This window comes from Huintestinicola sp. (assembly GCF_051882455.1).
GTDB lineage: Bacteria > Bacillota > Clostridia > Oscillospirales > Ruminococcaceae > Huintestinicola.
In genome coordinates, this window is sequence record NZ_JBJERV010000020.1 from 1 (window position 1) to 54,312 (window position 54,312).

General features: G+C 48.7%; 40 protein-coding genes. 7 read left to right on the forward strand and 33 right to left on the reverse strand.

The annotated features are described in order from the left end of the window. The 9 genes from ACI4J0_RS02940 to ACI4J0_RS02980 form a co-directional block, all read right to left on the reverse strand. Window positions 1-2,985, reverse strand: a 2,985-nt coding sequence (locus ACI4J0_RS02940; protein ID WP_439764325.1) for a fibronectin type III domain-containing protein, incomplete at its 3' end; no start/stop codon positions are given. Window positions 2,986-3,407: 422 nt separating this feature from the next. Further along, window positions 3,408-5,765 carry a DUF4214 domain-containing protein gene (locus tag ACI4J0_RS02945; protein WP_439764326.1) on the reverse strand — a complete coding sequence of 786 codons (2,358 nt, stop codon included), beginning with the start codon at window positions 5,763-5,765 and terminating at the stop codon, window positions 3,408-3,410. A 115-nt stretch (window positions 5,766-5,880) separates the two neighbouring features. After that, window positions 5,881-7,275 carry a 23S rRNA (uracil(1939)-C(5))-methyltransferase RlmD gene (gene rlmD, locus ACI4J0_RS02950; RefSeq protein ID WP_439764327.1) on the reverse strand — a complete coding sequence of 465 codons (1,395 nt, stop codon included), beginning with the start codon at window positions 7,273-7,275 and terminating at the stop codon, window positions 5,881-5,883. Between the two features lie 38 nt (window positions 7,276-7,313). Next, window positions 7,314-7,664: a hypothetical protein gene (locus ACI4J0_RS02955; RefSeq protein ID WP_439764328.1), complete on the reverse strand. Its 351-nt coding sequence runs from the start codon at window positions 7,662-7,664 to the stop codon at window positions 7,314-7,316. 33 nt (window positions 7,665-7,697) lie between these two features. After that, the gene (gene hemZ / locus ACI4J0_RS02960; RefSeq protein ID WP_439764329.1) at window positions 7,698-9,155 is read right to left on the reverse strand and encodes a coproporphyrinogen dehydrogenase HemZ; all 1,458 of its coding nucleotides are present in this window, start codon (window positions 9,153-9,155) and stop codon (window positions 7,698-7,700) included. Window positions 9,156-9,285: 130 nt separating this feature from the next. After that, window positions 9,286-9,804 carry a zeta toxin family protein gene (locus ACI4J0_RS02965; RefSeq protein WP_439764330.1) on the reverse strand — a complete coding sequence of 173 codons (519 nt, stop codon included), beginning with the start codon at window positions 9,802-9,804 and terminating at the stop codon, window positions 9,286-9,288. A 20-nt stretch (window positions 9,805-9,824) separates the two neighbouring features. Next, a complete protein-coding gene (locus ACI4J0_RS02970; RefSeq protein ID WP_439764331.1) occupies window positions 9,825-10,475 on the reverse strand; it encodes an MBL fold metallo-hydrolase in 651 nt (216 codons plus the stop codon). Between the two features lie 92 nt (window positions 10,476-10,567). Next, a complete protein-coding gene (locus ACI4J0_RS02975; RefSeq protein ID WP_439764332.1) occupies window positions 10,568-11,815 on the reverse strand; it encodes an EAL and HDOD domain-containing protein in 1,248 nt (415 codons plus the stop codon). Window positions 11,816-12,149: 334 nt separating this feature from the next. Next, complete coding sequence (locus tag ACI4J0_RS02980; RefSeq protein ID WP_439764333.1) at window positions 12,150-13,133, reverse strand: diaminopimelate dehydrogenase; 984 nt, start codon at window positions 13,131-13,133, stop codon at window positions 12,150-12,152. A gap of 236 nt (window positions 13,134-13,369) precedes the next feature. On the opposite strand from ACI4J0_RS02980, the gene ACI4J0_RS02985 reads away from it, so the two are divergent. Both ACI4J0_RS02985 and ACI4J0_RS02990 read left to right on the forward strand, forming a co-directional pair. Then, window positions 13,370-14,080 (forward strand): DUF421 domain-containing protein, encoded by a 711-nt coding sequence (locus ACI4J0_RS02985; RefSeq protein WP_439764334.1) that lies wholly within the window; start codon window positions 13,370-13,372, stop codon window positions 14,078-14,080. Beyond that, window positions 14,067-14,444: a DUF4363 family protein gene (locus ACI4J0_RS02990; protein ID WP_439764335.1), complete on the forward strand. Its 378-nt coding sequence runs from the start codon at window positions 14,067-14,069 to the stop codon at window positions 14,442-14,444. The genes ACI4J0_RS02985 and ACI4J0_RS02990 overlap by 14 nt, the downstream gene beginning before the upstream one ends. Window positions 14,445-14,492: 48 nt before the next feature. Here ACI4J0_RS02990 and ACI4J0_RS02995 read toward each other — a convergent pair whose 3' ends face one another. The 5 genes from ACI4J0_RS02995 to secG all read right to left on the reverse strand — a co-directional run bounded on the left by ACI4J0_RS02995 (window position 14,493) and on the right by secG (window position 19,572). Further along, window positions 14,493-14,792 (reverse strand): AzlD domain-containing protein, encoded by a 300-nt coding sequence (locus tag ACI4J0_RS02995; RefSeq protein ID WP_439764336.1) that lies wholly within the window; start codon window positions 14,790-14,792, stop codon window positions 14,493-14,495. Further along, entirely contained in the window at window positions 14,789-15,499 is a 711-nt protein-coding gene (locus ACI4J0_RS03000) for an AzlC family ABC transporter permease (protein ID WP_439764337.1), read from the reverse strand. The genes ACI4J0_RS02995 and ACI4J0_RS03000 overlap by 4 nt, the downstream gene beginning before the upstream one ends. Then, window positions 15,499-16,674, reverse strand: a complete 1,176-nt coding sequence (locus tag ACI4J0_RS03005; RefSeq protein ID WP_439764338.1) for a glycoside hydrolase family 130 protein — start codon at window positions 16,672-16,674, stop codon at window positions 15,499-15,501. Before ACI4J0_RS03005 ends, ACI4J0_RS03000 begins: the two co-directional genes overlap by 1 nt. Before the next feature lie 303 nt (window positions 16,675-16,977). Continuing rightward, window positions 16,978-19,104 (reverse strand): ribonuclease R, encoded by a 2,127-nt coding sequence (gene rnr / locus ACI4J0_RS03010; RefSeq protein ID WP_439764339.1) that lies wholly within the window; start codon window positions 19,102-19,104, stop codon window positions 16,978-16,980. A gap of 207 nt (window positions 19,105-19,311) precedes the next feature. Further along, window positions 19,312-19,572 (reverse strand): preprotein translocase subunit SecG, encoded by a 261-nt coding sequence (gene secG / locus ACI4J0_RS03015; protein ID WP_439764340.1) that lies wholly within the window; start codon window positions 19,570-19,572, stop codon window positions 19,312-19,314. Between the two features lie 266 nt (window positions 19,573-19,838). Here secG and ACI4J0_RS03020 point away from each other — a divergent pair, with 266 nt between their 5' ends. From ACI4J0_RS03020 to ACI4J0_RS03040, 5 genes are all read left to right on the forward strand, one after another. Beyond that, window positions 19,839-20,603: a type III pantothenate kinase gene (locus tag ACI4J0_RS03020; protein ID WP_439764341.1), complete on the forward strand. Its 765-nt coding sequence runs from the start codon at window positions 19,839-19,841 to the stop codon at window positions 20,601-20,603. A 24-nt stretch (window positions 20,604-20,627) separates the two neighbouring features. Continuing rightward, window positions 20,628-21,272: an HAD family hydrolase gene (locus tag ACI4J0_RS03025; protein ID WP_439764342.1), complete on the forward strand. Its 645-nt coding sequence runs from the start codon at window positions 20,628-20,630 to the stop codon at window positions 21,270-21,272. A 32-nt stretch (window positions 21,273-21,304) separates the two neighbouring features. After that, window positions 21,305-23,431: a penicillin-binding transpeptidase domain-containing protein gene (locus tag ACI4J0_RS03030; RefSeq protein WP_439764343.1), complete on the forward strand. Its 2,127-nt coding sequence runs from the start codon at window positions 21,305-21,307 to the stop codon at window positions 23,429-23,431. 12 nt (window positions 23,432-23,443) lie between these two features. Then, window positions 23,444-24,493: a type II secretion system F family protein gene (locus tag ACI4J0_RS03035; RefSeq protein WP_439764344.1), complete on the forward strand. Its 1,050-nt coding sequence runs from the start codon at window positions 23,444-23,446 to the stop codon at window positions 24,491-24,493. A gap of 363 nt (window positions 24,494-24,856) precedes the next feature. Then, on the forward strand, window positions 24,857-26,626 hold the full coding sequence (locus ACI4J0_RS03040; protein WP_439764345.1) for a Na/Pi cotransporter family protein: 1,770 nt from the start codon (window positions 24,857-24,859) through the stop codon (window positions 26,624-26,626). 42 nt (window positions 26,627-26,668) lie between these two features. Here ACI4J0_RS03040 and ACI4J0_RS03045 read toward each other — a convergent pair whose 3' ends face one another. The 19 genes from ACI4J0_RS03045 to ACI4J0_RS03135 form a co-directional block, all read right to left on the reverse strand. Beyond that, window positions 26,669-28,333 (reverse strand): hypothetical protein, encoded by a 1,665-nt coding sequence (locus ACI4J0_RS03045; RefSeq protein WP_439764346.1) that lies wholly within the window; start codon window positions 28,331-28,333, stop codon window positions 26,669-26,671. Window positions 28,334-28,417: 84 nt separating this feature from the next. Further along, on the reverse strand, window positions 28,418-30,001 hold the full coding sequence (gene lysS, locus ACI4J0_RS03050; RefSeq protein ID WP_439764347.1) for a lysine--tRNA ligase: 1,584 nt from the start codon (window positions 29,999-30,001) through the stop codon (window positions 28,418-28,420). A 143-nt stretch (window positions 30,002-30,144) separates the two neighbouring features. After that, the gene (gene greA / locus ACI4J0_RS03055; protein ID WP_439764348.1) at window positions 30,145-30,621 is read right to left on the reverse strand and encodes a transcription elongation factor GreA; all 477 of its coding nucleotides are present in this window, start codon (window positions 30,619-30,621) and stop codon (window positions 30,145-30,147) included. Window positions 30,622-30,740: 119 nt separating this feature from the next. Beyond that, on the reverse strand, window positions 30,741-30,893 hold the full coding sequence (locus ACI4J0_RS03060; protein ID WP_439764349.1) for a hypothetical protein: 153 nt from the start codon (window positions 30,891-30,893) through the stop codon (window positions 30,741-30,743). Continuing rightward, window positions 30,890-32,017, reverse strand: coding sequence for a hypothetical protein (locus tag ACI4J0_RS03065; protein ID WP_439764350.1), 1,128 nt, complete (start codon window positions 32,015-32,017; stop codon window positions 30,890-30,892). Before ACI4J0_RS03065 ends, ACI4J0_RS03060 begins: the two co-directional genes overlap by 4 nt. A gap of 1 nt (window position 32,018) precedes the next feature. Beyond that, window positions 32,019-34,295 (reverse strand): YceG family protein, encoded by a 2,277-nt coding sequence (locus ACI4J0_RS03070; protein ID WP_439764351.1) that lies wholly within the window; start codon window positions 34,293-34,295, stop codon window positions 32,019-32,021. Window positions 34,296-34,309: 14 nt separating this feature from the next. Next, complete coding sequence (locus tag ACI4J0_RS03075; protein WP_439764352.1) at window positions 34,310-35,701, reverse strand: S1C family serine protease; 1,392 nt, start codon at window positions 35,699-35,701, stop codon at window positions 34,310-34,312. A gap of 185 nt (window positions 35,702-35,886) precedes the next feature. Then, window positions 35,887-37,782: a DUF4214 domain-containing protein gene (locus ACI4J0_RS03080; protein ID WP_439764353.1), complete on the reverse strand. Its 1,896-nt coding sequence runs from the start codon at window positions 37,780-37,782 to the stop codon at window positions 35,887-35,889. Window positions 37,783-37,887: 105 nt separating this feature from the next. After that, a complete protein-coding gene (locus ACI4J0_RS03085; protein ID WP_439764354.1) occupies window positions 37,888-39,822 on the reverse strand; it encodes a DUF4214 domain-containing protein in 1,935 nt (644 codons plus the stop codon). Between the two features lie 99 nt (window positions 39,823-39,921). Beyond that, window positions 39,922-42,318: a cellulase family glycosylhydrolase gene (locus ACI4J0_RS03090; RefSeq protein WP_439764355.1), complete on the reverse strand. Its 2,397-nt coding sequence runs from the start codon at window positions 42,316-42,318 to the stop codon at window positions 39,922-39,924. 148 nt (window positions 42,319-42,466) lie between these two features. After that, window positions 42,467-44,803 (reverse strand): glycosyltransferase family 4 protein, encoded by a 2,337-nt coding sequence (locus tag ACI4J0_RS03095; RefSeq protein ID WP_439764356.1) that lies wholly within the window; start codon window positions 44,801-44,803, stop codon window positions 42,467-42,469. A gap of 23 nt (window positions 44,804-44,826) precedes the next feature. After that, on the reverse strand, window positions 44,827-46,971 hold the full coding sequence (locus tag ACI4J0_RS03100) for a CDP-glycerol glycerophosphotransferase family protein (RefSeq protein ID WP_439764357.1): 2,145 nt from the start codon (window positions 46,969-46,971) through the stop codon (window positions 44,827-44,829). Window positions 46,972-47,004: 33 nt separating this feature from the next. Further along, window positions 47,005-47,754: an ABC transporter ATP-binding protein gene (locus tag ACI4J0_RS03105; RefSeq protein ID WP_439764358.1), complete on the reverse strand. Its 750-nt coding sequence runs from the start codon at window positions 47,752-47,754 to the stop codon at window positions 47,005-47,007. 16 nt (window positions 47,755-47,770) lie between these two features. Next, window positions 47,771-48,556, reverse strand: a complete 786-nt coding sequence (locus tag ACI4J0_RS03110; RefSeq protein ID WP_439764359.1) for an ABC transporter permease — start codon at window positions 48,554-48,556, stop codon at window positions 47,771-47,773. 46 nt (window positions 48,557-48,602) lie between these two features. Next, a complete protein-coding gene (locus ACI4J0_RS03115) occupies window positions 48,603-49,553 on the reverse strand; it encodes a GDP-mannose 4,6-dehydratase (protein ID WP_439764360.1) in 951 nt (316 codons plus the stop codon). 46 nt (window positions 49,554-49,599) lie between these two features. After that, window positions 49,600-50,649 carry a GDP-mannose 4,6-dehydratase gene (gene gmd / locus ACI4J0_RS03120; RefSeq protein ID WP_439764361.1) on the reverse strand — a complete coding sequence of 350 codons (1,050 nt, stop codon included), beginning with the start codon at window positions 50,647-50,649 and terminating at the stop codon, window positions 49,600-49,602. A gap of 4 nt (window positions 50,650-50,653) precedes the next feature. After that, a complete protein-coding gene (locus ACI4J0_RS03125) occupies window positions 50,654-51,772 on the reverse strand; it encodes a glycosyltransferase (RefSeq protein ID WP_439764362.1) in 1,119 nt (372 codons plus the stop codon). Next, entirely contained in the window at window positions 51,741-52,913 is a 1,173-nt protein-coding gene (locus ACI4J0_RS03130; RefSeq protein WP_439764363.1) for a glycosyltransferase family 4 protein, read from the reverse strand. The genes ACI4J0_RS03125 and ACI4J0_RS03130 overlap by 32 nt, the downstream gene beginning before the upstream one ends. 1 nt (window position 52,914) lies before the next feature. Then, complete coding sequence (locus ACI4J0_RS03135) at window positions 52,915-53,988, reverse strand: mannose-1-phosphate guanylyltransferase (protein WP_439764364.1); 1,074 nt, start codon at window positions 53,986-53,988, stop codon at window positions 52,915-52,917. Window positions 53,989-54,312 lie beyond the last annotated feature (324 nt).

Below are 54,312 nucleotides of genomic sequence, written 5' to 3' on the forward strand. Positions count from 1 at the left end.
GGCGCGTCCCAGGAGATTTACATAGAGACGCTCTACAAAGTCGGAGGCGGGGTCGCTGACAGGTGTTACAGGTGCCACAGGTGTTGCATGAGTGAGATCGGCGCTTGTATATTCGCTGTCTGTCTCGTCATAGCAGGCAAGAACGATGATGTCGTATGTTCTGCCGTTTACAAGATTTTTGATGGTATAGCTTGTCTCGGTGGCAGGACGCGAAAGGGTGATGGTGCTGTTTGTTGCCTTGTCGATGTACCTTACCTTATATCCCGATACGCCTGAAACTGCTGTCCAGGAGAGGTCGATCTTAGCGTCTCCTGCTTTTGCTGTTACCGTGGGGAGGGGAGGTATGGGCTGTACCCATTCGATAGTATCTGTAGCCTTTTCGGTGCAGTTGACAAGAAGCTTTGCGCTTGTGACAGTGAAATTGGGAGCAAATCTGTCGCCTATCTGTGCATGGGGTCCTGCCGAAACGCCTACATAGATGTTGTAATAATCCATGTTATAATAAGGCTCAAGGTCGATAACTATTGAACCCTTTTTATTGCTGTCGACCTGGGGCTTGAAGAAAATTCCTGTCCAGCCCACGTTGGCATTTTCTCCCCAGCCCTGGAGGATAAAATATACTGCTGCGGTATCTTCGGTATTGCCGAGAGTGTACTCGAGCTTCAGTGCGTCATAGTTGTTGAACTGATGTGCGCTGGAGTTCTGTGAGATAGCTTCCATATATCCCAGCTCGGGTCTGCCTGTGTGGATATCGGACTGATTTGTTGCGCTGTTCCACTCCATCTTTTCCAAGATGGAAGTTTCGGTAATGCTTACAGTTCCAAGCACTGCATCGGGAAGCTGTGCAAGTCCGGTGACATTTGTAACGTTGCAGCTCCAGGGACAAAGTACAAGCTTTGTTACATCTTCGCCTACAACTGCCTTGATATCGCTGAGCTTTAAGATCTCGGAAACGTTCTCTGTATCGCCTTCAAATTTGAAGCTGTAATATTCTTCGGTGCGGGAAGTGTCAGCCTTTATTCCATATATGTAAACTTGGCTCCAGGGGCAATATGAAAGTCCCTGTGAATAGTCATTGCCGTCATCGCCGATATGGGTCGCGTCCAGACACTCGTCTATGGGGACAAGCTTGCCTGTTACTGTGATGTAGGGGTCGGTGATAACCGAAAGATCAACAGTATAGGAAGGATAAATAGCAGAGGGTGTTACCTGAACGAGATCAGCATTTGTATATTTGCTTTCCAGTCCGTCTTCATCAACAGCGAGAACGATAACGTCGTACTCCTTGTCGTTTTCAAGGTCACTGATGGTAAAGCTTATGTCAGAGGTCTCACGGCTTTCTGTATTGTCATCTTCGTCTATCCAGATCACCTTGTAATTGTCAATGTTGTAAACAGGGTCCCAGGAAAGGTTTATCTCGCAGTCGCCCGCTTCTGCTTCAAAATGGGGGAGAGGAGGATATGCCTTGATGGGGGTTATGGCTGCGGTAGCCTGTTCGCTGCTGTCAACAACAAGCTTTGCGGATGTGATATTGAAATCGGGAGCAAAGCTGTCGCCTATCTTTGCATCGGGCTGTGCCACAACGCCTGCATAGATATTGTAATAATCCTTATTATAATAAGGCGAAAGGTCAACTACAACAGAGCCGCTGCTCTGAGGAGCAAAGTAAAGCATCTCCCAGCCTACATTGGCATTGTTTCCCCAGCCATGGAGAATGATAACTACTGCGGATACAGCGTCAACATTACCAATGGTGTACTCAAGCTTCAGAGCGTCATAATCATTGAACTGATGAGCGTCTGAATGAGATACGATCTCCTTTGTCTGCTCAAGACTGGGCCAGCCTGTGGGGATATCGGACTGCATTGTCTGGCTATTCCAATCCAGCCATTCGGGAATGGTGACATTATTTATGCTTATTGTTGCCAGATCTGCATCGGGAAGCGTTGCATGACCCGTTACACCGGTCACGGCACAGTTGTCTGTCATAAATACCAGGGCTTCAATGCCGCTTCCCAGGACATCGGTAACATCGCTGAGCTTTATGAGGGTGGAAACGGCTGCTGTATCTCCGTCAAAGCCATATTCCTTGTAAGCTGAGGTCAGAGTGCTGTCTGATTTTTTTCCGTAGATCCTGAAGCTTCTCCAGGGGCAATATGTGCAGCCACTCCAGTAATCATTGCCGTAATCGTCGATATGGGAACGGTTGTCCGTATGATTGCATTCAGACTTGGTGACCAGTGTTCCTGCCACGTCAATGTACTGATCGCCCGAAAGCTCTGAAAGGGGCTTAACGAAGGCTGCGTCATAGTTTACTGTGAGCTTGACGGATGTTACCTCAAACTCCAGCTTATCGCCCGTATCAAGTCCGTTGGCTGCCATTCCGAATGCCATCTGAGTATATTCAGAGAGGGGAGTGTTTGTCATAGTCGAAAGTTCGCTTGCTTTGATAGTACTGCTGCCTGTTGCTGTGTTATGGCGGATCGGGTCATATACTCCCAGAACGTTATAAAACGTATCACCGTTGATATCGGTATATTCTCCGTTAGCATCAAGACCGCCTGTCCAGAACTTAGGAACGATATCAAGTTCAGGATCCGGAACAGTTGTTGTATACGTCCAGCTGTAGCTTATGGCAATGTCCTCCAGCTTTAAATTGGTAGGATAATTGCCCGTCTGATCATAGATAGCGGAAATGATCGCAGCCCGGTCATTATCCGAATTGAAAAACAACCAATTCTGGCTCTCCCTCCAGACATCGTATGTGTCGGTGTCGGGGTCAATTACAATGTCGGTAAAAAGCACCTCCCGGTCATATCCCGGGTCTTCCCACTCTGTGTCGAGCAGATCAATTTCGCTCGGAGAAAGGCTGACAGTTGTGGTCGTGCTGTAAGCCCCGACCGTCAGCGCAAGCTCTGCAGGAGCAAGAGTCATACACAATGTGGAAACTGCAAGCACTGCGCTGAGAATTTTCTTTCCTTTCATTAAAGTCACCTCATTCTAAAATGATTTTTTTCAGAAAAATATATCCTCATTGCCGTCAATTCGCCTAGGTCATAATTATCGGAACGAAAACATAATTCTTCTTTATCAAGGATTATATCACAGAAAAACAATATTTTGGTGTGCAGTAGTGCACAATTTTGTCATAATATAATACTAATTCTCAATCAACCTATAGACAAATCCTCGGCTAGAATAAGCCCATTCGTCGTCAAGCTCCCTTGCCGGGCGGCAAGCCCGCCTGCGGTCGCTTTCCTAGACTGGACTTATTCTATCTGTCGGCTTTGTCTATAGAACGATTTAGAATTAGTATAAAAATGTTTTTTGGGAGAATTTCCAAAAAAACTCCCCTCTCCGCCGAAGCGAAAAGGGGAGGGATATGATAGTCTGTGAAACCTCTGAGATCAGAGTCCGAACTTAGCGACCATTGCCTTAAACTCGGCAGAAGAGGTAAAGCCCTTGAAGACCTGCTCTCTGGTCATACCATTCTTCATCTTGGTAAGCCAGCGGTTCTTTCCGCCTGCGTCGGCAGTTCTGCCGAAGAGGGAGTTGTACATACAATCTACAAACTGCTCGTCGGTGAGCTTCTTGTTCTTGAACTCGGTGGAGAAAACGAAGGAGTAGGCTATTTCCTCGGCGGTCTTTGTGCCGTTGATGTATCTGCCTGTGTGGTTGTTAAGTCCCTTAATGTCGTACTTTCTGCCCAGAGCAACGGTGTACAGTCTGCTTACATAAGCTGTGAGCTTTTCGTTGCGGTCACGGTACTCGGGGGAGGTGTAGCTTCCTCTGGTAACGCCGTAGCTTTCGCAGAGCCTTGTAAACTCTGCGGATTTTCCGAAGCCCTGGAGCACATAGCCGTAGGAGCAACCGTTGTCAAGGGCAGCTGTCCATCTTGCAAGTCCCTTTGCATCGGGGTTTCTGTCCAGCATGGTCTTGTACATTCTCGTTACAAATTCCTTATTGGAAAGCTTCTTGTTTGCAAGCTCGGTGCTGAGAACAAAGTTCTTTGCCACGTCGCAGGCGGATTTGCCCGATCTGATGCTGTTTACGTGGTTTGCCTTGCCCTTGGGGTCGGAAGCTCGTCCAAGGAGATTTACATAAAGGCGTTCTACGAAATCGGAAACGGGGTCGATCTCGCCGTAATTCTTAACATACAATGTAAAAGTACCGGTGAAGCCGTTTCCGCAGTTATAATCATAGTAAACATATTGATTTGTAAAATTTTTCAGGGACTTTAAAGAGCTGTCATATGTGGCTCCCTTCCAGTTTGAAGCCTTTGCAGGGTCAAAGCCTGCAGGAAGAGAACTGAGTGTATATCTGCCGCTTACAGCGCTTATCTCGTAGGCGCCTCCAAAACAATAAAGTCCTGTCAGCGAAGTGTTCTTGCTTACATCAAGGCTTGTGAGCGGATTTCCCGAACAAGTCAGTTCCTCAAGGGCAGTATTCTTGCTTACATCAAGGGTCGTGAGGTTGTTGTTGCCGCAGTTCAATTCAGTTAATCCGGTGTTTTTGCTTACATCAAGCTTACCGATCTGATTGAATTGGCAGCCCAATGACATCAAAGCAGTATTCTTGCTTACATCAATGCTTGTGAGTTTGTTGCCGCCGCAGTCCAAACGGGTCAATGCAGTATTATTGCTTACATTCAGGCTTGTAAGCTGATTGCCGTTACAGTAAAGGCGCTGCAGGGAAGTGTTTTTGCTTACGTCAAGGCTTGTAATCTGATTGCCGTCGCAGTCCAAAAGTGTCAAAGCGGTATTCTTGCTTACATTGAGACTTGTGAGTTTATTTGCGTTGCATTCAAGCCCGTCCAAAGCCGGATTATTGGTCACATCAAGACTTGTTAGCTTATTGCCGCCGCAGTACAACCCGATCAATGCAGTATTATTGCTTACATTCAGGCTTGTGAGCTGATTTTCGTAACAATAAAGCCATTCCAGAGCTGTATTGTTGGTCACATCAAGGCTTGTGAGCTGATTTTGGTCACAGGACAAAGATATCAGGTAAGTGCAGTTTCTGACATTGAGACTTGTTAGCTTATTGCCGAAGCAGCTCACATTTTCCAAAGCTGTATTATAGCTCAGATCAAGTGTTGTAAGATTGCCGTAATCGCAGCTCAGATCTGTCAAAACAGTATTTTTGCTTAGATCAAGGCTTGTTAATTTGTTGCCGCCGCAATAAAGAGTGGTCAGAGCAGTGTTTTTGCTTACGTCCAGACTTGTCAGCTGATTGTTGCCGCAGCGAAAATATGTCAAGTCTGTATTTTTGCTTACGTTAAGGCTTGTTAGTTTATTGTCGTTGCATGTAAGCCATCTCAAAGCCGTATTATTGGTCACATCAAGGCTTGTGAGCTGATTGGAGCTTAGATCCAGTTCTTCCAGAGCTGTGTTCTTGCTCAGATCAACGCTTGTAAGCATATTACCGTCGAGGGACAAATGTACAAGCTTTGTGAAGTGTTCGATACCTTTAATGCTGCTGAGGTTGCTATCATAAATACTAATACCTGTAGCACCGTTTATTTCTTCTTCAGATAAAATATTGTCCTGATTCCAGTCCAGTTTTTCGGAAATATATGCTCTGAACACTGCATCGGGGAAATTGGTCGAGTTTATCGAAACGTTACCCGTTTCTCTCTCCGTATACTCGGTCATTTCCGTCTCGGGAGCAGCCGCAAGCTCATCTTCCGCCCAAACCCCCGGCGCCATTGCCATACACAGCGCCAGAACAGCGGGCACTGCGCCTAAAATTTTCTTCCCTTTCATAATTTCCACCTCATGATATCTTAATTTTGAAAAAAGGTTTGCCATTAACAATTATAACAAATATTTTGTAAATTTTTGCCGCATTCTGATTAAAATACTATGAACAAATTGCAAATCAAGTCTCTGATATCATCACCGCCGCACATTCTACGTGTCCTGCTGCGGGGAACATATCCACCGCTCTCACCTTTACAAGGCGGTATCCGTTGTCCTCAAGGTATCGGCAGTCTCTTGCGGCGGTGGCGGGATTGCAGGATATCATGACCACACGCCGGGGCGACATTTTTACAATGCTGTCAAGAGTCAGTGCGTCGCAGCCCTTTCTCGGAGGGTCGGTAACTATCACATCGGGCTTTCTGCCGCTGTCAAGAAGCTGCTTTGCGGCTTGTCCCGAATCGGCGCAGATAAAATCGGCATTATCTGTCTGATTATTCTCCGCATTCTGCCTTGCAGCGCTCACCGCCTCGGGAATAATTTCCGCACCCGTAACGTGACGAGCCTTGTCCGCAAGAGAAAGTCCGATGGTTCCCGCGCCGCAGTAGAGGTCGAGAACATCTTCATCTCCCGTCAGAGCCGCAAATTCCTTTGCCAGAGAGTACAGTCTCTCCGCCTGCGGGGTGTTCACCTGATAAAAGGAGCGGGGGCTTATGATTATCTTATTGCCGCACATTATGTCGGTGATAACGTCAGCTCCCGCAAGGGTCCGAAGCTCCTCTCCCATGATAACGTTGGTGTTTTTTGGATTTATGTTCATGGTCACCGACTTTATATCGGGGAATTTTTTCATAAGCTCCGTGCTCAGGGGACGAAGCTCTCTTTCGGCATTCTTCCGCACAACAAAGCAGACTGCTATCTCGCCGCTGTGATATCCCCTGCGGATAAAGATATGCCGCAGGAGACCCGTTCCCGTCTGCTCGTTGTAGGGAGAGACGCGCTTTCTGTTCACATATTCCATTGAGAATTTCAGTATCTCGGAAAATACGGGGGGCTGGAGCCTGCAGTCCGTGCAGGGTACCACCCTGTGGCTGCGCTGGGCGTAAAAGCCGCATACCGCCTTGCCGTCCTTATCCGCCGCCACGGGGTACTGCGCCTTGTTGCGGTAGCCGTCGGTCTCCTCACAGCCCAGGATCGGCAGAAGCTCAAAGCTGCCCTCGGGAAATTTCCCCAGCCGCAGAAAGGCGTTTTTAACAATATTTTCCTTTATTTTAAGCTCCGCCTCATAGCTGATATGACGGAAAACACAGCCGCCGCAGCTGCTTTTTACATCGCAGCCCCTGTCGGCTCTGTCCGCGGAGGGGGTTATTATCTCAAGGATAATGCCGTAGCAAAGGCTTTTCTGCACCTTGACTATCCTGCACCTGATAACGTCTCCCGTTACCGCGCCCGAGACGAATACCGCCGCCCTGCCGTCCTCCGTATCAATGTGCCCCACGCCGTTTCCCTCGGCGGTCACATCGGTTATCTCAAGTTTTTCTATGATATCGTTTTTGGAAAGCTTTATTTTAAACACCCCGTTATAATATTTTTGAAAACTGCGGCAATTCCTGCTTACAACCTTTCGCCGCATTTTGCGCAGTAGGAATTTTCCGAGCTGTTCTTTGCTCCGCAAAGCTTGCATACCTTTGGCTTGCCGCTGGCTTCCTCGGCGTATTCAAGCTGTGCCTCCAGCATTTTTATCTCCTTGATGAGAATTTTCATATTGCCCGTTTCGTCCGCGCCGGTTTGGTGCATATCATAGCATAATTTGCCCAGGTCGTAGTATTTATCCCTGAGCTTTACTCTCAGCTGCGCCTTTTCGATATACGCCTTTGAAACGTTCACAGCGCCGTTTGCCTTTACAGTGAGCTTGTCGAAAAGCTCCTTGGAGTCGGTGATGAAATTATCGAAATTGTAGTTCATAAAATGACCGCCTTTCAAAGATAGATTGGTAATTTACATATCCGCAAGAAATTTTTCAAGCGATGTCTTGTATCCCATCATTTTCTCATATCTGGATATGTATTCGTAGGGGTATTTGTAATTGAAATATCTTGTGATCTTTCCCGTTTCGGGGTCTATGAGCTTTGTGGAGCCCGAAGCGCCGCAGGCAAGGATATTCTGAGCCTCCTCCATGATGAAAATGTTGTAAAGCCCCTCTTTTCCCTGCTTTGCATAGCCCACATTCTCAAGGTTTCCGACGGTATTTTTCTGACGGTAGAGGTAATAGGGCATAAAGCCCTTTTCGGTAAGGGTATCAAAGGCGTAGTTTACCATTCGGGAAACGCTGTCGTCCGTGAGATACCCTTCTCTGAAGCTCTCCGCCGATTTGAACAGCTCCGCTGAACGCTTTACGGTAAGGGTGTGAACGGTTATGCTTTCGGGGTCAAGTTCGATAAGCCTGTCAATTGTGTCCTTGAAGCCCTCAAAGGTATCGGTGGGAAGCCCTGCAATGGTGTCGGTGTTTATGTTGTCAAAGCCCAGCCGCCTTGCAAGGGTGTAACACTCCTCAAACTGAGCGGCGGTGTGCTGTCTGCCGATGGCTTTCAGAACGCCGTCCTGCATTGTCTGAGGATTTATGGATATCCTTGTGGCACCGTTGTCACGAATTGCAATAAGCTTATCTTCGGTGATGGAGTCCGCCCGCCCCGCTTCTACAGTATATTCACGGATACGGGAAATGTCAATGCTTTTTTCGATAGTTTTCATTATTTTTTCTATCTGCTCCGCCGAAAGGGACGTGGGAGTGCCGCCGCCGATGTAGACGGTGTCGCAAAATGTTTTTTTGTCACGGAGCATCTCGCCCATCTCTTCTATCTCGCGGCAGAGCATTTCCACATACTGCGGGATAAGCTCCTTTGCGCCCTTTGAGCGTATTGAGTGGGAGACGAATGAGCAGTAGGAGCAGCGGGAGGGGCAGAAGGGTATTGCCACATACAGCGAAAAGCTTTTCGGGTCAAGGCTTTGTAGGGCAGGGGATTGTGTAACGGCAGTAAGGTAGGAAAGGTCGGATTTTCTCCTGCTTATGAAATATTTTTCGCGGAGCCTTTCGTATACCCCGTCCTTATCGCAGCCCTCGCTTATAAGTGCATTCACCTTTTTGACGGGGCGTATCCCTGTAAGGCAGCCCCACTCGGGAGACACCCCCGTAAGCTGTGACATTACGGTGTATATCATTCGGCAGAGAGTCAGTTCCCGTTCGCTTTCGGGGCATAATGGCGCGCTGACAGTCTGCTTTTTTTCGCCCAGCTTTGCGGATACCAAAAGCTTGTCCGAAACGGAAACAAGCAGGCTGTCTCCACTGTCGTCGTATTCGCCGTCAAAGACAAACTCAAAGCTTTCCAGCGGACAGAAAAGCTTCATTACCGCTTCCACTTCGTATTTATAGGAATTGTTCTCAAAATAGATGGTCATATTTTTCACCTTAATAATTTTTTTGCTGTTCCGGGGGTAAATTGCTCGGCTTCAATACTGCGGCAAGGCGCAGGACTGCCACGGTAACTGCGCAGGCAAGGGTTATATCGAACAGATAATATTCAAGCACTTATATCATACCTTTCAGGTCGCAAAGCCACTTTGGCGGTATTTCCGCTGTGACGGTAAGCGTTCCGTTACCATATTCCCCCACTTCCTCAAAGCCGTTTTCATTGTCGTAAAAATGCACCTCGCTGCAATAAGGGAGAATAGTCAGAAAATCGTCATAGCGGTGGGAAAAACGCCTTTTCACATCCTCCTCGGGAATGTTATGTCCTCCCTTTGAAACACGGTTTTCGATACGCCGAACGCTTTCCTCCGCAGATGATACCGCCACATAGTACAGTCGGATATAATAATCCTTTTCCTTGGCGGCGATTATTGTTTTAAGAGTTTTCTTTCCCGACAGAGTGGTCTCTTCGGTAAAATCAATGCCCTTTTCAAGGCAGTCTGCCGAAAGAGCTTTGGCATTCTCGCAGGTCTCGCATTCGATTATGATACCCATATCATTTCGCAGAGCTTTAAGAACGCCTGTCAGACTGCTTTTGCCGACTCCGTTCACTCCGCCGATGATAGTAAATATCTTCATTTGAACTGCCTCCTGCGAATTTACCTCGTCCTCAGCCCCGCCGCATACCTGAGATATGGATTGAACTGCCGTTCCTCCACCATAGTAGAGGTCTGACCGTGACCGGGATAAAGGGTGTAGTTGGTGTTCCTGTCAAATTCATAGAGCATTTTGAGAGTGTCGTTCATTGCGCTGTCACTGCCGTCGATCATATCCGTCCTGCCCATACTGCCGTTAAAGAGAGTGTCGCCGCTGAACATATTGCCGTCAAGGAGATAGCACACCGAGCCGCTTGTGTGCCCGGGAGTGTGGAGGACTTCAAACTCCAGCTCATCCTGTGTGATAACCTCCCCATCGCTTACGGTGAAGGCATTTTCAACGGGGTCAATGGGGGGCAGAGAGAAAAACTGCGTAAGATTGGTGCGGTCATTGTGAAGCTTTTCCTCGTCGAATTTGTGTATATATATCTTTGCCCCGGTTTCTGCGGCAATGCGCGCGGCTGTGGCAATGTGGTCGCAGTGACCGTGGGTGAGCAGTATCTTTTTAAGCTCAATGCCCTTTTCCATAATGGTTTTTATAATGCTCTCGCCGCCGTAGGGCGCGTCAATGAGAACGCCGTTCATATTCTCCGCAGTGACGATGTAGGAATTTACCCCGAAATTGCTCATGGGGGGAAGCTTGATGATTTCCATATAAACAGTCCTTTCTTAACAAGAACGGGTGACAAAGGCGCATTGCCTAAGCCACCCGATGTTTTTATAATAAATGTGCAGACGAAGGCGTATCAGTCCTCGCCGTCTCCGAAATCGGTAGCCTCCATAAGCTTAGCCCAGGTATTGTTTACGCTCTGGACGCACTCGCAGTACTTCTCGGATATCATATCCTTGGGTATGCCAAGCCCCTCTGCAAGCTCCTTCATCTTTGTCCATTCGGCGTTCTCGTATGCGATAACGGTGTCATAGAGCATACCGGATCTGCCTGCGTGGTCGGTAAGGGCGAGCTTGATGTCGTCGCTGATGGGAAGCTGCGCCAGCACCTCTCCGATGGGCATCTGCATAAGCTTGCCAAGGGTGGAGAACATACCCATAAGGTATGCCTCGGAGCGTGAAATGGGCATATCGTCCGCAAACTCCACCAGCTCTGCGCAGAAGCTTCCTCTGAGGAACGAGAGCTTTATCAGCTCGTCGGGCATTGTGCCGTCATCTGTTTTGAAGGACAGCAGATATATCCACTGCTTGAGCTGACCGAGACCCAGTATCACAAGCGCCTGCTTTACCGATTTTGCGCGGTTTCTCAGGGCAAAGTATGCCGAGTTTACAAGCTTGAGGAGTGCGTATGTAAGGTTGACATCTCGCGAAACGATCTCCTCTATCTCGTCGATATCGGGCTCGTCGCGGTTTACAGCCACCATAAGCATCATGAAGTTGCCCTGCATTACCTTTGATTTCTGCTGCAAAGCGGCAGGCATCTTCTCGGACACGTATGAGCCCTGGAAGCTGATACAGCCGTAAAGCTTAGCCTTTTCGTATGCCTCGGCGCAGTCGATGTTATAGGCTATCATTCCCTTGCCGAAGGATTTTCCGATACGGATAACATTCTCAAGGGTGGGGTCGTTGTGGTTTTTGAAATTAACCTTGATATAGTCAACGATGTCGAGCACGCCGAAGTAGCGGGGCGCGAACTCGAAGTCTATAACTGCGATCTTATAGCCGTTCTGCTTGAATTTGGTTATCAGGGAGTGGGACATGGGGTTTGTGATAAGCTGATCCTCTATCTGGATAACCAGCTTGTCGGTGTCGAACATTTTCGGGATATTCTTTACAAGCAGATTTCTGGTAAAGGTGATGTATGCGGTCTTGCCGCCTATGAAATTATCGCTGTCGATGGAGGACAGAAAGGTCTCGATGGCGTTTGCGGCAGTCGTATCATCAGCCTGCCACATCTCGACCTGGTCATCGGCGTACATTATCTCATAGCCAACGGCCTTCTGATCCTTATTCATAATTGTTTGCTTGACGATATACGGCTCCATAATTCTTACTGCTCTCCTTTGCTGCTTTTTCTTACGGGCATAAATAGTCTTAAATACATTATACCACAACCCTTCGGAAATTTCAACTATGCAGTGATAATTTTTTACGGCTCTTTTTTGTGCAATTTGCGGGGCGGGCGGGTGTCGACCCGCGGCGAGACGTTCTACAGTTTGTTCGGGCGGCGGACTGTCGGCTCGGTAACGATAGAAAATTTATTTCATCAAAACCCGTTCCCTACATTGATCGGAGCAAATTACCCCACTTAGTTTTGATATCCCTTGTAATGGAAAAGGACGGCACGAAGCCGTCCCCGAAAAAAATATTTTTATTATATCAAAGCATATGAGCTCTCAGCTCTTCACCGCTCTGCTTGCAGAGATATGCGGGAGCGATGTCGAAAATGGTCTTGCAGCCCGATACGCCTTCCTTGCTCAGACGGTATGCGGCTCTTGCATATGCAAGAAGAACGCTGGAGGTGAACTCGGGGTTGGAGTCAAGCTTGAGGCTGAACTCCATAACGTGGCTGTTTCCGCTGTTTTCCCCTGTCTTGCCCGAGCGGATAACAAAGCCGCCGTGGGGAATGCCGCTGTGGTTCTTACGGAGCTCCTCCTCGGTGATGAAATGAACGGTGGTGTCATAGTCGGAGAAGTAGTTGGGCATTGTCTTGATGTCTTTTTCTATCTGTGCAAGGTCTGCGCCCTCCTCGGGAACTACGAAGCATTCTCTTGTGTGCTTTTCACGGGTGGAAAGCTCAGGATTTTCGCCGTTTCTTACTCTCTCGAGAGCGCTCTCAACGGGAATTGTGTACTGCTTTGCGTTCTTAACGCCCTTGACGCGTCTTACAGCGTCGGAGTGACCCTGGCTTACGCCCTTGCCCCAGAAGGTGTAGTCTGCGCCCTCGGGAAGGACGGCATTGCCGAGCATTCTCATAAGAGAGAAGAGACCGGGGTCCCAGCCGATGGAAATAATTCCCACCTTGCCCGACTCCTTTGCAGCCTTGTCCACATTTGCAAAATGGTCGGGTATCTTTGCGTGGGTGTCAAAGCTGTCGATAACGTTGAAAAGCTTTGCAAATTCGGGGGTCTGGACAGGCAGGTCGTTTGCGCTGCCGCCGCAGAGAATGAGAACGTCGATTTCCGAAGCATGAGCCGCTGCGTCCTTCACGTTATAAACGGGAACATTCTCGGTGATTATCTTTACGGAAGAGGGGTCACGGCGTGTGAATACTGCCGCAAGCTGCATATCGTCATTCTGCTTTATTGCGTATTCAACGCCCCTGCCAAGATTTCCGTAGCCTAAAATTCCAATGCGTATCATAAATATCATATCTCCCTGCAATATTATTTCTATACTCTTTCGGAGCAGAATATGCAAGTTGCGCTCACAAATCCTGCAAACCGTACTCTTTTAATGATATCAGATTATTTTCCCTTTGTCAATAGAAAATAAATATTTTTTCGGCTGTTATGGGGAGTAATTTCCTATGCATTATGCATAAAATGCGGATTATCTGACAGAATAGAAAGGAAATCAATGTGAAAGGTCGTGTCTGATTGACAGTTGTATTTATTCGCGCAGTCATTCTTTACTGCGTGCTGATATTTTCCGTGCGCCTTATGGGAAAGCGGCAGATAGGCGAGCTGCAGCCTTCGGAGCTTGCCATAACCATACTTATCTCCAACATCGCCACCCTCCCCGTTGAGGACCTGAGCATTCCCCTTATAACGGGACTGCTCCCCGTGCTGACGCTGGTGTGTCTTGATGTGCTGATGTCATGGCTGTCGGTGAAATCAAAGAAAATGCGCGGCATCGTTTCGGGCGAGCCTGTTATCATCATCAGCGACGGCAAAATTGACCAGCAGAAGCTTTACAATCTCCGCTTCACCACCGATGACCTTATGGAAGCCATACGCACTCAGGGGATTTTCGACCTGGAGGAGGTGCAGTTTGCGGTGGTGGAGACCACGGGCAGGGTAAGCGTTTATCCCAAATTCAAGAACCGTCCCGTGACCAACGAGGATATGAACATCAAAAATTCCTCCAATGACCCGCCTGCGGTGGTGGTACAGGACGGCAAGGTAATGAGATCCTCCCTCAAGCGGCTGGGGCTCGGGGAGGAGTGGCTGCAAAAAATTCTTTCGGAAAATGACCTTCACGAGACGGATATTTTCATTATGACCGCCGAGACCGCGGGAAAATACCGCATTATCAAAAAGGAACTTTCCAAAGACTGCAAGGGGGAAAAGGTAATTGATAAGAGTTAAGACTGCCGCCGTACTCATTTCGGCAATAATCATATATTCCGTATGCTCCCTGTTCATTCTCGATGACCAGAACGACAAGTTCAAGGCGCGTCTTGAGGAGGTACAGCGTGTTTACGAAAGCGGAGACACGGAGGAAGCACTGCGGCTTTCAAATGAGCTGAACGAATACTGGCATGAATACGAAAAAAAGGTCACCATGCTTGTGCACGATGACGCTTTGTCGGGGATAAACATCTCCATCGCAAAGATAACGCCCTTCATTTCCAATGAAAACGACGAGCTTATTGCGGAGATACAGTCTATCTATCATCAGATAGACCAGATATATGAGGAGGAGTTCCCCAACTGGTACAATATTCTCTGAGCAGGCGGCTCGGTAACGATACAAAAGATGACCCCACCATTCCCAAGGTCATAAAAAAAGTCCGGCGACCAAAGCAGCACCCGCGGCGGCAACTGCAACCACGATAAGGGGCAGACCGAAAAACGCCGTAACAAGGGCAGCGACTGTTCCTATCGCCGCTGTGATGACATTTCCCGTTGAGTAGAAGATGGCGGGGAATGTCATTGCGCTCAGCACTGTGTAGGGGATATATTTCAAAAAGCTTCGCAGGAATTTCGATTTTATCTTTGACTTGAAAAGAGTGAGGGGGAGCATACGGATAAGATATGTGACCCCTGCCATTACGGCGATATACAGGGCTATGCTCAAGCTTCTTCCACCTCGTCTTCTTCATCGTCAATTGGGGCGATAAGCGCCATTACAGCCGCAGCTATTGACGCGCTTATGATAATGGCAAAGCCTACGCTTACCCCTGTGAGTACATATTTGAACAGCAGGCTTATGAGTGCGGCGATGAGAACCGCTCCGAACACGCTCCTGCTTTTTCTTGAGGGCGGAATGATTATGGCTATGAACATTCCGTAAAGCAGTATGCCCATTGCCGATGTGAACATCTGCGGCAGAGCCTGTCCTGCGGCGGCTCCAAGGAGCGTTCCTCCCGTCCAGCCTATAAATGAAATGAGGATAAGCCCATACATATACAGAGGCTTTATCCTTCCGGGCTGCGCGGCGGCTACTGCAAATATCTCGTCCGTTATGCCAAAGGACGCAAGCAGGCGGTGGGGCGTGGTGAACGACCTGTCCAGCTTCTGGGACAGGGACAGCCCCATAAGGGAGTAGCGCAGATTGATTATGAGCTGGGTGAGAGCCATTTCAATAAGCGTGCCTCCTGCGGCGATTATCTCAACTCCTGCCGCCTGTCCCGCAGAAGTGAGGTTTGACGCGGATATGCCCACGGCGGCGGCAACGGACAGCCCTGCCCGCACCGCCGTTATACCAAAGCCGAAGGATACCGAAAGATATCCTAAGGCTATGGGTATTCCGTGGAGTATCCCTTTGAAAAAGTCCGATCTCATTACTTGTTTATGAATTTAAGATTTTTTTCGATAAGCTCGCATCTCTGCTTTACGCAGTCAACCGAACGCAGGGGGTCGGAGGGGGTGTTGAAGGTATAGTCCATAAGCTTGTCGATGGTGGTGGAGGCAACGTGGACGCGGGTATCCGAGGACGCATAGTAGATATATACATCGCCGTTTTCTCTGACAATTGCGCCGTTTGTGAAGCAAACATTGGAAACGTCGCCCACTCTTTCTGCTCCGTGGGGTGCTATGAACAGACCCGAGGGAGAGGCGATGAGCTTTGTGGGGTCATTAAGGTCGGTGGCGAATACATAAATTACGTAGCGAAGACCTGCGGCGGTGTTTCTTACGCCGTGGGCGATATGTATCCAGCCCTTGGGGGTCTTGATGGGAACTGCGCCTGCGCCGTTCTTGACCTCGGTGATGGTGTGGTACTGTCTGGGTGAGATGACCACTTCCTCGGTGCAGATAACGGGGTTTGTGATATCCTCGCAGAGACCGAAGCATACTCCGCCGCCCGAGCCTGTCTGAATGAAATCGTCCTGGGGACGGGTGTAGAAGGCATACTTGCCGTCAACGAACTCGGGGTGGAGAACTACATTTCTCTGCTGGGGGGACTTGGACTTGAGATTGGGAAGGCGCTCCCATGTTTTCAGGTCCTTGGTGCGGACAATTCCTGCCTGTGCCACAGCGGCGGAAAGGTCGGAAACGGACTTGTCCTTGCTCTCGGAGCAGAATACGCCGTATATCCAGCCGTCCTCGTGCTGAGTGAGACGCATATCGTATACGTTTGTCTCCTCGGGCTCGGTGTCGGGGAGCTGCACGGGGAAGTCCCAGAAACGGAAGCCGTCAACGGGGCTTTCGCTCTCTGCAACGGCGAAGAAGGACTTTCTGTCGTTGCCCTCGACTCTGGCTACAAGGTAGTATTTTCCGTTCAGGAAAATTGCTCCCGAGTTGAGTACGGCGTTTACGCCCAGTCTCTCCATAAAATAGGGGTTGGTCTCGGGATCATAATCATACTTCCAGATAAGGGGGGCGTGGTCTGCGGTAAGAACGGGGTATTCGTAGCGGTCATAGATGCCGTTGTAGCTTTCGGCTGCACGGTTCTTTCTGGTGATGAGAGCCTCGTAGCGGGCTTCCTCACGGGCTTTGTTTGTTTCAAAAATGCTCATTGGCAAAACTCCTTTGCAAATATTTGCAGCAGGCAATAAATAACACTTGTTTATTATAGCATACTTTTTTCTCAAATTCAAGTAGAGTATTATACTAATTTTATGCCGTTATATGGACGGGGGACAAATTTCGGGTGTACCTTTTGGAATGTATGTGCTGGTTTTACAAATGGGGCGGTTTGTTTTTGTGGATATATACGAATTTTATTTAATTGGCACTTTTGTTCTTGACAAATGGGTACAAATGTGCTATAATTGAAGGTGGAAAAACGGACTGCCCCGATTTGAAGCAGTCCGCTCATATCACTCCGATACTATGACAAAATCAATATTTCCGCCCGAGATATCGGTCTTTACGCATTTTACCTTTACGTGCTGTCCTACGGAATATACCGCCTTGCCGTCTCTCGTAATGGAAAAATGTCCGTCAAACTCATATACCCCATCGGGGAGTGTTTCAAGCTTTACAAGTCCTTCTACGGTGTTGGGCAGCTCCACGTACATTCCGTAATCGGTGACGGAGCTTACCATTCCCTCGAATTCCTCGCCAAGGTGGGCGGACATATACTCGGCGATGTAGCAGTCCTCGCACTCTCTTTCCACACGCATTGCGGTAAGCTCGCATTCGGAGGACTGGAGTGAGGCGGCGTTTGCAAATCTGCCGTATTTTTTGGCTATCACCGCCGCAGGCTCTTTATTGTAGCAAAGGTCGGTGAGTATACGGTGTATTGCAAGGTCGGGATAACGCCTGATGGGGGAGGTGAAATGGGCGTAGTCCTTGAGCACAAGTCCGAAATGCCCCAGAGGTTCGTCCGAATATTTCGCCTTTGCCATTGAGCGCAGCACCATATTGTTTATTACGGGGGAGAGGTCGGTGTCCTTGACGGAGTTCAGTATCTCCGCAAGGTGGACGGGCTTCACGCCGGAAAACTGAGGGTGGGAAACGCCCAGTCTGTCGGTGACCTCGATAAGCTCGCTTACCTTTTCGGGAGCGGGGTCCTCGTGGACGCGGTAGACAAAGGGAATATTATTCTCACGGGCGGTCTTTGCGGCGGACTCGTTTGCCATAAGCATAAATTCCTCGATAATAAGCTCTGCCTTGCCCCTTTCCCTTCGCATAACGTTGACGCAGACCTCGTTTTCGTTTATGTCAAGCTTGCACTCGGGAGTATCTATCTGGGGTGCGCCTCTTTTCAGCTTATTGGCTGTGAGAATTTCCGCAAGCTCCTGCATAAGGAAAATGGTATCGAAAAGTCCGTCATATTTTTTCTTTAAGTCATCGGGGACGGCGCTTATATCATCTTTGCAGTCAAGTATCCTGTTTATCTCGCTGTAAACGCCCTTTACACGGGAGCGGATAACGGTCTTGCTGAATTTGTATTTTAAAAGCTTGCCCTCCTCGTCCAGCTCCATAAGGCAGGAAAAGGCAAGTCTGTCCTCATTGGGGTTAAGGGAGCATATGCCGTTGGATAATTCCTTTGGGAGCATGGGTATGACCTTATTTGCATAATATATTGATGTTCCGCGGAGGAAAGCGTCCTTGTCAAGCTCGGAATTTGGCTTTACATAGTGGGATACGTCCGCTATATGAACGCCCAGTGCATAGCCCTTATCTGTTCGGGAGACGGATATGGCGTCGTCGATGTCCTTGGTGTCGGCTCCGTCAATGGTGAAGATGATCTCGTCTCTCAGGTCAAGGCGGCTGTAGATGTCCTTGTCGGTTATCTTCATACCCGAAATGTGTCTCGCTTCGTCCCGGACGGCAAGGGGAAATTCCACCTCAACATCGTTCATATAAAGCACAGCCATGGCGCTGCTCACAGCTCTGTCGGAGCTGCCGAAAACGGCGCTGATACGGCAGCGGTGGTCGGCGTGGCGCTCGCCTCGCTTGGTGATGACCGCAAGGACCTTGTCCCCTTCCTTTGCGTCGGTATCCCTGCCACTTACGGCGATAAGGTCGCGGCAGAAGCTGTCGGGCTGAACGAAATAGCTGTTATTTTCCGAAACGAGGGTACCTGTAAATTCGGAGAAGCCCTCCTTTGCAACGGCGCATACCTCAGCCTCGGGGGACTCCCCTCTCGGGGGAATGAGCCTGCATACCACCGTATCTCCGGGCATTGCGCCCTTGAGATATTTTCCGGGGACGAATATCTCCGCTCCGTCCTCTCGTCTCACAAAGCCGAAGGTCTTGTTTATCCTTGCCACATCGGCTTTGAACATATCGTGAGCCTTGCAGAGGATATAGCCCTGCTTTGTAAGCATTATATCGCCGCTTTCGCAGAGCGCCGCAGCCGCTCTTCTGAAATCGGCGGTGGATATTTTCTTGCCCTTTACTCTGCCGTAAAGCGCTTTTTCGGGGACGGCACGCTTGCCCCCCTGCTCTAAAACGTTAAGTATCCTTGAAATACAGATCTGAGATATCTCTGCCATGATCTTCCCTCCTTATAATAAGGACCTGTCTTCACAAGCGTATGCGCACGTCTTTTCGGCAAATTCTAAAAATCCTTGCCGGGCGGCAAGCCCGCCTGCGGACTCCCCTTGTCTTAAATTATGCTCGTAAATCCGCACACATTTCTTGTGAAGACAGGTCCTAACAAAAAAGCTCCCGCACAGCGTGCAGGAGCGGTCAGCCTGAAATCAGCCCTTGGAAGCTACTACGGAAATGATATTTACCGCAATAACAATGACAAAGAAGATGAAGGCTACGATCTTGGTCAGTCTCTCAAGAGCCTTTTCTCTTGTATTCTGACCGTTCTTGCCGTAGAAGCTGTCATTGTTTGAGCCCTGAATGGCACTTGTCATACCCTGCTGCTTCTGTGACTGCATAAGAGTGATGACAACAATAAAAACGCTGCACGCTATAAGCACGATGCCGCTGACTATCTCGATTACGCCCATTATATTTTTTCCTCCATTTATATAAATAAACATACTTCGAAAGTTTACCTGATTTATTATACCACACCTTTTCAGAATATGCAAGAGCTTTGGGAAATTTTTGTGCAAATGAAACAATTATATGCGGCTGCGGCGGGGCGTAAATGCGTAATTGGCAAAGGATTTTTCAATAATTCAGAGAATGTTAATCAAATGTTGATTTAACTTGCGAATTTTTTGTGAGATAATTAAAATGTATAATTATATTTTTAAGAGGATACAGCTTTATGATATTAGCCATTGACATAGGAAATACCAACACCGTTATCGGCGGTATGCAGGACGGGAGGATCCTTTTCAGAGAGACTGTCTCTACCGTTCAGACCGCAGCCACCCTTGAATATGCCGCTCTTATACGGACTGCCTTTGAGCTTAACGGGGCTGACCACCGTACCATTGATGGGGGGATAATCTCTTCGGTGGTGCCTTCTCTGACCCTTACCGTCAAGGAGGCTGTAAGCCGTCTTACGGGCATCACTCCCATTGTTGTGGGTCCCGGCATAAAAACGGGGCTCAGCATTATGATAGACAACCCTGCTCAGCTGGGCAGCGGCATGGTGGTAAACGCCGCCGCGGGAATAAGGAATTATCCGCTGCCTCTTATCATAATCGATATAGGCACTGCCACCACTCTTTCGGTCATCGACAGAAAGGGAAATCACATCGGCGGTATGATAGTTCCGGGGCTGAGGGTGTCCCTCGATTCCCTTGTCACAAAGGCTTCCCAGCTGCCCCGAATTGCTCTTGAGCCGCCTAAGAGGATAATCGGCAGGAATACGGTGGAATGTCTCAAAAGCGGCGTTCTGTACGGCTGCGCGGGAATGATCGACGGGCTCATCGGACGGATAAACGAGGAGATGGGCGAGGTCTGCACTGCTGTTGCCACAGGCGACGCTGCGGGGGCGGTCATTCCTCTGTGCCGAAGCAGCATCATTATTGACGATGACCTTGCCCTGAAGGGGCTTATGATAATTTACGAAAAAAATATGTGACCTGTGATAAAGGGGGAGAAGGTTTTGAACGCTGAAAGCATTATTTTCGACCTTGACGGCACCCTGTGGGACAGCTCGGAAAATGTTGCCCTATCCTGGGACGAGACGGTGAGGGGACTTAATGATCCTCTGCTGAGAAACGTCAGGATCACGGGCGAGGACATAAGGGGAGTTATGGGAATGACCATGGACGAGATAGCAAAGAAGCTTTTCCCCATGCTCTCCGCCACAAGGCAGTTTGAGATACTTGATATGTGCGCCGAGAACGAGAACAACTTCCTGGCGGCAAAGGGCGGAAGGCTTTACGAGGGGACGGAAAAGACCCTTTCAAAGCTCTCGGAAAACCACCGCCTGTTTATTGTGAGCAACTGTCAGTGCGGATATATCGAGGCATTCTTTGAATACTGCGGTCTGGAGCGGCTTTTTACCGATTATCTCTGCTGGGGTGAGACGGGAAAGCCCAAGGACGAGACCATAAGGCTCCTTATGGCGAGAAACAATGTTACAAGCGCCGCTTATGTGGGAGATACGGCAGGTGACTGCGAGTCTGCTTACAAGGCGGAGATCCCCTTTGTACACGCTGCTTACGGCTTCGGGAAGGATATCCCCGGGGACAAGACGGCTGCAAGGGCGGAAAGCATCGGAGAGCTTACGGAAATTTTCGGCTGATATGTGTATCGGCTTTATGCGGAGGTGATGGTGTGAGCAAGGCTGCGGACAATATCCGCTTTGTCATTATAATGGCGGCGACCCTGTTTGTGATGTCTTTGGGCGCTTTACGGCTTATGAAGCTGCAGCTTGTGGACGGAAGCAGCTATCTGCAGAAGTCACTGAGCTCCAACACCGCCGAGCAGGTCATAAATGCTCCCAGAGGGGAGATCGCCGACAGCAGCGGTGAATATCTTGTGAGCAACAAGGCAGGCTTCAACGCTGTTATACAGAAGGCGTTCTTCCCCACCGACAACAGGGAGATAAACCGCATTATCCTTAAAGTTGCAAATGTTCTCGAGGAGGAAAATGTGAGCTGGGAGGACGCTCTGCCCATAAGCGAGAATGCTCCCTTCGAGTTTCTCCCCGACAGGGAAAGCGATATTGCAAGGCTTCGGAAAAATATCGGCGTACAGGTCTACGGTACTGCCGAGGAATGCATCATCGCTATGACGGGGCTGTATGAGACAGACCCGCAGCTCACAGACCGTGAGAAGCGGATAATCGCAGGAGTGCGGTATACCATGTATCTCAGGGATTTTTCCGTTTCAAACAGATACACCTTTGCGGAGGATATCACCATGGAGGCGGTGGTCAGGCTCAAGGAGCTTACCTACGAGCTTGACGGCGTGGATATCGTTCAGGAGGCAGTACGAGAGGTAAAGACGGGGGACGTTATACCCCATCTTATCGGCACGGTGGGAGCTATTTCCGCCGAGGAATACGACCAGCTCAAGGGCAGCGGCTATGCTCTCAATGACACCCTGGGCAAGGGCGGCATTGAAAAGGCTATGGAAAGCACTCTCCGCGGAAAGAAGGGCGTTCGCACTCTTGAAATTCAGGGGGGAGCGGTGGTAAACGATGAGATAACCGAGGAAGCTGTTCCCGGGAATACGATAAAGCTTACCGTTGACAGCGATTATCAGCGGAAGGTGCAGACTATCCTTGAAAACCATATATATTGGCTCAACAACCAGACATCTTCCAAGGCAAAGGGCACCGAGGCAAATGCAGGGGCACTGGTCGTTCTTGACGCAAGGAGCGGCGCTCTGCTGGCAGGCGCCACGGCTCCCACTTATGACCTTAAAGACTATCTGGAAAATTACTCCAAGGTGGCAAACGGGGAAAATTCCCCTCTTCTGAACCGAGTTACCTCGGGACTTTACCGTCCCGGCTCCACCTTCAAGACCGTTACTGCCACGGCAGCGCTTAACGAGGGTATCATCAGTCCCACAGACGTGGTGAACTGTCAGAAATATTACACCTACTGGGAGGGCTGGAGCCCCGAATGTACGGGATATCACGGCAGACTCAACGTGGTGGGCGCTCTGAGAGAGTCCTGCAACATCTTTTTTTACGAGGTGGGCAGGGTCATGGGCATTGACAGGATAACCGAGTATGCTTCAAAGTACGGTCTGGGCGAGGAAATGGGCCTTGAAACGGGACGGGGCGTTAAAACGGGCTACATTGCAAGCCCGGACACCTTTGAAGCCCGTCAGCAGGTATGGCAGGCGGGTAACGTCATTCAGGCGGCTATCGGTCAGTCGGACACCTATGTTACCCCCCTTCAGATGGCAGATCAGGCGCTTATGATAGGCAACAGGGGCGTGAGATATCAGACATATATGGTGGACAGCGTTTACACATACAATATGGAAGAGCTTGTGAGCAAGACCGAGCCGACAGTTGCCGCAGTTATCGAGGACAAGACGGGTCATACCTTTGACAAGGTCATTGAGGGTATGGAGGAAGCGGCTGCTTTTAAGGCATACACCTATCCCACGGTCAAGGAATATTACACCGACAGCTACCTTCTCACCGAGCTGCCGAAAAAGGCGGCTATCAAAACGGGTACTCCGCAGATGACATCGAAATCGGACACGGGTTCGGCGTTCATCGGCTTCTATCCTGCGGACGACCCCGACATTGCCTTTTCGGGCTTTGTGGAAAAGGGCGAGTATTCAAAGCTTATGATAAGGGAGCTGATCGAGGCGTATTACAACAAGGATTATCACATCGAAAAGCTGGGCGGCAGGACTGAGGAAGAGCTTGCGGCGGCGCTTTCGGATAATGAAGATACGGACAGCTTTGATGAAGATAACGAAGATCTTGAAGATTAAAGGGTGATAAAAATGTCAAAAAAGAAAAGACCCCTTACCGCCGACGAGGTGGCATATTTCTGCTATCAGCTTGAGCAGGTGCTGGACTCGGGCGTTCCCGTTTATGACGGGCTTACGGTCATGGCGGCTCAGACAAGGAGCAAAAGCACTCCCGAGGCAAATGCTTTGTTAAAATCGGTCACAGACTCCCTTTCCATGGAAAAGCCCTTGTATGCGGCTCTTGAGGAGGCGGGGGTATTTCCCGAATACTGCATTAAAACGGTTATGGCGGGAGAACTGTCGGGACGTCTGGACGAGGCGCTTTCCGCTCTTACGGAATATTACGAAAAGCAGGCGAGGATAGGAGAGAGCGTGCGGAGCGCTGTGGTATCTCCTATGATAATGCTGGTCATTGCTGCGGCGGTCATATCGGTGCTTACACTAAAAGTCCTGCCCATGTTTGCGGAAATTTTCTCCGAATTTGACCCCGAGGTCTATATGGCGGTGTCAAAAAGCGTGGGAACTGCCGCAGGAGTGGGTACGGTCATGCTCATGATCTGCGGAGTGCTTTTCCTGTTCGGGGCGGTGTTTCTTGCCGTAAACGGCAGAAGCGTGGGAACGGGCGAGCTCCTTGCGTCATTGCCCTTTTTTCGTCAGACTGCCGAAACGGTGGCTATGGCGAAATTCTCGGGAGCGGTCTCTATGATGATAATGAGCGGTCTTTCCGCTTCGGAGGCTCTGAGCAATGTTCGGGGCATAAGCAGCTGCAAGCGTGTGAATGAGCGCATTGAGCGCTGCGCTGCCCTTGTTATGAACGATGTTCCCTTTTCGGACGCTGTGGAGCAGTCGGAGCTTCTCCCCGTATTTTACGCCCGTACCCTGCGGGTCTCATACAGCTCGGGCTCCTTCGACACCGCCTGGCAGAAGATAAGCCGCCGTATGAGCGAAGAGGCGGACAGGAGCGTGGAACGTATAATCAGCGCTGTGGAGCCTGCTCTCACCGCTGTTCTGACCCTTGCCGCGGGGGCGATAATGCTGACTGTTATGCTGCCGCTTATGAATATTATGTCGGCGATGATATGATATTTCGGGAATTATTTGAAAATATAAGCTTTTGCGTCTCTCTCCGTTTATTACGGAGGGAGATTTTTTTGTTTCTGAGATATATTTACACAAACGTAACCAAAAATTTACACATCTGTCCCTTTATCCCCTAAAAATCCGCCCCATGCCCGAAAATACATCGTAAATTTTCCGTTAAAGTAAGATATGTGTAAAGTATTTCACGTATTCTTCATAATAAATGATTTTGAAATTCATCTATTTATGATAAAATGAATTTGTATTGTGAAAAATAGTATAATGATGAAACGGTCGGGCAGAAAACCCGGCAAGCCAAACGGAAAAAGCTTTCCTTATGGCAATGTGAAAGGATTGAGCAAAAGTATGACCATTTTCAATGTCATCCACCTGTTCGGCGGTCTCGCAATGTTCCTCTACGGTATGAATTTAATGAGCGACAAGCTCGAAAAGCTGGCGGGCGGCAAGCTGGAGCAGATATTCGAAAAGCTTACCTCCAACCGCTTCAAGGGGCTGCTGCTGGGTATCCTCGTTACTGCGGTCGTGCAGTCCTCCTCTGCTACCACAGTCATGCTGGTAGGATTTGTAAACTCGGGACTTATGCGCCTTTCACAGGCGATATCGATCATTATGGGTGCAAACATCGGCACCACGGTGACTACCTGGATACTGAGCCTTACGGGACTTGAGGGCGACAGCCTGTTTATCCAGTTCTGCAAGCCCAAGAATTTCGCTCCTCTTTTTGCTCTGGTGGGAGTTGTGATGCGAATGGCTTCCAAGGACGGCAAAAAAAAGGATATCGGCGGCATTCTTATCGGCTTCGGTCTGCTTATGTGGGGTATGGTCACCATGGGCGAATCGGTGGAGCCTCTCAGCGAGTCGGAGAAGTTCGCAAGCCTTATGACCCTTTTCAAAAATCCTGTTCTGGGTGTTCTGGTGGGCGCTGTTGTTACGGCGGTCATTCAGTCCTCGGCGGCGTCGGTGGGTATGCTCCAGACCCTTTCAAATTCGGGTCTTATCACCTTCGGAGCGGCTCTCCCCATTATTCTCGGTCAGAATATCGGTACCTGCGTTACCGCTATCATCTCTGCCGCAGGTGCTAACAAGAGCGCTAAGCGTGTTGCTGCCGTTCACCTTTACTTTAACGTTATAGGAACCGTTCTTGCGCTGGTTGGCTACTACACCCTTGACTCGTTTATTCATTTCACCTTTGCGGATATGGAGGTAACAAGCGTATCTGTTGCTATCGTCCATACCGTATTCAATATCGGCACGACCCTTCTTCTGCTGCCCTTTACGCAGGTGCTCGAAAAGCTGGCGTACCTCACCATCAGGGACGAGAAGAAGGAGCCTGCGGAAAATCTTGTGCTTCTCGACGACCGTTTCCTGAACACTCCCGGTGTGGCTATCGAGCAGTGCCGAAACGTTACAAACAGAATGGCTTCCCTTGCAAAGACCACCATTTCCCTTGCTCTCGACCTTTACAAGAACTTCGACGAGGATAAGGCTCAGATGATACTGGAAAATGAGGACCTTATCGACAAATACGAGGACATTACGGGAACATATCTGGTCAAGCTTTCGGGGCGCAGCCTTACCATGGACGACAGCCGCACCGTTTCCTGCCTGCTCCATTCCATTGGCGATTTTGAGCGTATTTCCGACCATGCGGTGAACATTCTGGACACTGCCAGGGAGATACACACCAAGGAAGTAAGCTTCTCGGCTATGGCAAAGCGGGAGCTGAACGTTATGTTCGGTGCTATCGAGGAGATACTCGATATCACTGTGAAGGCGTTTGAGGCGAAGGATATCGACCTTGCCTACAAGGTGGAGCCTCTGGAAGAGGTGGTGGACTATCTCCGCACTGAAATGAAATCCCGTCACGTGGAAAGGTTAAGGACAAAGACCTGTACTATCGAGCAGGGCTTTATATTCACCGACCTTCTCACAGACCTTGAGCGCATTTCCGACCACTGCTCCAACATTGCGGTTAATCTCATTCAGATAAATGACAACAGCTTTGAAAATCACCGCTATCTCAACGCCGTCAAGAGCGAGGACAACGAGAAGTTTGCGGAGCTTTTCAAGGAATTTTCCTACAAATATCCCCTGCCGAAAACTTCCGAAAAATAATAAAAAAACTTCCCCGAAATGCTTGGGGAAGTTTTTTTATGATCAGTATTCGGTCAGAGAAAATTCAGGCTCTCCGTATGAAAAATCACCGTCCGAGAAGTAAATGTCCATTTCTATCCGGACAAAGTCCTGTGGCAGCGAATTTTCACTGTAGCAAAGCACGGTGTCAAGTATAGTTATCCTGTCCCCCTCTATTGTGTATCCCACAATATTGGAGGAGTCTGTCCCCTTCACTCCGTCAGGAAATAGCTGAGAGGTGTCTGCCTCGAAAGTATTATCACAGCCATCGACCGAGAAGGTTATTGTATGTTTTTTATTATTTATCTGTGGATATAATGAATATTCTACAAGCTTTCTGTGGTCAAATACATAGGGCTTGTAGTGACCGTCGGTAAGCTTGTATATCACAAGCTCGTCAACCGCACAGAAGGTTCCGCCGAGCGCATATCTGACAGATGCAAGCTCTGTTTCGCCGTCACCGTCAAAATCTCCCGCATACACCTCAAAGGGTATGCCCAGCCTTCCCTGCCACTTGCATTGAAGCTCGTCGATAATGCCGTTATGCTCGATTATCACATAGTCGGTTTCGTAATAATCTTCTGAGTCGTAGTTTACCGGGGTATACAGCCATTTCTTGCTTTCATCAGCTATCATAACATATACATTTGCGTCTGAACCCTTCGGCTGTGCGGCAAGCATCGGCTTGTTAATATAGCTTTCGTCATTGAAGCATTCGTCGGTAAGAACAAAATCGGGGTCAAGCTCATAGTCGGGCTCGTCCGTAATTATGGGCGCTTCGGTCCCGGGTGTTCCCCAAGCCTCTTCCGCGCTGACAGTGATAGTTGTGTAGCAATTCTTTTCGCAGTCCCACTTTGCAACATCATACTCATCAAGCAATACCTGTGCATCTTTTATAATGCGGTCATTTTCATCGTCGATCGCTAATGTCCAGTTGTATGAAAGCTCATCTTTGACCACGCCGCCTGCGGTGGAGAATATCATATGGCGGTTTGAGGCGTTGTTTTCGCCCATAGCAATATGGATATGACTGATATCGCCGTAAGAAAGCTCGCCTTCAAAATAGACATCGTATCCCTGGCAGGCAAACTGTGCTTCGCCCGTCTCGTTAACGTAGACCGCAAAATCATTGCCGCCTTCCGAATCGCCTATTTCGCCATATATGAACGGTGTGGAAAATATGATAAATGCTTCGTCCTGTCCGCTGCCGTTAAAATCTCCGATATATGCGCTTACAAATCTTGCTTCGGGCTTGCCGTTATCGTTCAGATAGTCCTCAAATCCCACAAGCTGCTGCTCATTTTCCCCATTCGGGTCATAGCTTATAAAATAGTCGTACCGCTCATTGCCCTTGAGACATTCTCTTGCGGCGGCAAGCCATTGCTCGGGGACATCCTCCTTCGACCCCGCCGCATCAGCCATGATGTATTCAAAGCTATCGGTGGAGATCTTTCTGACTTCGGCTGTTTCGGCAGCGGTTTCTTCCGTTTCGGAGGCTGTGGTTTCGCTTTCCGTTTCGGAAGCAGTCGTTTCGCTTTCCGTCACGGCTGCTGTTGTTTCGCTTTCAGATGTGACTGCCGCAGTCTCGGATATTGTTTCGGATATCTCAGGCTCTTCGGGTCTTGCTGCACAGGCTGTGAGCAGCATGGCAAATGCCGATAAAAAAATAATATGCTTTTTCATCATCATACCCCTTTTGATTTGATGCAAAAAAGCGGTCGGTTATCTGTTCCCGACCGCTTTTAGGTTTCTTTATTCTGCAATGCGGAGCTTTTAGTCGAGAGACTTCATCGTGGGGAACAGCAGAACATCTCTTATAGCGCTGCTGTTTGTCAGGAGCATAACAAGCCTGTCGATACCGAAACCTATGCCGCCTGTGGGGGGCATACCGATCTCGAGAGCGCGGAGGAAATCCTCGTCAATGCTGTTTGCTTCTTCGTCACCCAGACGCTTCATCTCTTCCTGAGCCTCAAATCTTCTGCGCTGGTCAACGGGGTCATTCAGCTCAGAATATGCATTCGCCATCTCTCTGCCTGTGATGAAAAGCTCGAAACGCTCGGTGTATTCGGGATCTTCGGGCTTCATCTTTGTAAGAGGAGAAATGTCTGTGGGGTGGTCCATAATGAATGTGGGCTGGATAAGGTGCTCCTCAACAAATTCGTCAAAGAACAGATTAAGGATATCGCCCTTCTTGTGGCGCTTTTCATACTCAATGTGATGCGCGTCGGCAGCGGCTCTCGCCTCTTCAATGGTGTGTATCTCGTTAAAGTCAACGCCCGAGTATTTCTTAACTGCGTCCACCATGGTGAGCCGCTCAAAGGGCTTGCCCAGGTCTATCTCAACATCGCCGTACATTATCTTTGTGGTGCCGCATACTTCCTGTGCGCAGTGACGGTAAAGATTTTCCGCAAGGTCCATCATACCGTGATAATCGGTGTATGCCTGATAAAGCTCCATAAGGGTGAACTCGGGGTTGTGCTTGGTGTCAACGCCCTCGTTGCGGAAAACTCTGCCTATCTCGTAAACTCTGTCCAGACCGCCTACAATAAGCCTCTTGAGATAAAGCTCAAGGGAAATTCTCAGCCTTACGTCCTCGTTAAGAGCGTTGTAATGGGTCTCAAAGGGACGAGCGGAAGCGCCGCCTGCATTTGCCACCAGCATAGGCGTTTCGACCTCAATAAAGCCCTGAGCGTCAAGATAGCGCCTGATAGCCGCAATAATCCGCGAACGCTTTCTGAAGGTCTCGGCAACATCGGGATTTACGATAAGGTCAACATATCTCTGACGATAGCGTGCGTCCTGATCCTTTAATCCATGCCACTTCTCGGGGAGGGGGAGCAGGGACTTGGTGAGGAGAGTTATCTTCTGAGCGTGAACGGTGACTTCGCCTGTTCTTGTCTTGAAAACAAAGCCCTCAACGCCAACGATATCGCCCATATCCCAGGTCTTGAACTCCTTGAAGGCTTCCTCGCCTATGTCGTTCATACGCACATATACCTGCATACGGTCGGTGCTGTCGCGGACATCGATGAAGTTAGCCTTGCCCATATTTCGCCAGGTCATTATCCTGCCTGCGATCTTAACATTTATCCTGTTATTTTCAAGAGCAGCCTTCAGAGCCTCTTCATCGCCGTTAGCTTCAGCGGTAAGGCGCTCCTCAAGCTCTGCGTACTGCTTTCTTATCTCGGAATTTTTGATATTGTAGTCAAACTTGGTTATCTCAAAGGGATTTTTGCCCTGAGCCTTGAGATTGTCAAGCTTTTCCATTCTGACCTTCTTTAATATGTGGATATCCTCTTCGGTCTGCTCCGCCTCTTGGGCAGGGGAGGAGTTAGCCCTCAGCTGTTCATCTGCCATTTTTTTCATTCCTTTGCATTATTTTCTTACGGATAGTACGGAATATTATTTATGTCATATTCCCGATCATTCTATCTGTGCGGAGACAAACTGAGTTGCCCGCACAGATCAACAGCGCGACCTCGCTGCAGGTCGAACCTGCATTATTTGCTTATTTCGAGAACTTCCATCTTGATAATGCCCATAGGAGCCTCGACCTCGAGAATGTCGCCAACCTTTTTCTTGAGAGCGGCAATGCCGATGGGAGCGTCCTCGGAGATCTTGTTGTTTTCGGGGTCAGCCTCGGTGGAGCCCACGATCTGAAGCTCAAGTATCTCGTCAAATTCAAGGTCCTTGAGCTTAACGATGGAGCCGACGCCTATCTCATCGGTGGAAAGGTCCTCATCGCTTACCACCTCGGCGTTGCTTATCTTCATCTCGATGTCGGCGATCTCTGCTTCAAGGATAGCCTGCTCATTCTTAGCCTCGTCATACTCGGCGTTCTCGGAAAGGTCTCCGAAGGAACGAGCTTCCTTGAGCTTCTGAGCGACCTCTGCTCTGCGGACATTTTTGAGATATTCAAGCTGCTTTTCCAGATCCTTAAATCCTTCTGCGGACATTCTTATTTTCTTGACTGCCATAGTATATGACCATCCTTTCAATTACTTCGGATATAATTACCTAATTTAATATTATATAACAAATCCGGTTTTATGTCAAGAGATTTTCGGTAATTGAAACGCGATTTCCCGAAAATCAATTATTTATGAGTTAAAGCATTAAGCCTTAAAAGCTCCTTATCATTATCTGCGGTCATTATGATATTCTCTTCGGAGAACTCCGTCCGCATATCCTTTCCGTCCCTGCCGCAGGAAAAATTAAGCCTGTCATATTCATACCGCACCTCTGTCATACAGTTATAGTGTTCACATTTCCATCGGATATATATCCGCACCCATCTGCGAAGGAAAAAACGTCCCGTACGGAGATATCGCCAAAAGCGCCGTTTAAAGCCGAAAGCCCCCTGCGAGCCTTTTCCCTTGCGCGCTCGGAGGATATCTCGGGGAGCAGGAATTTTACCCCGCCGTCCTCATACAAAACGCCGATGCCGCAGCTTACGGAGAATATTTTAACAGGCTTTCTGTCCTCGCCGCAGAGCTGATATTTTCCTGCGGTCTCGCAGTTTTTCCTCTTTATCTCGGTCTTGATAATGCCGTAACCCTCCGCAAGCCTGCACAGATAATAAGCAAAGCTGCCGAAAACGCATACATCGATTATATTTTCATATGTCTTTTCAAAGCTTACAAAATCGTCCTCGTCACGCTGCATAATGTAGGAATTGCCCTCAGCGGTGATAACGGCAAAAAGTCCCGACTTGCCGAGAGGAAGAAGCTTTTTTACGCTTACCCGCGCCGCGGTAAAGCTGCTGTCCGAGTCCTCCGCGTCGCAGATATCGCTGCCCGTTATCTCTATCATCGCCCCGAGACTGACCGTTTTTTCAATCTCCCCGTCAGGGGTGCAGATATACAGCAGCGAGTCGGAAAATACGTAAAATCTTCCCTCAAAATAAGCCGCATATTCGGGAGCGGTGAGAGCGCATAAAACAGGCTCTCTATCGGTATCGTTGTAAACGAAAACGCCCCCTCTTTCGGTGATGAACATAACGCAGTCCTCACCCAGAGCCGCCCCCGATATCCCCACGGGACACCGTACTTCGGAAATGTTTCCCTCAAAGTCAGCCCTGCATACCGTGTGCCTGCCCTCCGAGCCGAAAACTGCCACGATCCCCCTGTCGCTGTGGGAATATACCGCCGACAAGGGCTTGTCGGTGCCGAAGGCGAGAGACTTTATATCTGCCGTGGCAGGCTGCAGATCGGGAGCGCTTCGCCTTTCGGCTTTTTTTGATGCCGCCTTTGCCTTGGGAGCGGGAGTTTCCTTTGCAGGCTTTGCTTTTGAGGTGTTTGCCGCCGCAATGCCTGCCGCCGCACCTGCCCCTGCCGCAGCGGTGCATAATAAAGCTATGTCCTTGGCTTTCATTTTATTTATCCTTTCCGAATATCCGTCTGAAAATAGATTTTTTCGGGTCAGCCGTCCGCCTGCTCAGGTCGGGTATCTGTAAGTCAAACATATACTCGCCCGTTTCCAGACAGTTGAGGACCCCGCTGTTATAATATTTCTCGGCGCTCTGATATCCCGTAGGAACGTAAAAAACCACATCAAATCCCAGCTTGCTCAGAAACGCCAGAAGTATGCTGTCCGCCCTTGATATCACATTCTCGCCCGTTGCGATATAGATGACCTTGGGATTTACCGCCGTAAAATCAAATTTCTGAATGATGCGCAGGATATCGCTGCCCATATTAAGAGCAATGTGAATTATCCTGTACTCCAGACCGCCTGACTTCTGGTCCTTTATCACATTTGCCTCAAGGAAGGAGGACAGCTTATCCAGGATATAGTCCTGGGTTTCCTCCTTGAGAAAGCCGTAATTGTAATTCTTGTGAGCCTTCACAGCCGACCTGTTCAGCCTGCCGTTTTTCATAAAGCCCACCGCATATTCGCAGGAGCCTTCCTCGTTTGTGATAGGCTCCCCCTTGAAAATAAGGGTGCTGTCGGGATAAGCCATTGCCATTTCGTGAAGCTCGTTCCAGTATCTGGGCAGGTCCTTGTCCTTGACCCCCGATATCTTCGCCATAATAACGGGAATGTTCACGGTGTCCCCCGAAACGCTGAAATTGGGTCTGAACTTCAGCTCCGAGCTCCACAGCATGGGAATTTCCTCGTACATTGTCCTGAGGACCACCGCATTCGCCTTTGCATACTGATGACTGCGGTAAATGCCCGTGTCGGTGTACATCATGCTGTCAAGCTCCCGCTCCGCATAGTATGCCACCGTGCCGAGAGATGCATCGCCCCCCTCTCTGGGGAATTTCTCCGCAGGCAGGGATTCCGTAAAATTCCGCTCATACATCAGGTCGTCATACAGCTCGCATTTGCCTCCGAGTTCGGGACGGAGAATTAAAACGTCCGCAGGACAGCGGGCTATCATCTTCACAAACATAGCTTCCGATGCATTTCTGCAGCCGCCGAAAATGATAAGACAGGGAAAGCCCTTTCTGCCGCCGCCGAAAAGCTCCTTCTGATATCTTTTCAGCCAGCACAGCAGGAAGACCGCTTTGGAGATACCCTTTCTCATATCGTTCCCGTCAGCAAAATACATATCCATCACTGCACAGAAGGCATTTCGCATAATGCCCTGCAGCTTGGGGTCGGAATGAACAATGTTCTGTGAAAGAGCGGCTGTCATATCGGCGGGAGTTCTGTAATTTCCCCGTGATATAGAATTTATCTCCTCGTTTGAGGGCAGCTCTATCGCCTTGTCTATAACTAAAGGGTCTCTCGTCTCTCTCAGCTTCATATAGAAGCTGTACAGGTCACTGAGATAGGTGGTCTTGTTCTCCGCGCCGTTTATCCTTGCATAGCAGGTGTAATAGGTGTCGGGCTCATTTCCTCTTGCGGCAGGCTCTGTTAGAATGTCCGCATAGATATTTCCCGATATCCACGCATTAACGCAGAAGCCGCCGTTTTTAAGTGCGGGAGCCGCATTGACTGCCGGCACGATCCTGCTTACAGACGGAGTGCCCGCAGCCGCATTCCGTACGCCGCTGCCTTTTTTCCTGATATCCGCAAGGGTAAAGCCCGAAGGAAAATCACTTCCCCCCGTAACCTCAAGAAGCGCTGCCATTTTTTCGCATTCGGGCAGCTTGTCAAAATAAGCCGCCCCGTCATATTCCGCAATAAGCACATCGCAGCCTGCCTTAACAGCCGCCGCCAGCATCATCATCTCGTGACGGGAAAGACCGCCTTTGCAAAGAATTTTCGGGGGATATTTCTCCTTTGAGGGAGCAAGGGCACGGGCAATGTCACGTCTGAGCCAGCACATAAACTTGATAAAGGTGTTCTTTAAAATGCTGTCGTTTTTGCCCTCGCTTTTAAGCCGTGAAAGAGACTCAAAAAAGCTGTCTGCCATAGCGGATAAGGCGCTGTCCGAAGCGTTGCAGCATTTTTTCGCCGCCGCCTTGATAAAATCCCTGTCAAGCTTAAAGTTCATAGCGCAGGAGCTTTCAAAATAAGCGATATCTCCTGCGGTGGGATTTGCCATACCCTTTTCGAGAAAAGCCCCGTGCCTTACCGCCAAAGCGAAAAAGCGCAGAAGGAGCTCCTCGGTGTCGGTGCCGTATTTATTTATCCTCAGAAAATGACCTCCTGCGGAAAGCTCTTCCGACAGAAGCTCTGCGGGTATGAGAATGTTCATATGCAAACCATCTTTCATTGATCTCTTAGATTTCCAACAAAGGGGATAATGTCCTTGTAGCCCACCGCAAGATTAAGATTTTGACCCTTGCTGAAGCCTGCGGTGCTTATGCCGATGACCTCTCCGTGCATATTAAGGAGAGCGCCGCCCGAGCTGCCCCCCGAAATGGGAGCGGTAAACTGTATCATATCAACGCCGTTTATCTCACGAAAGCCCGAGATAATGCCGTCCGAAACGCTGTTGAAAAGCCCGAGGGGACTGCCTATAGCCACCACCTTCTGACCTCTTCTCAGCTCATCTCTGCCGCTGTAGAATTTCAGAGGGGTAAGCTGCCTGTCAATGCGGAGAATCGCCAGATCGAGGTTCGGGTGATATTTTATTATCTCGCTTGTGCGGTAAATGTTCTCGTCGTTTTCCAGCTGAACGGAAAATGACCTTGCGCCTCCTGCCACATGGAAATTCGTAAGTATGTAGCCGCCCCTGCCGATTATTATGCCCGAGCCCGAGCCGATGACCCTTCCCCTGCTGTTGTGGAGATTTATCATAACCACCGATGAAGCGAGAGTGGCAAGCTCCTCAAAGGACATTTCGCCATTCTGAGCGGTATGCTCTGCGGGGGGAGCCGTGGGAGCGGGACTTGCCGCAGGCGCTTTTACGGGAGTTCGGGGAACGGTCAGAGGAATGTGCTTTCCCGAAACAGCAGGCACAGCGGCTTTGGGAGCCCTTGCCCCCGCCTTTGACGCAATGGCGACCGTACCCGAGCCTGCACATTCGGTGCTTGCAGGCTGATACTCGGGGAGAGTAAATTCCCTGTTTTCTCCGAGCCGGATAAGCTCCTCCCTGCGTGCTAATCCCTTCGGCAGTGAAGGTTCTCCCGCGGGGCTTAAAAGAAGCACGTCTATCCCCATATGCGCCGCCATAAGGCAGAAAAGGTATTCCTTGCCCCCCGCCTTTCCCGAGCAGACGAGCTTTGGACATTTCCCGTCCGAGCAGGACATTCCCTCAAGGAGCCTGTCCGCGCGGAACATAAGCATAGCCGCCAGATTTTTTTCAATGGAGGGATTTATATCCTTCCGCGCCGAGCGGTAAAGAGCGCAGACCTCTTTGAGCGCAGCTTCCGTCTCCGGGGGAAGGACCTTTTCCCCCTTGCACAGCCTGTCCCATTTATCGCCGTATTCCGCAGCCTCTTTAACTCCGGGCAGGGGAAAGGAGGTAACTCTGCGGTAAAGGCATCTCGCGTCTGCGGACAGTCTGCGGTCGAGCTTGATGATATCCTCCGAAAGGCGGGGGTAATACCCAGTTCCCACTATGAAATAAACGCTTCTTACCCCTGCTGCCGTCCGACCCCTCACATCGCCGAAGGCCTCAATTCCTGTTATCTTCATTGGATTGAACCGAATTTCCATTATCCCATAACTCCATTTTGACAAAAGAATTAAATGAATTTAACTGTAATTATATTATACAACATATCCCGAAAAAAATCAACGGGGGTACACATTACTATTATAGCACAAAAGTTCCCAAATGTCAATACCCTTTATAAAAAAACTGTGCAGAACATTCTCGTTCTGCACAGTGATGTTAATGCTTAGATACCAAATCCCGCAACCATATTCTTAAATTCGGCAGATGTTGCAAAGCCGCTGAATACCTGCTCTCTGGTCATACCGTTCTTCATCTTGGTGAGCCATCTGCTCTTTCCGCCTGCGTCGGCGTTTCTGTCGAAGAGTGCCTGATAAAGCGTATCAACAAACTGCTCATCTGTAAGGTTCTTGTTCTTGAACTCTGCGGAGAAGATGAAGGCGTAAGCGATATCCTTGGCATTGCTTGTACCTGCAAGATACTTGCCTGTGTGGCTGTTAAGACCTCTTACATCGTACTTTCTTCCGAGAGCCTTAGTGTACATTCTTGAAACATAAGCTGTGAGGTTAGCATTCCTGTCGCGGTTTTCGGGAGATGTGTAGGAGCCCTTTACGATTCCGTAGCTTGCGCAGAGCCTTGTAAATTCTGCGGAATTACCGAAGCCCTGGAGCACATAGCCGTAGGAGCAGCCGTTGTCAAGTGCTGTAGCCCATCTTGCAAGACCTGCCGCATCGGGGCTTCTGTCCAGCATAGTCAGGTACATTCTCTTGACAAATTCCCTGTTTGTGAGCTTCTTGTTTGCAAGCTCGGTGCTGAGAACAAAGCGTTTGACCACATCACAGGCAGATTCGCCCGATTTAAGTCTGTTTATATGACTTGCCTTGCCGCTGGGGTCGGGGGAGCGTCCGAGAAGATTAGCGTAAAGGCGCTCTACAAATGCAGTTACCTTTGCCTCGTCAAATACAAGGTCGCTGGGGTCTTCATCCACGCAGTCGGGAATGCTGATATTTGAATAGAAATAGCTGCCAACGTCCCAGTCTGTTTCGGGGTCGTGATAACCGTAGGGGTCGTTAGCCATGAATGTTGCGCTGCTCTTGTTGAACCAATTATAGTCGCAGGTGTTCTCAGCGTTGTCATTGTCCATCCAGGTCACATCAAGCTCATACCACTTGTCATAGAGCTTTATTCTGTTCCATGCGTGTACTGAGCTTACAACGGTGATACATTCAATTCCCGCAGCGTTGCAGAAATAATTCATTGTCATTGCATAGCCGTTGCATACGCACTTGTTGAGATAAAGAGCGCCCATAATGGTCTGGTCAATATAATCGATCTTAGTATATGTAACAGTGGCAGCGACCTTTTCCGCAAGCCACTTTTCCTTTGCAACAGTGCCCTCTATGGAGTTCATGGTGCTGAGCCAGGAGGTGGTGGTATTGTCAATGGTCTGCTTTACCTTGCTTCTTGTGCTGCCGTTCATGCAGTCCTCATTGATGTAGAGGTATATTTTGGAGTAATCGCTTGACCAGCCGTAGCCGTTGAAGGTACAGAATATCTGAGGATTTGAGTAATAGAACATCTGGTATAGATGGTCCATTTCATTTTTTGTGCGTGCAGCATAGTTGGTAACATAGCCTATGCAGTCGTCGCTGTAGGTCTTTGTAGAATTTATGCAGTCGTTGAACACACTGAGAATTTCATTATATGTCTTCTTTTCGGCAGAGGTAAGCTGGTCATAATAATACTCGCTGGAAAAATCATATGCAGCCGCTCTTGAGTAAACGGCAATGCCCTCGTTCTGCTGTCTGTCATATTCGAGGACCCTTTCGATAGCGGCAGCCTCGGCAGGAGAGATCTCTACCGATGTAACGCCGACGCCGTTATTTGCGGGGGGAGTGATGCTGTTAGCGATCTCGATACATTCGCTGATATCCATCTGCTGAGCTCTTTCAAGGGTCAGCTCGGGATTTGTGATGCCCTTTGTATTGGAGCCGGAAACAGCTGTCAGTTCGTTTGCGGGCGATGAAATACCGCTGACCTGATCCTCTGCAGAAGCTGATATACAGGGCATACTCAGGCACATCAGCAGAGACAGGAGCAATGAGACAATTTTTTTCTTCATTGTTTTTTTACTCTCCTTTTTTTAATTATATTATAACGACGGATACCCTACGGATATCCGTCGTTATATACTGTGGGGTGACTGCGTCAAAGGAAATTTAAAATGTTAAATTCCAAATCCCGCAACCATATTCTTAAATTCGGCAGATGTTGCAAAGCCGTTGAATACCTGCTCTCTTGTGTAACCGTTCTTCATTCTTGTGAGCCATCTGCTCTTTCCGCCTGCATCGGCTTTTCTGTCGAAGAGTGCCTGATAAAGCGTATCAACAAACTGCTCATCTGTAAGGTTCTTGTTCTTGAACTCTGCGGAGAAGATGAAGGCGTAAGCGATATCCTTGGCATTGCTTGTACCTGCAAGATACTTGCCTGTGTGGCTGTTAAGACCTCTTACATCGTACTTTCTTCCGAGAGCCTTAGTGTACATTCTTGAAACATAAGCTGTGAGGTTAGCATTCCTGTCGCGGTTTTCGGGAGATGTGTAGGAGCCCTTTACGATTCCGTAGCTTGCGCAGAGCCTTGTAAATTCTGCGGAATTACCGAAGCCCTGGAGCACATAGCCGTAGGAGCAGCCGTTGTCAAGTGCTGTAGCCCATCTTGCAAGACCTGCCGCATCGGGGCTTCTGTCCAGCATAGTCAGGTACATTCTCTTGACAAATTCTCTGTTTGTGAGCTTCTTGTTTGCAAGCTCGGTGCTGAGAACGAATTTCTGTGCCACTTCACAAGCGGATTTGCCCGATCTGAGGCTGTTAACGTGATTTGCCTTGCCCTTGGGGTCGGAAGCGCGTCCCAGGAGCTTTACATAAAGGCGCTCAACAAATGCAGAGGCATTTGCTTCGTTGAATACGACGTCGGTAGGATCGTCTTTCGTACAGTAAGGATAATCGATATTCATATAGAAGTAGCTGCCTGCGTCCAGGTCAGTCTGGGGATCGTGAGCGCCCCAGACCTTCGAGCTGTAATAGGTCTTTTCATTACTCATTGCAGTAGCTCTGCTTATGTTGAACCACATATATTCACAGGTGTTTCCGGCATCATCTCTGTCCATCCATGTTACATCTACCTCGTACCATGTGCCGTAGAGTTTAACACAGTTCCAAGCGTGTGTAGCGCTTACAATGGTGACACATTCAATGCCCGCAGCGTTGCAGAGGTAATTCATTGCCATAGCATAGCCGTTGCATACACATTTATTGGTGTAAAGAGCACCAATAAGGGTCTGGTCATAAGTATCATAAGTGTATGTAATTGTTGCACAAAGCTTTTCAGCTATCCATTTTTCCTTTGCAATGGGACCGGATATGTTATTTACGGTGCTGAGCCAGGAATTTGTGGTGTTGTTAATGCTGTTCTTGATAGTGTTTCTTGTTGATGAGCTGCAGCAGGAATCGAAGACGAATAAATAAAGTGTGGAATAATCTTCTGAGTATGCATAGCCGTGGTAGAAAAAGAACTGAGGATTTGAATAGTAGAACATCTGATTAAGATGGTCTACTTCAGCATATGTACGAGATGCATAGTTGGTAACGCTGTCAAAGCAGGCGGAGCTGTATGTTGATGTGGAATTAAGGCAGGTATTGCAGGCGTCAAGCATTTCGTTATAGGTTTTCTTTTCGTATGCGGTAAGCTGATCGTAGTAATAGCTGCTTGTAAAATTATACGCTGCATCTTTAGAGTAGACTGCGGTATTGTCGGTGTTTGCTTCGTCATATCCGAGAACTCTGTCGAGAACAGCCTCTTCAACCTCGGAAAGCCTGAATGAAGGAATACGGCGGTCTGTATCCTGAGGGGGCTGGATAAGGTTAGCCATCTCGATACATTCGGTGATATCCATCTGCTGAACATCGGCAACGGTCAGTTCGGGATACTCACGTCTGAAGGAGGTGGTGTAATCTTCATCGGGAGCGGATACTGCTGTGGATTGTGCCAGATCCTGCGATGCAGCGACCTGCGCAGATGCTGTCTCTTCCGCAGCTGCCGATACGCAGGGCATACTCATGCACATCAGCACTGCAAGGAGCAGTGAGACAATTCTTTTTTTCATTGGGTTTAACTCTCCTTTTGTGTATAAATGTATTTATATCATCGGAGTTATTTTGAGTGTCCGACGGTATATACGATAAGTTAGGCTTAACAGGTGGTATCAGATACCAAATCCCGCAACCATATTCTTAAATTCGGCAGATGACGCAAAGCCGCTGAATACCTGCTCTCTGGTCATGCCGTTCTTCATCTTGGTGAGCCATCTGCTCTTTCCGCCCGCGTCGGCGTTTCTGTTAAAGAGTGCCTGATAAAGCGTATCGACGAACTGCTCGTCTGTAAGGTTCTTGTTCTTGAACTCAGCAGAGAAGATGAAGGAGTAAGCGATATCCTTGGCATTCTTTGTGCCTGCGAGATATCTTCCTGTGTGGTTGTTAAGACCTGTTACATCGTATTTTCTTCCGAGAGCCTTAGTGTACATTCTTGAAACGTAAGCAGTAAGGTTAGCGTTTTTGTCGCGGTTTTCGGGAGATGTGTAGGAGCCCTTTACAATTCCGTAGCTTGCGCAGAGCCTTGTAAATTCTGCGGAATTTCCGAAGCCCTGGAGCACATAGCCGTAGGAGCAGCCGTTGTCAAGAGCGGCAGTCCACCTTGCAAGTCCTCCCGCATCGGGATTTCTGTCCAGCATAGTGTTATACATTCTTGTAACAAATTCCTTGTTGGAGAGCTTCTTGTTAGCAAGCTCGGTGCTGAGTGCGAAGAGCTTGACTACATCGCAGGCGGAAACGCCGGATTTGAGTCTGTTTATATGATTTGCCTTGCCCTTGGGGTCGGAAGCGCGTCCCAGGAGCTTTACGTAAAGGCGCTCTACAAAATCGGCGATCTCGTCCTCCTCGACAGTGACCGTTACCTTGGGAACTACCTCCACCTTGTATGCGCTGCAGCCGCTTACGGAGCAGCATACCTTGCGCAGGCCGCAGGTGGTAGTTGTGGCGGGAAGGGTTATTGAGGAAGTGCCGTTGTAATTATGGGTGTGTGCCGCTCCTGTGGGAATGTAAAGCTTTGTGAGAGTGAGAGCAGAGCCTGTATCGCCGATGTAAAACTTGAACACGCCCGAAAAGCTGCCGCCGGCGGCATTGAGCAGGGTCTCATATGACCATACTGCCACGCCGTTGGAATCACTGTCGGGAGCGACCTTTATCCATTCAAAGGGAGACTCCTTGTGAAATATAGCCTCGGGTGCATTGCTGCTTGAGTATTTGGCATAGAGCTTGTCGCCGCTCTTCATATTGAGAAGGAAGGAAAGGTCTGTAGTGTCAAAAGCCTGACCGAAGCCTGAGCAGCTGCTGCTGCCGGAGAAAATTATCTGTTCTCCGCTTGAAACTGTTTCGTAAGGGGGATTGCCGCTGTAGGCATTTATAAGAGCCGAAGCAACGCTGTCATAGGTAAATGAGAGGGAGGATCTGTTGAATAAGCCGAAGTTCTCTGCGCCTGTTCCGAAGCAGTTGTTGTCCCACCAGATGCAGGGGATGCTTTGCTCTGCGAACTGTCTTGCAAGAGAAGCATAGGTCTTTGCATAGGTGGCGCGGTGAGAGGTGTTACTCTTGTTGCAGGCACCAAATTCGCCTATAACAACGGGTATGCCCTTGCTGATAAAGTTGGAATTAAGGGTAGCGAATACTCCCGAAAGAGAGGTATAGTCGGACTCCAGCCAGTCGGAATGACCTGTTCCCTCAAAAGCAAAATCAAAGGGGAGATATGCATGAATGGAAACTGCCACCATATTATCGGAGGCAAGCTTTTTCCAGCCCTCCACCTTGGGCGCGTCGGCAGAAGCGCAGTATGTAGGCATCATAATAAGTCTGCTTGCGTTGTTTCCGCCTGTGGCTCTGATAGCGGCGCGGCCTGCTTCGTTATACTTGTTAACGCAGTCATAGTAAGCCGAGGTGCCGCCCCAGTCCTCATCGTGCCGCGGTTCGTTGATGGTCTCGAAAATAAGCTTGTCGCCGTAATTTTTAAAATAGTTGCCAACCTGTGTCCAGACAGCCTTCATCTCATTGCATACTCTTGTCTGAGTAGAGGAATCTGTGGATACCATTGTCTGAATGTCGTTATGGTGAATGTTGATGATAACATACATATCGTTTGACAGACCGTAGTTAACTACCTCTTCTACTCTTTTGAGATAATTGGTGTCGATAGTGTAGCTTGAGTCTGTGTAGTGCATATCCCAGCGCACGGGTATTCTCAGAGTCTTGAAGCCCTTTGCGGCAACAGCGTCTATCATAGCCTTTGTTGTGACGGGATTGCCCCAGTAGGTCTCATCGGTGGAATTTACCTCCAGGGAATTTCCCAGGTTCCAGCCCGGACCCATATCCGAGACCAGCTGGAAAGCGGTCAGACCTCTCATTTCGGCAGAAGCTGCTTCTTTTTCGTAAACCCGTGTTTCCGCAGCCTCATAGTCAATATCCGAGAAGTCAAGCGCGCTTGTTCCCGAAGGAATGACGGTCAATGCTGCGGCAAAAGCGAGCAGCAGGGACACTACTTTTTTTAACTTCATAAAACTATTTCCTCCTTTATTAAATTTAATTAAAAAGTTCAAACTATGTTTACTTAATTATAGCATTTGCTGTTGGTAATTTCAATAAGTTTCGGACTTTGTTAATACATATTTTACATAATTTGGGTCGGAGACTATACTATCCCCGTTACACAATATAAGCGGCATTCACAGCTGTTTTAACAGTTTCCTGATAATTGAAGATAAAGGCGAGCTTTATTGTATACGCTCCGGGTGTCTTCGGAGCGGAGAGAGACAGGTAAAATTTCTCCTCGCCGCAGGGAACGGGCACGGTCACTATAGACCCTGCTTTTTCGTTCAGCCCATTTACGAACCAGTAAGCCAGGTCAATGCACTTAATGTCCAGCTCTGTAAAGAGCTTCTTGTCAAAAGCAAGTTCTATCCGTGCGGAGCTGTCCGCTTTCAGCTGGATATATGCAGGCTTTGTGATCTCGATATTTTTATTCTCGTTGGCGAAAACCGTGTATGTGGGAACGGTCTTGTACTGAAACGAATAATGCTCTCTGTAGCTGTTATATACATCGGCAATGCTCTTTGCCTGTCGTACTGCATTATTGTAAATAATGACCTTCTCCATATTTTCGGCGGAAGTATTATCGTTAAGGGCAGTGCTGAAGCCCGCAAAGGGCTGCCCGGGCTCATATGCCTTTTCGCAGAAGTGTTCGAAGGTGAGCTTCTCGGGATAATATCCTCCCTCATTGCAGCTGTCAGGCTCGGGGAGACACATTGACCGGGCGCCTTCAAATGTAAATATTTCGGGATAATTTACAGCGGCAAAGTTGAAATATAATGAAAATATGTCCATACTGCCGTCGTTTGCTTCGGGATATTTTTCATACAGAGCGCAGAGGATATCTCTGTCGAATATCTGCATCTGATGGGACTCGTACATCACCCCGGGCAGACATCTGCTTTCAAGGAACTCCCGGGTTTTACGGCTGCATTCGTCGGAATTGTAAGGTCTTCCGCAGTAAAAAGCCCGATAGCTCCCGTCGGAAATGAAATCCCCGACAGCTATGGTTTTAAGCGGTCTCACATCATCGTCGGATAAAATAAACACATCATCGGCAAAGGAGGTCAGCGTATCCTTTTTGTACTCAGTGACCTTCACCTCAAGCCTTCCGCTGTAGGATATCTTAAAGTCCGTCTCCTTGCCGGAGGTGCATATCAAAGCCTTTTCCGCAAAGGGCATAAATCTGTCATAATATTCCAGAGACTCGGAAACGCGGGCAGGGTCACGGGAAAAAATGACGAGCTGCTTTACATCGCTTTTTGCAGCAGCGGTTTTATTTTCCAAGGAAAGAAGTGCCCTGACCATATTCTCTCCGCACATGTCCCAGGAAACGGGTCTGAAATTTTTTATCTTTTCCTTTTTTTGGCGGTACAGCTCCTCATCGGAAGCCAGCTTCATAATTGAATCGATGAGAGAATTTTTGTCATTGAGCGTGAAATAATCGGCATACTCTCCGCCCACCTCCCGCAGAACTTCAATGTCCGAAGCAACTACAGGGGTACCCAGCTGCAGCGCCTCGATCACAGGCAGACCGAAGCCCTCGTCATAGGTCGGGAAAGCAACCGCAAACGCGTGTTCATAGAGGTATTTTATTGTCTCGTCGTTTGGCCTTTCAAAGAAGAAGAGCTGCTTGTTGAGCAGGGGGTGAAGTTCGATACGTTCTCTGAGCTCGCTGACATTCCAGCCGAATTTTCCTGCGATAACAACGCTTATGCCCTTTTTGGCAAGACCGCTGTCCAGCGCGTCGATAAGAAGCTTATGATTTTTTCTCGGCTCCACCGTACCGACCATCAGGATATACTTGTCCAGCTTCTCAACAGCACGGGCAACCTGAGGCTCCACAGCGTCCTTTTCATCTGAGCTGCTTATCCCCTTAAAATCTGCTCCCAGAGGAACGACCCTGCATCTGACAGGCTCATGACCCAGCTTTTCGCAAAGCTGCTCAATATTTTTCTGTACAGCCTTTGATGAAACGATGATAAGGTCGCAGAACTGTATGCAGGCGCCGATGTATGACATAAAGTTGAAAACAGTTGATTCCACCGCAAATTCGGGGTGCTTTATTGGAATGATATCATAGACCTGAGTGAGTATGCGGATCCCTCTCTGCTTGAGGAGCGGATAGAGACTGCTTCTTACAAAGCGGCTGTTCCAGACATTGTCCATGTCGAAGAATACCGAATGGGGGGAAAGGTCGTCAATGCTCAGGAGCTGTTCTGTGATAAGCTCGTCCCTGTCGGAAAGCCCGCCTTTGAGACATCTGTATAATTTATCGTTATCCACGACTCTGAAGCGCTTGTCGGCAGGAGAATAGTCAAGGAGGACAGTATCCGTTTCAGCCTCGGAGATAAGCTTTTTTACCACTTCCGATACAACGCGCTGTATTCCCGTAAGATAGCGGTTCTGAAGGTAATTGGTCAGAAAATTTGTAATATCTGCATATACTTTCAAAGCAAGGACATTCCTTTCGTACTTTATATCTTTATCCCCAGGGAGTTTACAATTCTTCTTTCAAAATTCTGCAAAGAAACAGGCTGCAATTTGTATATCTTCTTTATCAGCTCTCTTAACGGGTCATTTCCCGAGGGCGGGGGGGAGCCTGCGCCTACATTCCTGGAAGCGTGTATATTATTTTTTACAAATATCCCTCTTTTTCTGAACTCCTCGCTTGACATCAGCTTTTTTATAAGCATTGCCTGAAATTGCTCGCAGGGCAGTTTCATTTCAGCAGCCAGACTGCTTTCCATGGTCTCGTCGGGAAGGCGGCCCAGCAATGCTTCGCAGGCGAGCTGCATAAATTCCCTGTTGTCATTGCATCGGCACAGCTCGGATATATCCACAGTATCTCCTCTGTTAACGGCGGCGTACATAAATACCTTCTTATCAAATGAGGAGAAGGCTTTTCCCGCCGCGGTCATATTGGAGGAAGTAATATCGAATATCCGCGAATAAATATTATTTGTTCCGTAAACATTTTCGTCCTTTTCCGCACTGACAGCGGAGAAGGCTTTTTTATCGCATATCTCAATGGATATGAGATTAAGACCGACTATGTTGTCGTCCTGATTATTCGGGTGTATGGAGGACTGTCTGTGTCCGTTGAGGTTTTTGAGCATAAGGGTAAGCTCGCCGCCGTTTACGGGGATATTATCGGGCAGGCTGAAAATAATATCGGTTTCCATTGCGCTGTCAAAGGTCCGGCTATGGACCTTCTGACCGTTGGCATAGAATGAAAAGGAAAGCTTTTTCTGCTCTCCCGCAATATTCGCCCTGCATCTTATCCTTACTTTCAGGCTTCCGCTGTTTTCGGGGAGCCTGAAGGTCATAGAAGAGCGCCTGCTCACAGTCCATCTTCCCACAGAATTTGGGAAGTCGATGCCGTCAACAAAAATATCGGAAAAACGGTTGAAATATACCTCTTGGTTCAGCGGCAGCACATACCAGTCCTTAACGGCGTCTTTAAGGGAGTATAAATATCTGCCGAATCTTTCGCGGAAGTCATTTTCAAAATAAAAGAAGCTGTTTCTGACCTCCTGCTCCTTTTCGGTGAGCTTGAAATCGGTGGCGATATAGTTTTTTATGAGCTTTATGCATTCGTCATTTGAGTCGGCTATATTGCAAAGATAGGGACCGACCTTCTTGTAGGGAAAGATAAGGTCTGTCAGATTATTGTAGATGATGCAGTCCTCCATATCGTCTATCCTGAGGAATATGACAGGCTTTTTCTGATACCACATCTCAAAGCACATAGACGAGTAATCTGTGATAAGAATGGAGGCTTCCGATTTTACTGCTTCGATATCCTCGTCCTTAACGATGTCGATATTCTGCAGAAGGTCATATCCGAATTTATCCAGAACGCTGTGATGGAGAGCCATTTTGACCTTGTAGCCGTTATTCTTTACCGCAGGGTCGGACATAAGGGCTTCAACAAAGGACACTAATGTTTTGTAATAAACACTTTTTTTGACGTCATCTAACTTTTCGAGATAACGTCTGTGAGTGAAAAATAAAAATATTGTTTTTTGGGAATAAAGGGGGTGGATATAGTCCCATCTGCACAGTCCGTTTTCAACTATATTCTCAGGCCGGAACAAGCCTCTTTCAAGAAATATCCTTTTCTCGTAATCGTTTGCCACAACGACCTTGTCAAACATAAACGAGCTGAAGGAGCGGAGCTTAACGAAGGTTTCCTTAAAGAAGTTGACTCCGTGCTGAGTAAAGATCGTGAACATTTCGGGACTGCTTTTGGCTGCCATAGCAAATCCGGGTATAACGTGGTTGAAAACCTGATACGAATCGCAGACTATCTTAGTTCTTTTAAGATACTTTAAGATACGGAAGCGGAACTCTCTGCTGTCTGTATAGCCTATGATATGACTGCCGTATTTTTTCTTCATTTCGGGATATAAGGAGCAGTCCTTGTTCATAACGTAGTAGGGCTGAAGCTCCTTTTCGGCGCTGTCCATCATATACAAAAACATATAGAAGTTATCCTGAGGGACTGACTGCGCTTCTATAAAGTGGTCTGCAAAGAGGACGATATCGCGCTTTGTGCGGCTTCTGACCGCTTTTAATAAGCTGCTGTTAAATGATGCCTTGACGATTTTTTTTATCATAACATATGACCCCGTATTTTCATTTGATAGATATTATTCCGGAAGCTTTCCTGTTTTCAGAAATTCTTCGTACAGGTCGCATACCTGTTCGGTATCGCCTATCATTATCTGGTGTCCCTTGTTCAGCCACAGCACTCTTGTTGACATTCGTCTTATCTGTGAGACGGAATGGGACACAAGAATGGTAGCAATACCGCTTTCGATTATTTCCTGCATTTTTTTCTCGCTTTTTTCCTTGAAGACACCGTCGCCGACGGAAAGTACCTCGTCAAGAATGAGCAGGTCGGGGTTTACAAGGCTTGCGATCGAAAAGGCAAGCCTTGACTTCATTCCCGATGAAAGCTGACGGAAGTTCAGGTCCTGAAACTCCTGCAGTCCCGAAAATTCTATTATCTCATCGTACTTATCTTCCATAAACTCTTTTGTATAGCCGAGAAGCGCACCTCTGAGGTAGGTGTTTTCCCTTACTGTCAGGTCGCCGTCGAAGCCCGAAGCAAGCTCAAGCAGCGCAGCCGCCCGTCCGTTAAGGCAGACCGAGCCTTTTGTAGGTATCATAATACCCGTTGCGACCTTCAGAAGGGTAGACTTGCCCGCGCCGTTTGTTCCGACGATACCCAGAAGCTCGCCTTTTTCAAGCTCGAAATTCACTCCGTCAAGAGCCCAGAAATCCTTCCTGGTATTTTTCTTTGTCAGAACGTTTATCACATAGTCCTTGAGACCGATATCCTTGAAATCACCGAGTACATATTTTACGGAAATATCCTTTACACTTAATACAGGCATAATGTAATTCCTTTATTTATACATAATACAAGAACTTATAATTTAATTTGCGGTAGACCACACAGCCGATGGATATGGCTGCCAGAGCATAAAATGCGCAGAGGCAGTTTATTCCTGCTGAGGGAATGGTGTTGTACAGAACGATCTCTCTGAAATAGTATATATAAACATATACCGGATTGCAGAAAAACAGCTTCTGCATAGTTTCGCTGAAGGTATCGATGCTGTAGAAGATGGCGGAGAAGTACATCAGAGCCGTTTTAAAGATATCATACAGATACTGCACATCGCGGAACATGATAAACAGCGCCGACAATATCATACCCACGCCCAGATTGAATATCACCAGGCAGACGATAGGCACTGCCAGCAGCAGGAATTTCGGAGTAAAGGCTATCCCGTCGCACAGCACGAAAATAAAGAATATCACCAGCGTCAGCAGGAAATTGATAAGGCTGGCGGCATTTTTGGACAGCAGGAAAAGATACTTCGGAACATTTATCTTTGAAAAAATGGAGGCATTGGCATACAGCGAATGCATACCCTGGGTAGTTGAGTCGCTGAAGTAGGTGAAAACCAGGTTTCCGCAGAAAAGATAGGTAACGAAATGGTTGATGTTCCTGCCGAAAAAATTGGTGAATACAACTGCCATGACCGTCAGCATAAACAGCGGTGACAGCAGGCTCCACAGCATACCCAGCACAGTTCTTTTGTATTTCTTTTTAAAATCTCTTTTTATAAGCTCTTCCAGTAAAAAGCGGTTGCTTTTCAGGGTGTTGATAATTTTATTGATTATGCTCACCAACCTTGCATTTTTATGACATCTGACTGCGGACGGAATTACAGCCTTACCGGTAATTTCTCCAGTAATCGAGGATATCGGTCAGGGATCTTTCAAGCTCTATGCGGGGCGCCCAGCCCGTATCGGTTTTCAGCTTGGTAATATCCGCCTCGATCTTCGGCACGTCGTTGGGGCGAAATCTTGCGCTGTCCGTCTCGATACTGATCTGGGCGGAGGACAGCTCGCAGATCTTGTCAAGAATACTGCTGATAGGTATGGCTTTGCCGCTGCCCACGTTATAGGTCTCGCCTTTTCTGCCCTTTGCGGCAATATCTGCGTAAGCGCGCACCACGTCTCTCACGTCGGTAAAATCTCTCTTTGCGGCAAGATTTCCCACCCTTATCACAGGCTCGTTCCTGCCAAGCTCGATATCGGCTGCCTGCTTGCAGAAATCCGAAATAACGAATTTGGGCAGCTGTCCGGGACCAATGTGGTTGAAGGCGCGCACCGAGATTATATCCATATCATAGGAACGGCAGTACAATCTGCCTATCATATTCTGGGCATACTTTGTCACCGCATAGATATTTCCCGGGTCGGGCAGCACGGTCTCGTTAACAGCTTCTTCTCTGTTGGCGGAGTGACCGTATTCCTCACCCGAGCCTATAAGAATGATCCTTGCGGAGGGCACGGTCTTGCGGACTGCCTCAAGAAGGTCGATGCAGCCCTTGATGTTGATATCCGCCGTAAGGGCGGGCATTTTCCAGGAAAGGGCAACAGAGCTCTGCGCCGCCAGATGGAAAATGCAGTCGGGAGCGGTGTCCTCGAGCAGGCTTATTATGGCGTTCTCATCAAGGATATCAAGATCCTCGGTACGGAAATCACCCTTTGCCTCGCCGAATATTTTAATGCTTTCGCCCGGCAGCTTGGTGGCGCATACCTCATATTCGCGTGAGATAAGCTCGTTTATCAGATAACCGCCCACAAAACCGCCTGCACCTATTACTAAAGCTTTCATATAACTATCCCCAAATCATTGCTCCCTCCATAAGGGAGGCGCAGTCTCAGGCTCTTGCGATCTCTTTTTCAACAAGCTCGAGATCGTTCTTGACCATTCTTTCGACCAGTTCGCAGAAAGGTATCTCTCTTACCCAGCCAAGCTCCTTTTCAGCCTTTGTGGGGTTTCCGAGAAGAAGGTCAACTTCTGCGGGACGGTAGAATTTGGGATTTATCCTTACGATAGTTTTGCCTGTTGCAGCGTCAGTGCCGATCTCGTCAACGCCCTCGCCGCTCCACTTCACGTCAATTCCCAGAGCCTTGAAGGAAAGCTCCACAAATTCTCTTACGGTATGGGTCTCGTGGGAAGCGATAACGTAATCGTCGGGCTTGTCCTGCTGGAGCATGAGCCACATTGCGCGCACATAGTCCTTGGAGTGGCCCCAGTCGCGCTTAGCGTCCATATTGCCGAGCTCCAGGCAGTCCTGCACGCCCAGCTTTATCCTTGCGGCAGCGTCGGTTATCTTTCTTGTAACAAATTCAAGTCCTCTTCTCTCGCTCTCGTGATTGAAAAGGATACCCGAGCAGGCAAACATATCATAGCCCTCTCTGTAGTTCCTTGTTATCCAGTGAGCGTAGAGCTTTGCAACGCCGTAGGGGCTTCTGGGGTGGAAGAAGGACTTTTCGGTGTATCCGTCAAAATTCTCGCCCTGGTCCTCGATGCAGCCGCCGAACATCTCGGAGGTGCTTGCCTGATAGTATTTTGCGTCGGGCTTTACGGTCCTGATGGCTTCAAGGATATTTGCAGCCGCAACGCCTGTGATGTTTGCGCTTGCAACAGGCTCCTTGAAGGACTGGGCAACGAAGGACTGAGCCGCAAGGTTGTATACCTCATCGGGCTGCGCTTCCTTTACTGCGGATATCATAGCTGCCATATCGGTGATGTCTCCGAATATGAAGTTTATCTTCTTCTTAGCTTCCGTTCCCTCAAGGTTTCCGAAATCAAGTCTGGATTTGCGGCGTACAAGACCGTATACCTCATAACCCTTCTCAAGCAGAAGCTCTGCAAGATATGATCCGTCCTGACCGGTAACTCCGGTAATAAGTGCTCTTTTCATGATTTTATTCCTCCATTATTTCTTTACAGACCTCAAGCACGCTGCTTAGCATAGCTTTACAGTCAAAATGTTTTTTTACTCTTTCGGCTGCGTTTTCTCCCAGCCTCCTGCGAAGCGGCTCGTCCTCGGTCAGACGCTGTATGGCATCGGCAAGCTCGGAGACGCTTCCCGCCTTTACGGTCAGACCTGTTTCATTATGCAGGCTGACCCGCGGAACGCTGGTTTTCAGGTCGGTATTGATGACCGGTTTCCCGTAGACCATAGCTTCAAGCTGGACTATGCCGAAGGCTTCGCTTTTTTCCACTGAGGGAAGCACAAAGATATCGCAGTCCGCAAAAGCGCATTTCAGTTCTTCATCGGGAAGATTTCCCATAAAGTGGACCCTGTCCGAAACAGGCTCCGCCATTGTGCGGAGCTTTTCCTCATCGGCTCCCGTGCCGACTATGAAAAGCTCTGCGCCCTCAACGGCTTTAAAGGCTTCGAGCAGTACCTCGCAGCCCTTATAGTAAACCAATCTTCCCACAAAAAGCACCTTTATGCTGTGGGGGTGCTTTCTTTTATCGGAAAGAATGGGCAGCTTTTTTATGCTAAGATATTTTTCCCTGTCTATCCCATAGGGAACGAAACGGCATTTGTCACGATACTTCGGGATATAGGCTGAGCCGTCAATATACCCTTCGGTGGTGACGAATATCACATCTGCGCGCCGCAGTATTCCCTGAATGATAGGGTCTATAAGCTTCAGCAGCCGCTTCTGCTTGACGATATCGCTGTGCCACCACAGTATGACCCTGCCCTTGAAGCCTGAAAGCAGCACTGCAAGATCACCCAGGGGAAAGGGGTCATGTACGATGATAACATCGGCTTGTCGGGCAAACTTCCTTACGTAAAACGGGAAGGAGAGGGATATGGGCATTGAAAAAAGCATACCCAGGCTCCCCGCCCGAAAGACCTTTATGCCATTGACGGTATCGTCCGAAGTCCTGCCTTTGGGTTTACAGACCAGCACCTGCATATCGGTAAGGCTGTCAAGCCCCTCGGCAACATCCTTTGCCACAGATTCGATCCCGCCCACCCAGGGGTGATACAGCTTATTTATCTGCAGGATCCGTATTTTGCTCATAGCACAGCTCCTCAAACAGTTTCAGAAGGGACGCGGCATTTTTATCCCAGGAAAATTGGTCTGCCCGCTCAAGTCCCATTATCGACTGCCTTTCTGCTTCTTCCTTGTCCAGCACCTTCAGCAGAGCGGCGGAGATCTGCCCCGCGTCATTGGGGTCGGTCTGAAGTCCGCATTCGCCCACTACCTCGGGCAGGGACGTTGTATCCGAAACGATAACAGGCGTTCCGCAGGACATGGCTTCAAGGGGCGGCATTCCGAAGCCCTCATAAAGGGAGGGAAAGCAGAATGCGGCAGCCCCGTTCATCAGCACGGGAACGTCATCGTCGCTTAAATAGCCTGTAAAAATGACCTTATCTTTAAGCCCCAGCTCCTCGGTCCTTCTGAAAATATCATCATAAAGCCAGCCCTTTCCGCCTGCTATCACAAGCAAAGGGATATCGGGCTTTTCCGACAGTGCAAGGGCATAGGCTTCGATGAGCTTCAGGATATTTTTCCTCGGCTCAAGGGTGCCCAGATAGAGATAGTATTCCCCGCCGATGCCGTATTTCTCCGCAGTTTTTTTGCAGATACGGGCTTTGTCCTCAATGGGATAAAACCTTTTTCTGTTTGCGGCGCAGGGGATAACGGATATTTTGTCGGGGTCGGCATGGTAATGCTTTATTATCTGCTGCCTGCTGAAATCGGAGATGGTGATTATCCTGTCCGCCCGCTTTATGGAACGGGCGAGGGTGAGCTTCAGCATGGTCTTTGTGCGGAAATTCATAGTCTCGGGGCAGTCTTTTATTACGGTGTCATACACCATGAGGACCTTTTTCCCCTTGGCAAAGGGCGGCAGATAGTAGTTGAAAAAAACGGTTATATCCGCACTGTTGCGGAAAAACAGCCTGTAGGGCAGCGGGACAATGCTCCATATCAGCTGATAGAGCGTTGCGCTGAACCAATGACAGCAGTTTATGCTGACACTTGGCAGGTCATATTCGGCGGCAACGGTCGTATGCTTTCCGCGGGGGTCGAAATACTGCAGGCAGTATTCATTGTTCTTATCCAGCCTGAGCAGAGCGTTTATCATTTCCTGCTGATAATATCCTATGCCCGATTTCGAGCTGTGGAGCATAGGCTGGATATTAAGGGATATTTTCAAATCAAACAAACTCGTTTCTGTTGCAGATTTTAAGGTTTTCGATGACCTTCTTGACGTCCTGAGTGCTGTCCTTGGAGCAGATGAGCAGGGCGTCGTCGGTATCGACAACTATAAGGTCCTCTATTCCCACGGTGGCGATAAGCTTCTTATTGCCGCATACGATGGTATTCTTGGTATTGACGCTGATAACGTCTCCCTGGACCATATTGCCGAACTCGTTGGTCTTGTTTATCCTTTCAAGGGCGAGCCAGCTTCCCACATCGTCCCAGCCGAAATTTCCGGGGATAGTGAACACGTCCGAAGCCTTTTCCATTACGCCGAAGTCGATAGACTCGGACCTGAACTTGGGGAATACGCTGCTTACGGTGCTTTCAAAGGCGTCGGTCTGCACGCTGTCATATATCCTGTCCAGACCCTCTGCCATATCTGGCAGGTGCTTGCGGAGCTTCTTGTCGATGGAAGATGCCTTCCATACGAACATACCGCTGTTCCAGAGGTATTCGCCCGAATTGCAGTATTCCTTTGCAAGCTCGATGTTAGGCTTTTCAACAAAGCGCTGAACGCCGTATATGCCGGGATAGGCGGTCTCGTCGGCACTGAACTGGATATAACCGTAGCCTGTTTCGGGGTATGTGGGGGTTATTCCTATGGTCACGAGATTGCAGCCCTCTTCGGCAGCGCCTATGGCTGATCTCAGAGTGTCGATGAACATCTGATTGAATTTGATAAGGTGGTCGGAGGGGAGCACCAGCATTACTGCGTCCCCGTAGCGCTTTCTTATGACAGAGGCTGCCAGTCCGATACAGGGAGCCGTATTTCTTGCGGCAGGCTCGAGGAGAATGTTTTCCTCGGGTATCTCGGGGAGCTGCTCTCTTACCAGGTCTGCGTAATTGGCATTGGTAACGATGAAGGTATCCTCGAGAGATACAAGGCTTTCAAGCCTTCCCACCGTTTTCTGTATCATTGTTTCCCCGTCGCTTGTCAGGGAAAGGAACTGCTTGGGGAAGCTGTTTCTGCTTCTGGGCCAGAAACGCTCGCCCCGTCCGCCTGCCATGATCACTGCTGTTATCTTCATACTATATCTATTCCCTTCACGTTTTTGTTTGCATTGTTATGCGAAAAGAAGGAGTGCGCTAAAAAAGTTCAGATAATTATATTATACTACAATTACTTGATTAAGTCAATATGAATGAAAAATTTTAATTATAACGCCGCGTTGACAGCTTTGCACCGCGGCAAAGCGGTTTCATGAAAAACGAGTTCCCCCGAAGGAGAACTCGCCGCAGTCTGTCGAAAAAGAAATGACAAATATATACTATGCACAAACCCATACAGAAATTGCTATGTCAAAAACGTTCCACCGGAACGTTTTTGAGGGTAAGTTACCTAAAACTTGTAA

What these genes read in the sequence shown, in the direction of transcription:
- hemZ (WP_439764329.1), bottom strand. Translation starts at nt 9,155, where the DNA reads ATGACCATCTATTTTGAGAACAATTCCTATAAATACGAAGTGGAAGCG.
- rnr (WP_439764339.1), bottom strand. Translation starts at nt 19,104, where the DNA reads ATGGCAGAGATATCTCAGATCTGTATTTCAAGGATACTTAACGTTTTA.
- ACI4J0_RS03075 (WP_439764352.1), bottom strand. Translation starts at nt 35,701, where the DNA reads ATGGAAATTCGGTTCAATCCAATGAAGATAACAGGAATTGAGGCCTTC.
- ACI4J0_RS03065 (WP_439764350.1), bottom strand. Translation starts at nt 32,017, where the DNA reads ATGAAAGCCAAGGACATAGCTTTATTATGCACCGCTGCGGCAGGGGCA.
- ACI4J0_RS02970 (WP_439764331.1), bottom strand. Translation starts at nt 10,475, where the DNA reads ATGGAAATCATCAAGCTTCCCCCCATGAGCAATTTCGGGGTAAATTCC.
- ACI4J0_RS03090 (WP_439764355.1), bottom strand. Translation starts at nt 42,318, where the DNA reads ATGAAGTTAAAAAAAGTAGTGTCCCTGCTGCTCGCTTTTGCCGCAGCA.
- ACI4J0_RS02965 (WP_439764330.1), bottom strand. Translation starts at nt 9,804, where the DNA reads ATGAAGATATTTACTATCATCGGCGGAGTGAACGGAGTCGGCAAAAGC.
- ACI4J0_RS03080 (WP_439764353.1), bottom strand. Translation starts at nt 37,782, where the DNA reads ATGAAGAAAAAAATTGTCTCATTGCTCCTGTCTCTGCTGATGTGCCTG.
- lysS (WP_439764347.1), bottom strand. Translation starts at nt 30,001, where the DNA reads ATGGCAGATGAACAGCTGAGGGCTAACTCCTCCCCTGCCCAAGAGGCG.
- ACI4J0_RS03000 (WP_439764337.1), bottom strand. Translation starts at nt 15,499, where the DNA reads ATGAGATCGGACTTTTTCAAAGGGATACTCCACGGAATACCCATAGCC.
- ACI4J0_RS03125 (WP_439764362.1), bottom strand. Translation starts at nt 51,772, where the DNA reads ATGAGCAAAATACGGATCCTGCAGATAAATAAGCTGTATCACCCCTGG.
- ACI4J0_RS03060 (WP_439764349.1), bottom strand. Translation starts at nt 30,893, where the DNA reads ATGACAGAGGTGCGGTATGAATATGACAGGCTTAATTTTTCCTGCGGC.
- ACI4J0_RS02955 (WP_439764328.1), bottom strand. Translation starts at nt 7,664, where the DNA reads ATGAACTACAATTTCGATAATTTCATCACCGACTCCAAGGAGCTTTTC.
- ACI4J0_RS03100 (WP_439764357.1), bottom strand. Translation starts at nt 46,971, where the DNA reads ATGATAAAAAAAATCGTCAAGGCATCATTTAACAGCAGCTTATTAAAA.
- ACI4J0_RS02980 (WP_439764333.1), bottom strand. Translation starts at nt 13,133, where the DNA reads ATGATACGCATTGGAATTTTAGGCTACGGAAATCTTGGCAGGGGCGTT.
- ACI4J0_RS03070 (WP_439764351.1), bottom strand. Translation starts at nt 34,295, where the DNA reads ATGAACATTCTCATACCCGCAGAGCTTCTGTCGGAAGAGCTTTCCGCA.
- ACI4J0_RS03040 (WP_439764345.1), top strand. Translation starts at nt 24,857, where the DNA reads ATGACCATTTTCAATGTCATCCACCTGTTCGGCGGTCTCGCAATGTTC.
- ACI4J0_RS03035 (WP_439764344.1), top strand. Translation starts at nt 23,444, where the DNA reads ATGTCAAAAAAGAAAAGACCCCTTACCGCCGACGAGGTGGCATATTTC.
- greA (WP_439764348.1), bottom strand. Translation starts at nt 30,621, where the DNA reads ATGGCAGTCAAGAAAATAAGAATGTCCGCAGAAGGATTTAAGGATCTG.
- ACI4J0_RS03045 (WP_439764346.1), bottom strand. Translation starts at nt 28,333, where the DNA reads ATGATGATGAAAAAGCATATTATTTTTTTATCGGCATTTGCCATGCTG.
- ACI4J0_RS03105 (WP_439764358.1), bottom strand. Translation starts at nt 47,754, where the DNA reads ATGCCTGTATTAAGTGTAAAGGATATTTCCGTAAAATATGTACTCGGT.
- ACI4J0_RS02975 (WP_439764332.1), bottom strand. Translation starts at nt 11,815, where the DNA reads ATGGAGCCGTATATCGTCAAGCAAACAATTATGAATAAGGATCAGAAG.
- ACI4J0_RS03020 (WP_439764341.1), top strand. Translation starts at nt 19,839, where the DNA reads ATGATATTAGCCATTGACATAGGAAATACCAACACCGTTATCGGCGGT.
- gmd (WP_439764361.1), bottom strand. Translation starts at nt 50,649, where the DNA reads ATGAAAAGAGCACTTATTACCGGAGTTACCGGTCAGGACGGATCATAT.
- ACI4J0_RS03115 (WP_439764360.1), bottom strand. Translation starts at nt 49,553, where the DNA reads ATGAAAGCTTTAGTAATAGGTGCAGGCGGTTTTGTGGGCGGTTATCTG.
- secG (WP_439764340.1), bottom strand. Translation starts at nt 19,572, where the DNA reads ATGGGCGTAATCGAGATAGTCAGCGGCATCGTGCTTATAGCGTGCAGC.
- ACI4J0_RS02945 (WP_439764326.1), bottom strand. Translation starts at nt 5,765, where the DNA reads ATGAAAGGGAAGAAAATTTTAGGCGCAGTGCCCGCTGTTCTGGCGCTG.
- ACI4J0_RS03135 (WP_439764364.1), bottom strand. Translation starts at nt 53,988, where the DNA reads ATGAAGATAACAGCAGTGATCATGGCAGGCGGACGGGGCGAGCGTTTC.
- ACI4J0_RS03085 (WP_439764354.1), bottom strand. Translation starts at nt 39,822, where the DNA reads ATGAAAAAAAGAATTGTCTCACTGCTCCTTGCAGTGCTGATGTGCATG.
- ACI4J0_RS03005 (WP_439764338.1), bottom strand. Translation starts at nt 16,674, where the DNA reads ATGAGCATTTTTGAAACAAACAAAGCCCGTGAGGAAGCCCGCTACGAG.